Source organism: Polynucleobacter sp. MWH-Creno-3A4, from assembly GCF_018881885.1.
GTDB lineage: Bacteria > Pseudomonadota > Gammaproteobacteria > Burkholderiales > Burkholderiaceae > Polynucleobacter.
Genome location: NZ_JACXSA010000001.1, coordinates 858,442 through 916,112, shown reverse-complemented (window position 1 = coordinate 916,112; position 57,671 = coordinate 858,442). Strand labels below are relative to the sequence as shown.

The 57,671-nt window shown below is 46.3% G+C and carries 55 protein-coding genes and 2 pseudogenes (2 of these 57 only partly in view); 20 read left to right on the top strand and 37 right to left on the bottom strand.

Going from position 1 to position 57,671, the window contains the following annotated elements:
• Together fabG and mpl are read right to left on the bottom strand one after the other, a co-directional pair.
• Positions 1 to 132, bottom strand: partial view of a 3-oxoacyl-ACP reductase FabG gene (fabG, locus tag IEN92_RS04645; protein ID WP_215375041.1) — the 5' end (the start) only. It extends 603 nt beyond the left edge of the window; only the first 132 of its 735 coding nucleotides appear in the window; the start codon lies at positions 130 to 132; the stop codon falls past the left edge of the window.
• Positions 133 to 168: 36 nt separating this feature from the next.
• Positions 169 to 1,566 carry a UDP-N-acetylmuramate:L-alanyl-gamma-D-glutamyl-meso-diaminopimelate ligase gene (mpl, locus tag IEN92_RS04640; RefSeq protein ID WP_216161008.1) on the bottom strand — a complete coding sequence of 466 codons (1,398 nt, stop codon included), beginning with the start codon at positions 1,564 to 1,566 and terminating at the stop codon, positions 169 to 171.
• Positions 1,567 to 1,592: 26 nt separating this feature from the next.
• Between mpl and IEN92_RS04635 the strand changes: the two genes are divergently transcribed.
• The 7 genes and pseudogenes from IEN92_RS04635 to IEN92_RS04610 all read left to right on the top strand — a co-directional run bounded on the left by IEN92_RS04635 (position 1,593) and on the right by IEN92_RS04610 (position 7,249).
• Positions 1,593 to 2,120, top strand: coding sequence for a TlpA disulfide reductase family protein (locus tag IEN92_RS04635; protein ID WP_216161005.1), 528 nt, complete (start codon positions 1,593 to 1,595; stop codon positions 2,118 to 2,120).
• A 191-nt stretch (positions 2,121 to 2,311) separates the two neighbouring features.
• Positions 2,312 to 2,761, top strand: a complete 450-nt coding sequence (gene aroQ / locus IEN92_RS04630) for a type II 3-dehydroquinate dehydratase (RefSeq protein ID WP_216161002.1) — start codon at positions 2,312 to 2,314, stop codon at positions 2,759 to 2,761.
• 36 nt (positions 2,762 to 2,797) lie between these two features.
• Entirely contained in the window at positions 2,798 to 3,265 is a 468-nt protein-coding gene (gene accB / locus IEN92_RS04625) for an acetyl-CoA carboxylase biotin carboxyl carrier protein (RefSeq protein WP_216161000.1), read from the top strand.
• Between the two features lie 47 nt (positions 3,266 to 3,312).
• Positions 3,313 to 4,677: an acetyl-CoA carboxylase biotin carboxylase subunit gene (accC, locus tag IEN92_RS04620; RefSeq protein ID WP_215375027.1), complete on the top strand. Its 1,365-nt coding sequence runs from the start codon at positions 3,313 to 3,315 to the stop codon at positions 4,675 to 4,677.
• A 23-nt stretch (positions 4,678 to 4,700) separates the two neighbouring features.
• Positions 4,701 to 5,633: pseudogene (gene prmA / locus IEN92_RS08920) on the top strand (50S ribosomal protein L11 methyltransferase); the annotation flags it as partial.
• Between the two features lie 75 nt (positions 5,634 to 5,708).
• A complete protein-coding gene (locus IEN92_RS08915; protein WP_370623902.1) occupies positions 5,709 to 6,212 on the top strand; it encodes a DUF3426 domain-containing protein in 504 nt (167 codons plus the stop codon).
• Positions 6,213 to 6,289: 77 nt separating this feature from the next.
• The gene (locus IEN92_RS04610) at positions 6,290 to 7,249 is read left to right on the top strand and encodes a carbohydrate kinase family protein (RefSeq protein WP_215375021.1); all 960 of its coding nucleotides are present in this window, start codon (positions 6,290 to 6,292) and stop codon (positions 7,247 to 7,249) included.
• Between the two features lie 188 nt (positions 7,250 to 7,437).
• On the opposite strand, the gene IEN92_RS04605 is transcribed toward IEN92_RS04610, so the two are convergent.
• The 6 genes from IEN92_RS04605 to IEN92_RS04580 all read right to left on the bottom strand — a co-directional run bounded on the left by IEN92_RS04605 (position 7,438) and on the right by IEN92_RS04580 (position 14,226).
• A complete protein-coding gene (locus IEN92_RS04605; protein WP_255539761.1) occupies positions 7,438 to 7,740 on the bottom strand; it encodes a histone H1-like repetitive region-containing protein in 303 nt (100 codons plus the stop codon).
• A gap of 23 nt (positions 7,741 to 7,763) precedes the next feature.
• Positions 7,764 to 8,027: a hypothetical protein gene (locus IEN92_RS04600; protein ID WP_216160994.1), complete on the bottom strand. Its 264-nt coding sequence runs from the start codon at positions 8,025 to 8,027 to the stop codon at positions 7,764 to 7,766.
• 39 nt (positions 8,028 to 8,066) lie between these two features.
• Entirely contained in the window at positions 8,067 to 9,251 is a 1,185-nt protein-coding gene (locus IEN92_RS04595; protein ID WP_215375015.1) for a ribonucleotide-diphosphate reductase subunit beta, read from the bottom strand.
• Positions 9,252 to 9,296: 45 nt separating this feature from the next.
• Positions 9,297 to 12,281 (bottom strand): ribonucleoside-diphosphate reductase subunit alpha, encoded by a 2,985-nt coding sequence (locus tag IEN92_RS04590; protein ID WP_216160991.1) that lies wholly within the window; start codon positions 12,279 to 12,281, stop codon positions 9,297 to 9,299.
• A gap of 274 nt (positions 12,282 to 12,555) precedes the next feature.
• Complete coding sequence (gene ampD / locus IEN92_RS04585) at positions 12,556 to 13,374, bottom strand: 1,6-anhydro-N-acetylmuramyl-L-alanine amidase AmpD (protein ID WP_255539760.1); 819 nt, start codon at positions 13,372 to 13,374, stop codon at positions 12,556 to 12,558.
• A 3-nt stretch (positions 13,375 to 13,377) separates the two neighbouring features.
• Positions 13,378 to 14,226: an inner membrane protein YpjD gene (locus tag IEN92_RS04580; RefSeq protein ID WP_216160987.1), complete on the bottom strand. Its 849-nt coding sequence runs from the start codon at positions 14,224 to 14,226 to the stop codon at positions 13,378 to 13,380.
• Between the two features lie 20 nt (positions 14,227 to 14,246).
• Here IEN92_RS04580 and ffh point away from each other — a divergent pair, with 20 nt between their 5' ends.
• On the top strand, positions 14,247 to 15,629 hold the full coding sequence (gene ffh / locus IEN92_RS04575) for a signal recognition particle protein (protein ID WP_216160984.1): 1,383 nt from the start codon (positions 14,247 to 14,249) through the stop codon (positions 15,627 to 15,629).
• 23 nt (positions 15,630 to 15,652) lie between these two features.
• Here the strand turns inward: ffh and IEN92_RS04570 are convergent, their stop codons facing one another.
• The gene (locus IEN92_RS04570; RefSeq protein WP_216160982.1) at positions 15,653 to 17,395 is read right to left on the bottom strand and encodes a proline--tRNA ligase; all 1,743 of its coding nucleotides are present in this window, start codon (positions 17,393 to 17,395) and stop codon (positions 15,653 to 15,655) included.
• Positions 17,396 to 17,443: 48 nt separating this feature from the next.
• On the opposite strand from IEN92_RS04570, the gene IEN92_RS04565 reads away from it, so the two are divergent.
• Together IEN92_RS04565 and IEN92_RS04560 are read left to right on the top strand one after the other, a co-directional pair.
• Positions 17,444 to 18,043 (top strand): RNA pyrophosphohydrolase, encoded by a 600-nt coding sequence (locus IEN92_RS04565; RefSeq protein WP_215375001.1) that lies wholly within the window; start codon positions 17,444 to 17,446, stop codon positions 18,041 to 18,043.
• Positions 18,040 to 18,603, top strand: coding sequence for a CNP1-like family protein (locus tag IEN92_RS04560; protein WP_216160978.1), 564 nt, complete (start codon positions 18,040 to 18,042; stop codon positions 18,601 to 18,603). The genes IEN92_RS04565 and IEN92_RS04560 overlap by 4 nt, the downstream gene beginning before the upstream one ends.
• A gap of 13 nt (positions 18,604 to 18,616) precedes the next feature.
• Here the strand turns inward: IEN92_RS04560 and proB are convergent.
• From proB to rplU, 4 genes and pseudogenes are all read right to left on the bottom strand, one after another.
• A pseudogene (gene proB / locus IEN92_RS04555) lies at positions 18,617 to 19,396 on the bottom strand (glutamate 5-kinase); the annotation flags it as partial.
• A 26-nt stretch (positions 19,397 to 19,422) separates the two neighbouring features.
• Positions 19,423 to 20,511 (bottom strand): GTPase ObgE, encoded by a 1,089-nt coding sequence (gene obgE, locus IEN92_RS04550; protein ID WP_216160973.1) that lies wholly within the window; start codon positions 20,509 to 20,511, stop codon positions 19,423 to 19,425.
• Between the two features lie 87 nt (positions 20,512 to 20,598).
• Entirely contained in the window at positions 20,599 to 20,859 is a 261-nt protein-coding gene (rpmA, locus tag IEN92_RS04545) for a 50S ribosomal protein L27 (protein WP_215374990.1), read from the bottom strand.
• Between the two features lie 19 nt (positions 20,860 to 20,878).
• A complete protein-coding gene (gene rplU / locus IEN92_RS04540) occupies positions 20,879 to 21,190 on the bottom strand; it encodes a 50S ribosomal protein L21 (protein WP_011902040.1) in 312 nt (103 codons plus the stop codon).
• Positions 21,191 to 21,265: 75 nt separating this feature from the next.
• Between rplU and IEN92_RS04535 the strand changes: the two genes are divergently transcribed.
• Positions 21,266 to 22,270 carry a polyprenyl synthetase family protein gene (locus IEN92_RS04535; RefSeq protein ID WP_216160971.1) on the top strand — a complete coding sequence of 335 codons (1,005 nt, stop codon included), beginning with the start codon at positions 21,266 to 21,268 and terminating at the stop codon, positions 22,268 to 22,270.
• A gap of 29 nt (positions 22,271 to 22,299) precedes the next feature.
• Entirely contained in the window at positions 22,300 to 23,067 is a 768-nt protein-coding gene (locus tag IEN92_RS04530) for a fumarylacetoacetate hydrolase family protein (protein WP_216160969.1), read from the top strand.
• 63 nt (positions 23,068 to 23,130) lie between these two features.
• Here the strand turns inward: IEN92_RS04530 and IEN92_RS04525 are convergent, their stop codons facing one another.
• The gene (locus tag IEN92_RS04525; RefSeq protein WP_216160967.1) at positions 23,131 to 24,162 is read right to left on the bottom strand and encodes a 2-dehydropantoate 2-reductase; all 1,032 of its coding nucleotides are present in this window, start codon (positions 24,160 to 24,162) and stop codon (positions 23,131 to 23,133) included.
• Between the two features lie 103 nt (positions 24,163 to 24,265).
• Positions 24,266 to 25,681: a sodium:solute symporter family protein gene (locus IEN92_RS04520; protein ID WP_216160965.1), complete on the bottom strand. Its 1,416-nt coding sequence runs from the start codon at positions 25,679 to 25,681 to the stop codon at positions 24,266 to 24,268.
• A 130-nt stretch (positions 25,682 to 25,811) separates the two neighbouring features.
• Between IEN92_RS04520 and IEN92_RS04515 the strand changes: the two genes are divergently transcribed.
• Positions 25,812 to 26,792 (top strand): squalene/phytoene synthase family protein, encoded by a 981-nt coding sequence (locus tag IEN92_RS04515; RefSeq protein WP_216160963.1) that lies wholly within the window; start codon positions 25,812 to 25,814, stop codon positions 26,790 to 26,792.
• Here the strand turns inward: IEN92_RS04515 and IEN92_RS04510 are convergent, their stop codons facing one another.
• The gene (locus tag IEN92_RS04510; RefSeq protein ID WP_216160961.1) at positions 26,793 to 27,305 is read right to left on the bottom strand and encodes a methylated-DNA--[protein]-cysteine S-methyltransferase; all 513 of its coding nucleotides are present in this window, start codon (positions 27,303 to 27,305) and stop codon (positions 26,793 to 26,795) included.
• A 119-nt stretch (positions 27,306 to 27,424) separates the two neighbouring features.
• Between IEN92_RS04510 and IEN92_RS04505 the strand changes: the two genes are divergently transcribed.
• Genes IEN92_RS04505 through zapD form a run of 6 tightly spaced genes read left to right on the top strand, consistent with a single transcriptional unit; the run spans position 27,425 to position 32,732 of the window.
• Positions 27,425 to 28,714 (top strand): HlyC/CorC family transporter, encoded by a 1,290-nt coding sequence (locus IEN92_RS04505; protein ID WP_216160959.1) that lies wholly within the window; start codon positions 27,425 to 27,427, stop codon positions 28,712 to 28,714.
• Positions 28,711 to 29,790, top strand: coding sequence for a GspE/PulE family protein (locus IEN92_RS04500; RefSeq protein ID WP_216160957.1), 1,080 nt, complete (start codon positions 28,711 to 28,713; stop codon positions 29,788 to 29,790). The genes IEN92_RS04505 and IEN92_RS04500 overlap by 4 nt, the downstream gene beginning before the upstream one ends.
• Positions 29,781 to 30,827: a type II secretion system F family protein gene (locus tag IEN92_RS04495; protein WP_216160955.1), complete on the top strand. Its 1,047-nt coding sequence runs from the start codon at positions 29,781 to 29,783 to the stop codon at positions 30,825 to 30,827. Before IEN92_RS04500 ends, IEN92_RS04495 begins: the two co-directional genes overlap by 10 nt.
• Entirely contained in the window at positions 30,827 to 31,327 is a 501-nt protein-coding gene (locus IEN92_RS04490) for an A24 family peptidase (protein WP_216160951.1), read from the top strand. Before IEN92_RS04495 ends, IEN92_RS04490 begins: the two co-directional genes overlap by 1 nt.
• A gap of 32 nt (positions 31,328 to 31,359) precedes the next feature.
• On the top strand, positions 31,360 to 31,968 hold the full coding sequence (gene coaE, locus IEN92_RS04485) for a dephospho-CoA kinase (protein ID WP_255539798.1): 609 nt from the start codon (positions 31,360 to 31,362) through the stop codon (positions 31,966 to 31,968).
• Positions 31,969 to 32,021: 53 nt separating this feature from the next.
• Positions 32,022 to 32,732, top strand: coding sequence for a cell division protein ZapD (gene zapD, locus IEN92_RS04480; RefSeq protein WP_216863898.1), 711 nt, complete (start codon positions 32,022 to 32,024; stop codon positions 32,730 to 32,732).
• Here zapD and IEN92_RS04475 read toward each other — a convergent pair.
• From IEN92_RS04475 to secA, 4 genes are all read right to left on the bottom strand, one after another.
• Positions 32,723 to 33,145 carry an NUDIX domain-containing protein gene (locus IEN92_RS04475; protein ID WP_215374954.1) on the bottom strand — a complete coding sequence of 141 codons (423 nt, stop codon included), beginning with the start codon at positions 33,143 to 33,145 and terminating at the stop codon, positions 32,723 to 32,725. The two genes, zapD and IEN92_RS04475, sit on opposite strands and share 10 nt — an antisense overlap.
• 14 nt (positions 33,146 to 33,159) lie before the next feature.
• Entirely contained in the window at positions 33,160 to 34,017 is an 858-nt protein-coding gene (locus IEN92_RS04470; protein ID WP_216160946.1) for an ATP-binding protein, read from the bottom strand.
• A gap of 14 nt (positions 34,018 to 34,031) precedes the next feature.
• A complete protein-coding gene (argJ, locus tag IEN92_RS04465; protein WP_216160944.1) occupies positions 34,032 to 35,267 on the bottom strand; it encodes a bifunctional glutamate N-acetyltransferase/amino-acid acetyltransferase ArgJ in 1,236 nt (411 codons plus the stop codon).
• Positions 35,268 to 35,331: 64 nt separating this feature from the next.
• Positions 35,332 to 38,097: a preprotein translocase subunit SecA gene (gene secA / locus IEN92_RS04460; protein WP_216160941.1), complete on the bottom strand. Its 2,766-nt coding sequence runs from the start codon at positions 38,095 to 38,097 to the stop codon at positions 35,332 to 35,334.
• Positions 38,098 to 38,121: 24 nt separating this feature from the next.
• Between secA and IEN92_RS04455 the strand changes: the two genes are divergently transcribed.
• Positions 38,122 to 38,652 carry a hypothetical protein gene (locus IEN92_RS04455; RefSeq protein ID WP_255539759.1) on the top strand — a complete coding sequence of 177 codons (531 nt, stop codon included), beginning with the start codon at positions 38,122 to 38,124 and terminating at the stop codon, positions 38,650 to 38,652.
• Between the two features lie 7 nt (positions 38,653 to 38,659).
• On the opposite strand, the gene lpxC is transcribed toward IEN92_RS04455, so the two are convergent.
• From lpxC to mraZ, 17 genes are all read right to left on the bottom strand, one after another.
• On the bottom strand, positions 38,660 to 39,574 hold the full coding sequence (gene lpxC / locus IEN92_RS04450; RefSeq protein WP_216160938.1) for a UDP-3-O-acyl-N-acetylglucosamine deacetylase: 915 nt from the start codon (positions 39,572 to 39,574) through the stop codon (positions 38,660 to 38,662).
• 31 nt (positions 39,575 to 39,605) lie between these two features.
• Positions 39,606 to 40,106 (bottom strand): peroxiredoxin, encoded by a 501-nt coding sequence (locus IEN92_RS04445; protein WP_215374940.1) that lies wholly within the window; start codon positions 40,104 to 40,106, stop codon positions 39,606 to 39,608.
• 111 nt (positions 40,107 to 40,217) lie between these two features.
• A complete protein-coding gene (gene ftsZ / locus IEN92_RS04440; protein ID WP_216160935.1) occupies positions 40,218 to 41,558 on the bottom strand; it encodes a cell division protein FtsZ in 1,341 nt (446 codons plus the stop codon).
• A 48-nt stretch (positions 41,559 to 41,606) separates the two neighbouring features.
• Entirely contained in the window at positions 41,607 to 42,836 is a 1,230-nt protein-coding gene (ftsA, locus tag IEN92_RS04435) for a cell division protein FtsA (protein WP_215374935.1), read from the bottom strand.
• Positions 42,837 to 42,845: 9 nt separating this feature from the next.
• The gene (locus tag IEN92_RS04430) at positions 42,846 to 43,703 is read right to left on the bottom strand and encodes a cell division protein FtsQ/DivIB (RefSeq protein ID WP_216160933.1); all 858 of its coding nucleotides are present in this window, start codon (positions 43,701 to 43,703) and stop codon (positions 42,846 to 42,848) included.
• Positions 43,700 to 44,686 (bottom strand): D-alanine--D-alanine ligase, encoded by a 987-nt coding sequence (locus tag IEN92_RS04425; RefSeq protein WP_216162168.1) that lies wholly within the window; start codon positions 44,684 to 44,686, stop codon positions 43,700 to 43,702. The genes IEN92_RS04430 and IEN92_RS04425 overlap by 4 nt, the downstream gene beginning before the upstream one ends.
• 19 nt (positions 44,687 to 44,705) lie before the next feature.
• The gene (murC, locus tag IEN92_RS04420) at positions 44,706 to 46,142 is read right to left on the bottom strand and encodes a UDP-N-acetylmuramate--L-alanine ligase (RefSeq protein ID WP_216160930.1); all 1,437 of its coding nucleotides are present in this window, start codon (positions 46,140 to 46,142) and stop codon (positions 44,706 to 44,708) included.
• Complete coding sequence (murG, locus tag IEN92_RS04415) at positions 46,139 to 47,212, bottom strand: undecaprenyldiphospho-muramoylpentapeptide beta-N-acetylglucosaminyltransferase (RefSeq protein WP_370623865.1); 1,074 nt, start codon at positions 47,210 to 47,212, stop codon at positions 46,139 to 46,141. The genes murC and murG overlap by 4 nt, the downstream gene beginning before the upstream one ends.
• Positions 47,209 to 48,480 (bottom strand): putative lipid II flippase FtsW, encoded by a 1,272-nt coding sequence (ftsW, locus tag IEN92_RS04410; RefSeq protein WP_215374926.1) that lies wholly within the window; start codon positions 48,478 to 48,480, stop codon positions 47,209 to 47,211. The genes murG and ftsW overlap by 4 nt, the downstream gene beginning before the upstream one ends.
• Positions 48,477 to 50,099, bottom strand: a complete 1,623-nt coding sequence (gene murD, locus IEN92_RS04405) for a UDP-N-acetylmuramoyl-L-alanine--D-glutamate ligase (protein WP_216160927.1) — start codon at positions 50,097 to 50,099, stop codon at positions 48,477 to 48,479. Before murD ends, ftsW begins: the two co-directional genes overlap by 4 nt.
• 13 nt (positions 50,100 to 50,112) lie before the next feature.
• Positions 50,113 to 51,282 carry a phospho-N-acetylmuramoyl-pentapeptide-transferase gene (gene mraY, locus IEN92_RS04400; protein ID WP_215374921.1) on the bottom strand — a complete coding sequence of 390 codons (1,170 nt, stop codon included), beginning with the start codon at positions 51,280 to 51,282 and terminating at the stop codon, positions 50,113 to 50,115.
• Positions 51,273 to 52,721, bottom strand: coding sequence for a UDP-N-acetylmuramoyl-tripeptide--D-alanyl-D-alanine ligase (gene murF / locus IEN92_RS04395; RefSeq protein ID WP_216160924.1), 1,449 nt, complete (start codon positions 52,719 to 52,721; stop codon positions 51,273 to 51,275). The genes mraY and murF overlap by 10 nt, the downstream gene beginning before the upstream one ends.
• Positions 52,721 to 54,271 carry a UDP-N-acetylmuramoyl-L-alanyl-D-glutamate--2,6-diaminopimelate ligase gene (locus IEN92_RS04390; RefSeq protein WP_216160921.1) on the bottom strand — a complete coding sequence of 517 codons (1,551 nt, stop codon included), beginning with the start codon at positions 54,269 to 54,271 and terminating at the stop codon, positions 52,721 to 52,723. Before IEN92_RS04390 ends, murF begins: the two co-directional genes overlap by 1 nt.
• On the bottom strand, positions 54,268 to 56,040 hold the full coding sequence (locus tag IEN92_RS04385; protein ID WP_216160919.1) for a penicillin-binding protein 2: 1,773 nt from the start codon (positions 56,038 to 56,040) through the stop codon (positions 54,268 to 54,270). Before IEN92_RS04385 ends, IEN92_RS04390 begins: the two co-directional genes overlap by 4 nt.
• On the bottom strand, positions 56,037 to 56,303 hold the full coding sequence (ftsL, locus tag IEN92_RS04380) for a cell division protein FtsL (protein ID WP_215374908.1): 267 nt from the start codon (positions 56,301 to 56,303) through the stop codon (positions 56,037 to 56,039). The genes IEN92_RS04385 and ftsL overlap by 4 nt, the downstream gene beginning before the upstream one ends.
• Positions 56,300 to 57,250, bottom strand: coding sequence for a 16S rRNA (cytosine(1402)-N(4))-methyltransferase RsmH (gene rsmH, locus IEN92_RS04375; RefSeq protein ID WP_216160916.1), 951 nt, complete (start codon positions 57,248 to 57,250; stop codon positions 56,300 to 56,302). The genes ftsL and rsmH overlap by 4 nt, the downstream gene beginning before the upstream one ends.
• Positions 57,251 to 57,262: 12 nt before the next feature.
• Positions 57,263 to 57,671 carry the 3' portion of a division/cell wall cluster transcriptional repressor MraZ gene (mraZ, locus tag IEN92_RS04370; protein ID WP_215376719.1) on the bottom strand. The gene runs 20 nt beyond the window's last position, so 409 of the gene's 429 nt are visible here — the last part of the coding sequence; its start codon lies beyond the right edge, outside the window — the gene reads right to left on this strand; it ends in the stop codon at positions 57,263 to 57,265.

Genomic DNA, 57,671 nt, shown 5'->3' with positions numbered 1-57,671 from the left:
CACTGCCTCTAAGTTCATGTCCGCAATGATGACTGTGGCACCCTCTTGAGCGAAACGTTGGGCTGTAGCAAATCCAATTCCCTTGGCTGCACCCGTAATGATCGCTACCTTGTCTTTTAATCTATCGCCCATTTTTTGCCCCTGTGTTGATTGCTTTTTGTTGATTCATCAAGCAGTTATAGCTTGCAATATTTTTTGATGTACGCCACCAAATCCACCATTACTCATGACCAGAATGTGATCGCCAGGTTTTGCCTCCTTGGCAACCGCAGAGACTAAAGCACTCAGATCATCGAAAGCATGAGCTTTACCGGCTTCTTTGGCGTTCAGTGGAGATAAAACTTCAACCAAATCCCAACCTAAAGATTCTTTGCCGCTATTCGCGCCATAAGCAAATACCTTATCAGCCTGTTGCAGGCTATCGGGTAACTGCGCTTTCATGACACCGAGCTTCATGGTATTGGAACGAGGTTCTAGCACTGCCAAGATGCGCGCTTGACCCACGCGACGACGTAGCCCATCCACGGTAGTTGTGATTGCTGTTGGGTGATGTGCAAAATCATCGTATACCGTGATTTCATTCGCCACTCCAATAGTCTCAAGTCGACGTTTCACATTCTTAAATTCTGCCAAGGCTCTTGCAGCATTTTTGGGTGAAATGCCAATATGGTTTGCTGAAGCAATTGCAGCTAGCGCATTGAGTTGATTATGCCGCCCCATTACCCCAGAGTCAGGCGCCCATTTCACTATCGCCACCTCTTCACCAGATTTACGCACAATAAAACCATCATGTTCTTGTGAGATCAGCGACCATTCATTTGCAAGCTCTTGCCCAAAGCGCTCCACTGGTGCCCATACGCCCCGAGTAATAACGCGTTCTAAAGCGGGCTCTTCCCCATTGACGACCACTAGCCCATCACCTGGGACTGTGCGCACTAGATGGTGGAACTGGGTTTCAATCGCAGCAAGATCAGCAAAGATATCGGCATGATCGAACTCTAAGTTATTGAGTAAGGCAGTACGTGGTCTGTAGTGGACAAACTTACTGCGCTTATCAAAAAATGCCGTGTCGTATTCATCCGCTTCAATGACAAAGTATTGACTCCCCCCTAAGCGTGCAGACACAGTGAAATTGAGCGGGACACCACCAATGAGATAACCAGGCTTGTAACCATTAAATTCAAGGATCCAAGTCAGCATTGCTGATGTCGTCGTTTTGCCATGAGTACCTGCAACCGCCAAAACATGCCTGCCGTACAAGACTTGTTCGCCTAACCACTGTGGGCCAGAAATATAAGGAAGACCTTGATTGAGAATAGCCTCCATCAAGGGATTGCCGCGCGAGACTACATTGCCGATGACAAATAAATCCGGCATCGTCTCAAACTGTAATAATTGATCTGGTGAGAATCCCTCAATCAGTTCGATGCCTTGAGCTTCTAGCTGAGTGCTCATTGGCGGATATACATTAGCATCACAACCAGTTACCCGATGCCCGGCTTGCCGAGCGATTGCGGCAATGCCGCCCATGAAAGTACCGCAAATGCCTAAGATATGTATATGCATTAGCGAATTTTAGCGAAGGAGTTGCAATGAACCGAAGACAATTGCTCATGATCTGCGGAATCAGTCTCGCAGCATTGCTTGGCGGCATCTTTACTTCGCAATGGATTTCACAAACTGGCTTAGCCAGCGAACCCTCTGTAAAAGCTTTTTTTGCCAATGCTTGGCAAAGTCCAGATGGCAAATCGATTGATGTCAGCAAATGGCAAGGAAAAGTCCTCGTTATTAACTTTTGGGCCTCCTGGTGCCCGCCCTGCGTAGAGGAAATGCCGACCTTAGACCTTCTTCAGCAAGAATTTATTCAGCAAAATGTCGTATTTGTTGGCATCGGCATTGATTCACCCTCTAATATTCGCGAATTTCTGAAAAAAACACCTGTCAGCTACCCCATTGTGATTGGCGGCCTAGAAGGTAGCGGAATCTCCAAGCAAATGGGAAATACTCAAGGTGCCCTGCCTTTTACCGTGATCATCAATAGCAAAGGTAAGGCTACTTACAGTAAATTGGGGAAGATAAACGAAGAAGAGCTCAGAAAAGCGATTAAGTCTGCTTTATAGGAAACTTTGCAGAGTTTTATGGATTTTTTCACCAATCTTTTTGCCTCAAAATTAGGTAAAAATTGAAGGGATGCCTATTTTTTGACCCCAAATAGGCTCCAAATTCCACTTTTGAGAGTTTTGAGGGGGTATACTTCCAGTAGAGCATCTGAAGCAATTAAATATCTAACTGCATCTAAAAACAGGGATCTATGTCGAAAAAAGCTTCAATTCTTGTAATTCAGGGCCCAAATCTTAATCTATTGGGCACTCGTGAACCCGAGGTTTACGGGAAAACCACTCTTGAAGATATCCATAGAAAGCTAGAAGAACTAGCGAAATCACACTCTGCAGAGCTTGAAACCTACCAAAGCAATCATGAAGGTGAATTAATTGACCGCATTCAGAAGGCGAAGTTAGATGGGGTTGATTTCATCATCATCAATCCTGGGGCATTTACCCATACCAGCGTTGCCCTGCGCGATGTTTTGGCTGGGGTGGCGATTCCCTTCGTGGAAGTGCACTTATCAAACATTCATCAACGCGAAGAATTCCGTAAGCATTCCTATTTATCTGACATCGCAACAGGGGTGATTTGCGGACTTGGTGCAATTGGATATGAGTTAGCGCTCGAAGCAGCGCTGGCGCGTTTACAAAAATAAGCTTATTTAAAGAATCACGAGAGAGGAAACACTCATATGGATCTGAGAAAACTAAAAACCCTGATCGACCTAGTTTCTGAGTCAGGAATTTCAGAGTTGGAGGTCAACGAAGGTGAAGATCGTGTTCGCATTGTTAATGCAGGCGCACCCGCTCCAGTTGGTCAAGTAGTCTATTCCAACCCAGCTCCTGTGCAAGCTCTACAAGCCGCGCCAATGGTAAGCGCTTCACCTATAGCTGCCGCTATACCTGAAGCGCCCGAAGCTGAGACTGGTTTTGTTGCGCGCTCTCCAATGGTGGGCACTTTCTATCGCGCACCGAATCCTGAGTCCCCTAATTTTGTAAATGTTGGTGACTCCGTAAAAGAAGGCCAAACACTGTGCATCATCGAGGCGATGAAGCTACTCAATGAAATTGAGTCAGAAAAAGCCGGTGTTATTAAAGAAATCTTGTGTGAAAACGGTCAAGGCGTTGAATTTGATCAGCCGCTTTTCATCATTGCTTAATTTCTTAGCCTTTCCTAATAATCTTTTGTACCTAACTCAGAGCCGACATGTTCGATAAGATTCTGATTGCTAATCGGGGAGAAATTGCTCTCCGTATCCAACGCGCGTGCCGCGAGTTGGGAATTAAAACTGTAGTGGTTTACTCCACTGCAGACAAAGAAGCGAAATATGTAAAACTTGCTGATGAAGCCGTTTGCATTGGGCCAGCTCCATCACCACTGAGCTACCTCAATATGCCTGCGATTATTTCTGCAGCAGAGGTAACTGATGCTGAGGCGATTCATCCGGGCTACGGTTTTCTCTCAGAAAATGCGGACTTTGCAGAGCGTGTAGAAAAATCAGGTTTTGCATTTATTGGGCCCACTGCGGCATCCATTCGCTTGATGGGCGACAAAGTTTCTGCCAAGCGCGCCATGATTAAAGCTGGTGTACCTTGCGTGCCAGGATCTGAAGGTGCACTACCCGATGACCCCAAAGAAATTATTGCCACTGCCAAACGGGTTGGGTATCCGGTGATCATTAAGGCTGCTGGGGGTGGTGGCGGACGCGGCATGCGGGTGGTGCATACCGAAGCTGCACTGATTAACGCCGTCAACATGACTCGTGAAGAGGCGGGTCGCGCTTTTGGCAACCCAGAAGTCTATATGGAGAAGTTTTTAGAAAAACCTCGCCACGTAGAGATTCAGATTTTGGCTGACACCCATGGCAGCGCTATTTGGTTAGGTGAGCGTGATTGCTCTATGCAACGTCGCCACCAAAAAGTCATTGAAGAAGCTCCAGCGCCAGGCATAGATCGCCGCTTGATTGCCAAGATTGGTGAGCGTTGTGCTGAAGCCTGTCGCAAAATTGGCTATCGCGGTGCAGGTACCTTCGAATTTCTCTATGAAAACGGTGAATTTTTCTTCATCGAGATGAATACCCGTGTTCAAGTCGAGCACCCTGTTACTGAAATGATTACTGGTGTGGATATTGTTCAAGAGCAGATTCGCATTGCTGCCGGCCTCAAACTGTCTTATCGCCAAAAAGACATTGTTTTCCGTGGCCACGCGATTGAATGTCGTCTGAATGCAGAAGATCCATTCAAGTTCACACCCAGTCCAGGGAAAATTGGCTCATTCCACATGCCTGGCGGGCCCGGTATTCGCGTTGACTCGCATGCCTACAGTGGATATGTGGTTCCCTCAAATTACGATTCCATGATCGGTAAGTTGATTTCTTACGGCAACACTCGCGAGCAAGCAATTCGTCGCATGCAAATCGCCCTCTCTGAGATGGTGATTGATGGCATTACAACGAATGTACCCCTGCACCGTGAGCTCATGCTTGACCCCAACTTCATTGAGGGTGGTACTAGCATTCACTACTTGGAGCATCGCTTAGAAGAGCAAGCTGCAAGTCGCGGCAAGCCCTGATCTCCAGCTAATGCGAGCGCTCCATGTCTTATCGTGAACTGGTTTTCACGGTAGCAGCTGAAACCGCAGAACCTTTGGGTGATGCCCTTTTGGAGTTGGGCGCCCTATCGGTTACGGTAGAAGATGATGCTGCAGGTGGTTACGATGAGAATCCGCTTTATGGGGAACCTGGCCTCAGCCCAGAAGTCCTCGCATGGGATAGGTCATCCGTTACTGCACTCTTTAATCCCGAGATTGATGAATCTGGCAGCGTAGAATTTATTCCACAATTGCTTGCCTCGCTTCAAGAAGCGGGTTTTGCCCTATCAACACCCAAAGAAAAAATTGTTGAAGAACAAGATTGGGTGAGACTAACTCAGAGCCAGTTTGCACCAATTCAGATCGGCAAACGTATTTGGGTAGTGCCATCTTGGCACAATGCTCCGACTGATCCCAATGCGATCTGCTTAGCAGTAGATCCGGGTTTAGCTTTTGGCACTGGCAGCCATCCAACGACGCATTTATGTCTACTTTGGCTCGAAGAACAAAGCAAACTGCAAAATCAAAGTTTGCTCGATTACGGTTGTGGCTCAGGTATTTTGGCGATTGCTGCCGCAAAACTCGGTTGCAATCCCGTAGTTGGCACCGATATTGATCCCCAGGCAATGGTTGCAGCACGCAGCAACGCAGAAATCAACAGCACGCAAATTCAATTTGTTTTACCCAACGAAGATGCACCAGAACTTGCAGCACAAACGAAGTACGACATTGTGATGGCCAACATTTTGGCTAATCCATTGCAAGTATTAGCGCCAGCATTGGTGAACAAAATGCGCGTCGGTGGTCAAATTGTCCTATCTGGGGTGCTTGCGCGCCAAGCTGATGAGGTGATTGCCACCTACAGCCAGTGGCTAACCCTATCTGTTTGGAAAGAAAATGATGGCTGGGTTTGCTTACACGGCACTCTCAAGAAATCATCCGCTTTTGCTGCACCTGCTCAAAAAAAAACTGTTAAAGCAGTTTTACTAGTCTGTTTTTTTACTCTGCTGTTGGTGTTTGGCGAGCATCTTTCTAGAAATTTTTTGCTTCCAGCACTAGCGGTGCGCGTTGATGGCAGCTCAAGTGAGTTATCTGTGCGCGCTTTTTCTGCATTGCAACGCATAGATGAAAAATTGTGTGCCGCACTAGGCTGCATTAATCGCCCTGTGAGCGATTTTGCTGCATGGAAAATAACCTCTGTCACCTTATCCTCTGAAAACGCTGTAGGGGGCCTTAAATCGTCTGCAAACCAATCACTCTTGCAAGTTGAAATACAAAATCGTCTTGCGCTGGCTGTTTTGCCTCCGAATTTAGAAATCTCTCTCACAGATGCTGAAGAATCTGAGATCAAAACCATTCAACTAACACCGAAAGAATGGTTGCCGATAACTTGGCAAGAATCTCATCCTGAATTTTTGCGCAAGGGCATCCCTTCGGGTGAACTTATTCAAACCGAATTACCCATTCTTTTGCCGCAGAATGCTGCTGGCTATCGAGTGCGCGCGTTTTACCCATAGCGCTCTGGTTTTTTCTTTATTCTGTATCCCCATTCTTTACCTATCGTCATCCTCACACACCTTACTGAAAGCAATTTATGGCTAGCTTGATCTGCGGTTCTATCGCTTACGACACCATCATGAACTTTGAGGGCAAATTTGCCGATCAAATCCTGCCGGACCAGATTCATATTCTGAATGTCGCCTTCCTGGTACCAACCATGCGCCGTGAATTCGGTGGTTGTGCAGGCAATATTGCTTACAACTTACATCTCTTGGGTGGTGACGCCATCATCATGGCAACCGTAGGTGGTGACGCGGCTCCCTACATGACGCATCTTCAAGATCTGAAGATTGATCCAACCCATATTCGGCAAATTGACCAAGCATTCACAGCGCAGGCGATGATCACAACTGATCAGGCCAATAACCAAATTACCGCCTTTCATCCTGGTGCCATGGGTGAATCCCACCTCAATCAAGTTTCTGCAGTGGTCGCAGAGCGCAGCAAAAACTCCAAGGGTCCCGCCAAGTTTGGCATCGTTGCTCCCGATGGACGCCAAGGGATGTGGGAACACTGCCATCAGCTGGCTGAAGCAAACATTCCCTTTATTTTTGATCCAGGCCAAGGATTACCAATGTTTGATGGGCCTGAACTGCTCGAGTTAGTTGAAATTGCCAGCTATCTCGCCGTGAATGACTATGAGGGTGAAATGCTTTCCAAAAGAACCGGACTTAGCCTCAAAACAATTGCTGAGCGAGTGAAGGCGTTGATAGTCACCAAGGGTGCCGAAGGTGCCGAGATTTACTCCGATGGCAAATGCATTTCTATTCCGCCAGTTCCAGCAGCCAAAGTGATCGACCCAACTGGGTGCGGAGATGCATTCCGAGGTGGATTACTGTTTGGACTTGAGAATGGTATGGATTGGGAAACTACCGGCCGGCTTGCTAGCCTAATGGGATCCATCAAAATTAGCCATCAAGGCCCCCAAAATCATCAGCCCAGCAAAGATGAGATCGCTGGACAATTTAAAACCGCTTTCGGCTTTAGCTACTAAATCCAAATCAATATTAAGCAACTGGCAATAAAAAAGGGGTCTCGTTAGAGACCCCTTCGAGTAACACCCGTCTGTTTAAGGACGTGTGCCAGTTGGGAAGGGCCAAGCAGCGGCGGTTGTTGCCAATGCAGCTTTCTTAGCCGCGGGCTTTTTTACAGCAGAGCCCGCTTTCTTCGCAGCAGGCTTACTTACTTTTTTTTTGCTACGCGCTTCTTTGCAGCTGGACGCTTAGCGGCAGCTTTTTTAGCAGCTGGACGCTTCTTAGCAGCTGGACGCTTAGCAGCAGCTTTTTTAGCAGCAGGACGCTTAGCAGCAGCTTTTTTAGCAGCTGGACGCTTCTTAGCTACTTTTTTAGCAGCTGGTTTTTTAGCAGCAGCTTTTTTAGCAGCAGGACGCTTCTTAGCTACTTTTTTAGCAGCTGGACGCTTAGCGGCTACTTTTTTCTTAGCAGCTGGTTTCTTTGCAGCAGGTTTTTTCTTGGCGATTGCCATAGTCATACTCCTTCACGTGAGGATTAATACAAACTACCGATTAAGAAGACCCGACCACTCATTTCCGCTTGGTTTTGCAACCATTTGGATTTGACGAGCGAGCCATTCATCGGCGCGCGGCTTGATGCTAAGTGCTGCACGCTAATGAATCCTGGAAAAAAAGCCGTGGCCCCAAAGGACAACGGCTTCTTAAATGTGTTGGAAAAAGCAGAGAGGATAGCCCAGACACCCTTAAACAAGGGTTTTCGGATTTGAGTCTGGTTTTGTTGATTGCTAAAACTATCCAACCGTCTAATCTCCTATTTAGCCAGCTGTACGCTTATTTACTACTCCCAACTTAGCGCACCGCCGGTTTGATACTCAATAACGCGTGTCTCAAAAAAGTTTCGTTCTTTTTTCAGATCAATCATTTCTGACATCCATGGAAATGGATTCTCTTCATTTGGGAACATCGCGTCAAGTCCTATTTGCAAACATCTGCGATTACAAATGTATCTTAAGTAACCTTTGAACATCGGAGCGTTCAATCCGAGCACTCCGCGAGGCATCGTATCTTCGGCATAACGGTACTCTAATTCGACTGCTTTTTCGAAGATAGATTTGATCTCGTCTTTGAACGCGGAAGTCCATAACTGCGGGTTCTCCAGCTTGATTTGGTTAATCAAATCGATACCAAAATTGCAGTGCATGGACTCGTCCCGAAGGATGTATTGATACTGCTCAGCAGCACCCGTCATTTTGTTTTGACGACCCATTGCAAGTATTTGCGTAAAACCAACATAAAAGAACAAACCTTCCATCACACAAGCAAAAACAATCAGTGAACGGAGCAAAGTTTGGTCGGCTTCTAATGTCCCAGTCTTGAAATTTGGGTTGGTCAATACATCAATATAAGGAATTAAGAACTCATCTTTAGCGCGAATTGAGTCGATCTCGTGATACGCATTGAAGATTTCAGACTGATCTAGACCCAAAGATTCCACAATATATTGGTACGCATGGGTATGAATTGCCTCTTCAAAAGCCTGGCGCAATAGGTATTGGCGGCATTCTGGAGCGGTAATGTGGCGATATGTACCCAAGACAATGTTGTTTGCCGCCAAAGAATCGGCGGTAGTGAAGAAACCCAAGTTGCGCTTGATGATGCGACGCTCATCTTCAGTGAGACCGTTAGGATCTTTCCAAAGCGCGATATCGCGGTTCATATTGATCTCTTGTGGCATCCAATGGTTTGCACAACCAGCCAAATACTTCTCCCATGCCCACTTGTATTTAAACGGAACCAACTGATTGACGTCAGTCTTCGCGTTGATAACGCGTTTATCAGCTGCATTTACACGCAAGGCTGCACCACCCGCTAGGTTGGCAGACTCTACTGGTGCAGCTGTCGCTGTTTGTGGTGCCATTGCCACTTGATCTGGCTGTGGGCGTTGTGGCTCCACTGCAACCGGCTGCGGTGCAAGACCAGCTTTCGCTAGTGCTGGAGCAACTTCTTCTTCCCAATTCAACATAACTTTCTCCTAAATTCTTCTATTTCTGACCAATAAGCAAATGGCTTATTGGCATGCTTCACATTCTTCAAAGCCGGCATCGCCTGGGCGCATTGTGCAAACTGGGCCATCGGCTTCTACTGCGCCAGCCGCATTTGCTGCAGCTGCAGCATCAGTGCCGTTTACGCCACCACCGCTAGATACTGAGTTCAATTGACCGCTAGCCACTGTGGATTTCTCAACGTGGGTTGCAGCCATAGTGCGGAGGTAATAAGTAGTCTTCAAACCACGCAACCAGGCCAACTTGTAGGTGTCATCCAACTTCTTACCAGATGCACCAGCCATGTAGATATTCAATGACTGGGCTTGGTCAATCCATTTTTGACGACGGGACGCTGCCTCAACCAACCAGGTTGGTTCAACTTCAAAAGCAGTCGCATACAAATCGCGCAAATCTTGTGGAATGCGATCAATCTTCGACAAAGTACCGTCAAAGTACTTCAAATCAGCAATCATCACTTCGTCCCAGAGGCCACGATCCTTCAAATCACGGACCAAGTACTCGTTTACCACTGTGAACTCACCTGAAAGATTAGATTTCACGAACAAGTTCTGGAATGTCGGCTCGATACAAGCGGATACCCCAATGATGTTAGAAATAGTTGCTGTAGGGGCAATCGCTACGCAATTGGAGTTACGCATACCGTGTTGCTTAATACGAGCACGCAAACCACTCCAGTCCATGGTGGAGGAGTTATCCACCTCTACATACCCGCCACGCTCTTGCGCCAACAAGGCGACTGAGTCTTGTGGGAGGATGCCGCGATCCCATAAGGAACCCTTGTAGGTGCTATACACGCCACGCTCTTCAGCCAACTCGCAAGAAGCTTGGTATGCGTAGTAGCAAACCGCTTCCATAGAGGAATCAGCAAACTTCACAGCTTCATCGCTTGCATAAGGAATACGTTGCATATGCAAGCAATCCTGGAAGCCCATGATGCCCATACCGACTGGACGATGCTTGAGGTTGGAATTACGTGCTTTAGCAACAGCGTAGTAGTTGATATCAATCACGTTATCGAGCATGCGCATTGCAGTACGTACTGTTTTCTGGAGCTTCTCGTGATCCAAGATCAATTTACCGTTTGCATCGGTAGTCATGTGCGCAGTTAAGTTCACAGAACCCAGGTTACAAACAGCGATCTCGTCCTCATTAGTATTGAGAGTGATCTCAGTACAGAGGTTGGATGAGTGAACTACGCCAATATGCTGCTGCGGGCTACGGATATTACAAGGATCTTTGAAAGTGATCCATGGATGACCAGTCTCGAATAACATACCAAGCATCTTGCGCCACAATTGTTGCGCTGGGATTCTGCGGAATGGCTTTAATTCACCACGATCTGCTTTTTGCTCATAGGCAACATAAGCTTCTTCGAAGGCTTTACCAAACTTGTCATGCAAATCCGGAGTATTAGATGGGGAGAACAAAGTCCAGTCACCGTTTTCCATGACACGCTTCATGAACAAGTCAGGAATCCAGTTAGAAGTATTCATGTCATGCGTACGGCGACGGTCATCGCCAGTGTTCTTGCGCAACTCCAAGAATTCTTCAATGTCTAAGTGCCATGTTTCCAGGTAGGCACAAACCGCACCCTTACGCTTACCACCTTGGTTCACTGCAACTGCTGTGTCATTCACTACTTTCAAGAATGGCACAACACCTTGAGATTTGCCGTTTGTACCTTTGATATGACTACCCAATGCACGCACATTAGTCCAGTCGTTACCCAAGCCACCAGCAAACTTAGACAGGAGTGCATTTTCTTTCAACGCTTCGTAAATACCATCAAGGTCATCTTCAACTGTTGTCAAGTAGCAGCTAGAAAGCTGTGGACGTGTAGTTGCTGAGTTAAACAATGTTGGTGTACTGGACATGAAATCAAATGTTGAGAGAATTTCATAGAACTCGATTGCGCGACGCTCACGATCCAACTCATTCATGGCCAAGCCCATTGCAACGCGCATAAAGAAAGCTTGTGGCATTTCAATGCGACGGTCTTCAATGTGCAAGAAATAACGGTCATACAAAGTTTGCAGACCAAGGTAGTTGAACTGCAAGTCACGGCTAGCGTTCAAGGCTGCGGCCAAACGTGGCAGGTCAAACTCACGCATACGTGGGTCTAATAACTCTGCAGAAATGCCTTCGTTGATGTACTTTGCAAAGTAAGTGCCGTACTCAGCTTGTGTATCGCCCTGCAATACTTCTTTACCAAAAATCTCTTTACGAATCACGTGCATCAAGATGCGCGCAGTTACCTGGCTGTATGCAGGATCTTTTTCGATCAAGGTACGAGAAGCCAAGATAGCGGAGTCATACACTTGCGCCATTGGTACGCCGTCATACAAATTCTTGATAGTCTCAGTGATGATTGGGCTTGCGTCAATGTGGTTACCCAAACCTTCGCATGCAGCTTCAATAACCGTACGCAATGCAGCCATATCGAGGTATTTCTCAACACCGTTATCGCTTACTTTGATGCCAGATTCATTAGCCTGGTTGGCAGCTTGTGTTTCTGGGGATATTTCTTGTTGGGCAGCGCGCTCTTGATTGCGCTTTTCGCGATAGAGAACGTAGGCACGAGCAACGTTGTGCTCACCACTGCGCATCAAAGCCAATTCAACTTGGTCTTGAATATCTTCAATATGGAAAGTACCGCCATTAGGACGGCTACGCAATAAAGCACGTACAACTGAATGCGTTAATTGCTCTACTTGTTCACGAACGCGCGCAGAGGCTGCACCTTGGCCGCCATTAACTGCTAAAAATGCTTTGGTTACTGCGATCGCAATTTTGGATGGCTCAAATGCCACCACTGAACCATTGCGGCGAATAATTTTGTAGTCAGACAATTGGGTTGCTTGGCTACCGCCAACACCTCCGGCTACAAAGCCGGCAGAAGGAGCTTGATTAATAGCTCCGGCAGGACTCATTCCTGGATTATTGACTCCAGATTGCTGGCCTGCTGTCTGTGGATTGGCGTATGTCATGTTGCTCCTGCTTATATATAGTGATTTGGACAAAATATCGTTAAAAAACAATGGGGTATTGCGGGATTCAAAACACTACATCTAGTGCTTCGAAGTGCATTTGATACTAAGTATAGGGAAATATTTTGCCTTTGGTAAGTTTTTTCTGACAATTCTGTATTAGTATTTTTACTAAGTTTTCAGCTATTTTTGGGGTCATTTTGGTGCGGATTTTTTTGCCCTTTTTAGCTAAAGGCTAACAAAGTGAGCGTATGCTCACATACATCAATTGGTCCTAACGTGAAACTAAACCGTAGGGCAATTTTTCTGTCGAAATACCTGTCTCTTTTTGGAACTTTATCCAATCGAAATATTTTCCAGGGTCAGTTTTGCGCTCTGGGGCGATATCACTGTGCCCTGCAAATTGCAGATTGGGGTAGCTTGCCGACAACTGCTGCACCAAGTTTGCTAATGCGGTGTATTGCACATCATCAAAAGGGGTATCCCCATCACCCTCTAGTTCGATACCAATTGAGAAATCATTACATCGCTCTCTGCCCAGAAAGCTTGATGCCCCAGCATGCCATGCCCTATCTTGAGTAGAGACAAACTGAATGCACTCTCCGGCACGGGTAATTAAAAAATGGCTAGAAACTTTTTGGTCTGCAATCTCTGCAAAATAAGAATGGGCAGTTGGATCTAATTTATTTTGAAAAAAATCCACGATGTAGCGGCTTGATGCCTGATTTTTAAATTCTCCCGGCGGAAGACTAATGTGATGAATGACCAGCACATCCGGATTAATACCCTCTGGCCTTGCATCTTTATTTGGTGACACCCGCCAAGCAGCATTACCAATCCAGCCGTGTTGATCTAAGTTGTTGAGATGTTCATTTGAGCAATAAAACCGGTGCTCATGCGCAATAGCGGCCGACTGGGGAAGATGCACTTTGCAATATTGACATTGCACCATTGCCTCAGGTTCTATAGGGGTCCGAGCCTTATTGGGCTGAGTTTTTCCAGCATTCTCTTGATCAAACTTTGCCTGCTTTTTTTTCTTGAGCCAAAGATAAAAAAGGCCCGCGCCAGCAAACAGTAAGAGCCACTTAAACAAGGATCATGCTCTCTGAAGAATCACTTCCAACACAAAGCGGCTACCAACATACGCTAGCAGTAAAGCAGTGTATGCGCTCAATACCCAGCGAATCGCTGCCCTACCGCGTAGACCAACACGCCAGCGTGCAATGAGTAAGCCGCCAAATAAAACCCAAGATATCAATGCAAAAATAGTTTTGTGATCAAAGACTAGTGGTCGACCAAACAAGGTTTGTGAAAACAGTAAACCTGAAAATACCGTGAGAGTCAGGAGGGCAAAGCCGACATAGAGCAAGTTAAAAAGCAGACTTTCCATGGTCATCAAAGGTGGTAACTCTTCTAGCCAATGGGCGGCACGGCTATTGGGAACGATTGCAAGTTGGCGATGGAGTGCGCGGTCTTGTACGCTCATCAACATCGCATGCATCGCAGCCAAACTCAGGAGGCCAACTGAAATGGTTGCCACGATAAAGTGACCCTTGAACCAAGGGTCAGAAACCGCTTTTGCTGATAGCAGTGTTCCCGGAAAAATATTTGGGAGTAAGGCGCAAACGCAGGCAAAAAACAATACCATCCAACGCAAACTGGAGATCGGCAAAAACCAAGACTGAAACCAGTAAAAAGCTAGGCCAACCCAGGCAATTAGAGATAAATCTTGGGCAAAGCCAAATACAAAACCTTGTGGCGTAAAGACAGAATCATGCAATTGAAAGCCATGAATCAATAAAACGATCAAAATCGCCGCCTGAATGAACCCAGTAAATAGAGATGACTCCGCGCCACCCTTGGCTCTTAAGCTCAAAACAAGCAAAAGTAGCAAGTAAAGTGCCGATGGCAGCCAGCCAGAACTTGAGTAACCTAAAATATCCATCTGGAAAGTCTAATCGATAAATGCTAGAGAACCTCACCGACCGCCTATCACGCGTTGTTAAAACAATGCGTGGGCAAGCCCGCCTGACTGAAGCCAATACCTCAGAAATGCTGCGGGAGATCCGCCTAGCCTTATTAGAGGCTGACGTAGCCCTTCCTGTAGTCAAGTCTTTGCTTGAACAAATTAAATTCAAAGCCCTTGGCGAAGAAGTGGTTGGCAGCCTGAGTCCTGGACAGGCACTTGTTGGCGTAGTTCAACGCGAGCTCGCCCAAGTCATGCAAGGTGACACTAATCAAAGCGGTGAACTGAATTTAGCCACCCAACCTCCAGCGGTCATTTTGATGGCAGGTCTACAAGGTGCTGGTAAAACGACTTCGGTTGGCAAGTTAGCCAAGTGGCTGCAAGAGAAAAAGAAAAAGAAAGTATTGACCGTATCGTGTGACGTGTATCGTCCTGCGGCGATCGAGCAATTGGAAACTGTTACCAAGCAGGTCGGTGCAGAATTTTTCCCGAGCAACATCAACCAAAAACCAAACGATATTGCTCTCGCAGCACTCGATTGGGCCCGTCGCCATTATTTTGATGTAGTTATTGTCGATACCGCAGGTCGCCTCGGTATTGATGAAGCACTCATGCAAGAGATTAAAACTTTGCATGCCAGCCTAAACCCTATCGAAACCTTGTTCGTAGTGGATGCCATGCTCGGACAGGATGCCGTCAACACAGCTAAGGCTTTCCATGAAGCCTTACCCCTGACAGGCGTGATCCTCACCAAACTAGATGGTGACTCTCGTGGTGGTGCCGCGCTATCCGTGCGACAGGTCACAGGTGTGCCGCTCAAATTTATTGGCGTAGCCGAGAAAATGGATGGCCTTGAGGCATTTGATGCCGAGCGCATGGCCAATCGTATTTTGGGCATGGGCGATATCCTGGCATTAGTAGAGCAAGCCCAGCAACATGTGGATGTTGCTAAAGCAGAAAAGCTTGCTAGCAAAATTTCTAAAGGTGGCTTTGATCTTGGAGACTTCCGCGATCAGCTCATGCAAATGCAGCAGATGGGTGGCATGGCTAGTTTGATGGATAAGCTCCCAAGTCAAGTAGCGCAAGCTGCCTCTAAAACAAATCTGAGCAACGCTGACAAACAAACCAAACGGATGCGCGGCATTATTGATAGCATGACTCCACGCGAACGTAGTAAGCCAGAACTACTCAAGGCAAGCCGTAAACGCCGCATTGCCGCTGGCGCTGGCGTAGAAGTACAAGAAGTAAATCGCCTGCTTGCTCAGTTTGAGCAAATGCAAACGATGATGAAACAATTTAAGGGTGGGAAGATGGCACGCACCATGGCGACCATGGCTGCAAAAGGAGCCGCCAAGGGTATCGGCGGCCTCTTTAAAAAATAAACTCAGTCAATCTTGCAAAGCGTTTAGTGAATAGCGGTCTTTGCTGCTTGCACGGCTGCAATCACTTTAGCCTTGATGTCTACCAGCGGAATGTTTTGCGATTCAGCATCAGTGCGGCCTTTAAATTCCACTTGCGCATCTGCCAAACCACGATCGCCGATCACTACTCGGAATGGGGCGCCAATCAACTCCCAGTCTGCAAACATCGCACCCGGACGCTCATTGCGATCATCCAAGATCACATCAATACCGGCTGCAAGTAATTCATCATGCAGTTGATCACAGGCAGCCTTAACGGCTTCTGATTTATCGTAACCCATTGGGCAAATAACCACTTCAAAAGGTGCCATGGAGATCGGCCAAATAATGCCGCGCTCATCATGACCTTGCTCGATAGCAGCACCCAATAAACGAGTCACTCCAATGCCGTAACAACCCATCACCATAGGTTGTGCTTTGCCTTGTTGATCAAGGTATGTGCAGCCCATTGCTTCAGAATAACGTGTTCCCAATTGGAATACATGCCCCACCTCAATACCGCGACAGATATCCACAACACCTTTACCGTCTGGTGATGGATCGCCAATCATGGCATTACGAATATCTAGAACCATTGGTTCAGGTAAATCACGGCCCCAGTTCACGCCAGTTAAATGATGGCCAGCATCATTTGCACCACAAACAAAATCAGACAAATTGGCAACGGTCCGATCAGCGACCACTGTGACTTCTCCGCTTACACCAACAGGGCCTAAATAACCTGCAGGGGCATTACATACCTGCTGAATCTCAGTCTCTGTAGCAAAACGCGACTCCGCCAAGCCCGGCACTTTACTCGCCTTTACTTCATTGAGCTCATGATCTCCGCGCACCAACAACATAAACAGTTTGGCAGGGCCTTTTTCTTGATCGGCAGCAAACAACAAAGACTTCACAGTCTTTTCTAGTGGAATATTTAAGAACTTCGCAACTTCCGCACAATGAGTTTTATCGGGTGTTGCAACCTTACTCATTGGTGCAGAAGCAGTAGCACGCGTAGCAATCAATGCAAGCGACTCTGCCGCCTCCAGATTGGCTGCGTAGTCGGAATTAGGGCAATAGACAATGGCATCTTCTCCAGTGTCTGCAATCACGTGAAACTCTTGACTTCCTGAACCGCCAATCGCACCGTTATCTGCAGTGACTGCACGAAACTTAAGCCCCATGCGCTTAAAAATGCGGGTGTAAGCATCAAACATGATTTGATAGGACTTCTTCAAACCTTCCGCATCACGATCAAACGAATAGGCATCTTTCATGCTGAATTCACGGCCACGCATAATGCCAAAACGCGGGCGGCGCTCATCACGGAACTTCGTTTGAATTTGATAGAAATTGACTGGAAGTTGTTTATAACTCTTGATTTCATTGCGAGCTAAATCTGTAATAACCTCTTCTGAGGTTGGCTGAATCAAAAAGTCACGATCATGACGATCTTTAATGCGGAGTAATTCAGGGCCCATCTTTTCCCAGCGACCCGTTTCTTGCCACAATTCAGCTGGCTGGATCATCGGCATGAGCAACTCAATTGCACCCGCACGATTCATTTCTTCGCGAATAATGTTTTCCACCTTGCGAATCACTTTCAAGCCGAGCGGCAAATAGTTGTAGATGCCTGCACTCAGCTTGCGAATTAAGCCTGCCCGCACCATGAGTTTGTGCGAAACCACCTCAGCGTCAGAGGGGGCTTCTTTTAACGTTGCGAGAAATGATTGTGATGCTTTCATGTATGGATATAATCAAATCATTGATTTTAAAGGATTTGAGGCACGATCATGCTTGACCGTGAAGGGTATCGCCCCAATGTCGGCATTGTCCTCCTTAATAGCCGTAACGAGGTTTTCTGGGGAAAACGCGTTGGGCAGCATTCGTGGCAGTTCCCGCAGGGCGGGATTCAGCATGGTGAGAGCCCTGAGCAGGCCATGTACCGCGAATTGCATGAGGAAGTTGGCTTGCTGCCGGAACATGTCCAAATTATTGGACGGACTAGGGATTGGCTTCGCTATGACGTCCCTGAGGAATACCTGCGCCGTCAACATGCCACACGCATTCACCGCACCGCTTATCGCGGCCAAAAACAAATCTGGTTTCTTTTGCGCTTAGTAGGTTTAGATAGCGATATTCAATTGCGTGCCTCAGACCACCCAGAATTTGATGCCTGGCGCTGGGTTCCATTCTGGATTCAGCTAGACGCAGTGATTGACTTTAAGCGTGAGGTCTATGAGTTAGCCTTGTCAGAACTTGCTCGCTACCTTTCTAGAGGTCTACGTATGCAGCAGCTTGCTTGGGGAACTCCGCTCGATCTAATCCAATCCTTTTACGCCGGCAACGAAGATCAAAACAAAGCACCTACCAAATCGGATAAAGAAAAATGAATATCAGTTTTCGCAAAATCTGCGCCTACACCACTGGATTTCTCATAACAATCAGCTTGGTGGCGTGCGCAGGTGACCCATTAGAAAGTGGGCTAGATCCTTACGCTCCAATGGTCTTTAAGGAGGGTGTGACTAAGATGCCCTTAACCCCTCCAAATTCAGCGTCTCTTGTGCCCTTCTACGTCTCTGAACGGACTATTTTCAAGTTTGCTGTCGATACAGACTCGATTGCGATTGGAAATGATGGGGTCACACGCTATATTGTCGTCATGACCAATCCAAGCGGTGAAAAGCAAGCGCAATATGAAGGCATTCGTTGTGACTCATTCCAGTGGCGCCTGTACGGAACACTGGAAAATAATGTTTGGAGAGAAAATCCGCTCTCGTCATGGAGGGCTATCCAAACTGATGTCCCGAATCGCTATCAAGCAGCCCTTGCCCAAGGCGCGCTTTGTAACTTCACCAGTCAAGAGAAAAGCATGACTGCGGTTCAAAAATCATTAAACCCTAGGAACTTTACTGGTGGAACTCAACCTACTAACTCATTCGGGGTTGAATAAGTTCTCGCAACTATTTGGAGCTTAGGTAGGTTCCTATACTCTCGCCTGCCAATAGTCGAGTAAGGACATTGGGCTCACGCCCAGAGGCAATTACAGTCGAAGCCCCAGTTTGGACAGCGATCTTTGCTGCCAAGACTTTAGTCAACATGCCGCCCTTACTTAACTCACTAGCAGCGCCACCAGCTATCTTTTCTAGGGCAGGATCTCCTGCAATAGCTTGTGATAGCAAGGTAGCATTAGGATTGTGACGTGGATCTGCAGTATATAAACCACCTTGATCAGTCAAAATCACCAAGAGATCAGCATGAATTAAATTTACAACCAAACTTGCGAGACTATCGTTGTCGCCAAACTTAATTTCATCAGTGACGACAGTGTCATTCTCATTAATGATCGGAACAACACCTAACTTCAATAGCGTATCCAAAGTAGCTTTCGCATTAGCGTTGCGCTCAGGATTCGCCAAATCCGCATTGGTTAGTAAAATCTGAGCGCTGTGCAAGTTGAAACGCGCAAAACAACTTTCGTAAACCTGTACCAAACCCATCTGACCCACTGCAGCTGCGGCCTGTAGCTGATGAATTTCTTGTGGGCGTTTTGTCCAACCCAGACGCTGCATACCTTCAGCAATCGCCCCAGAGCTCACCATGAGCACTTGATGACCCGCCTTTAAAAGGGTTGCCATCTGCTCAGCCCACATTCCAATCGCAGCATGGTCTAAACCCTCACCGTTATTGGTGACAAGGCTAGAACCTACTTTAACAACGATGCGTTTAGTTTGAGTGGTGTTCATAACATCTTGCAGTGTGAATGAATACTTTAATCCAGTTTTTTATCTTCTAATTGATCTTGGTAACGAGGATCTTGAGCGCGCTCATCTATCTCATCTCGATTGCGACGCACAGAATCTAAGTAATCTTGCAAGGCATAACAAAGCTTATCGCAACCCAGTCCAGTCAAAGCAGAAATCTCAAAAGTTGGGCCTTCCCACTTAAACTTTTTCACAAAGTCAGCGACAACTTTCTTGCGGTCCTCTTCGGGAATCATATCGACTTTGTTCAACACTAACCAGCGTGGCTTCTCAACCAAGGCTTCATCATATTTACGCAATTCATTGACAATCGCATTGGCATCGGCAACGGGATCAACGTTCTCATCAAATGGAGCGAAATCAACCAGGTGCAATAGCACGCCAGTACGTTGTAAGTGGCGCAAGAAGCGGTGGCCTAAGCCAGCACCTTCAGCAGCTCCTTCAATCAAACCTGGAATATCCGCAATCACAAAACTACGTTCATTGCCGACTCGCACCACACCCAAATTTGGATGCAAGGTAGTAAATGGATAATCCGCAATTTTTGGACGTGCATTAGAAACCGCAGTAATCAATGTCGACTTACCCGCATTTGGCATGCCCAACAAACCCACATCTGCCAATACCTTTAATTCCAGCTTGAGCTTGCGACGCTCACCTGGCTTGCCATTGGTTTTTTGACGCGGAGCTCTATTTGTAGAACTCTTAAAGTGAATATTGCCCCAACCACCAACACCACCCTGCGCTAAACAAAGACGCTCGCCATGAGTTGTTAAGTCAGCAATCGGCTCGCCAGTTTCGTAATCAGCGATGATGGTACCTACTGGCATACGCAATTCAATATCGTCGCCTGCGCGGCCATAGCAATCAGCGCCTCGCCCTGGTTCACCGTTTTTTGCAGTGTGTGTTTTAGCGTAGCGATAGTCGATCAAGGTATTAATGTTGCGATCGGCAATAGCCCAAACGCTTCCGCCCTTGCCGCCATCACCGCCATCAGGTCCACCAAATTCAATGAACTTTTCACGGCGCATAGACGCGCTTCCGGCGCCACCTTGGCCAGCTATGACTTCAATACGCGCTTCGTCTATAAATTTCATGAATAAAAAAGGCCTCGCTTAGCGAGGCCTGTTCCTAAGAGTTAAATTCGGAATAAATCTGAATCAAACGAGTCTCAGTCAGGCGCCTTATGAACGAGGCAAAACTGAAACTTGGGCCTTCTTCAATGCACCCTTAACGCTAAATTCCACTTGGCCGTCAACTAAGGCAAACAAAGTGTGATCCTTACCAATACCAACATTAGCACCCGGATGAACACGTGTGCCACGTTGACGAATGATGATGCTGCCAGCATTAATTTGCTCGCCGCCAAATACCTTAACGCCTAGGCGTTTCGATTCTGAGTCGCGGCCATTTCGTGTTGAGCCGCCGCCTTTTTTCTGTGCCATATCTTTCTCCTACCCTGAATTAGGCTTTAATCGTGTTGATCAAAATTTCAGTGAAATTCTGACGATGGCCTTGGTGCTTTTGATAATGCTTGCGACGGCGCATCTTAAAGATTGTCACTTTATCGTGACGTCCTTGGGAGACGACAGTGGCCATCACAGCTGCACCATTAACCAACGGATCACCCAATTTCAGTGAAGCGCCTTCGCCAACGGCGAGGACTTGGTCAAGAGTGATTTCGCTGCCGATTTCCGCTGGTATCTGTTCTATTTTCAATTTTTCGCCTGCAGCAACTTTATATTGTTTGCCACCGGTTTTTATGACCGCGTACATGGTTTGAAACCTCAATTAATATCTACATTTAAGCTAATCCACCCTGGAGAAGCTAAGCCCATTATTATATCTTGCATGACGAGCACTGTCAAAATCAATGACTTAAGCCAAATCCTGGCCCCGATTGCCTTAGATTTCAAGGCCTTAGATGGGGTCATTCGTGAGCGATTAGCCTCAAAAGTTGCCTTAATTGACCAAATTTCGACCTATATCATCCACGCAGGCGGAAAACGGGTAAGACCAGCCCTTTTGATGCTGGTAGCCAAGGCACTAGCCAACGGCAAGGAAACCTCCCATTCCCTAGAAATGGCAGCGGTAGTGGAATTTATCCATACTGCCACTCTCCTTCACGATGATGTTGTAGACGAATCCACCCTCAGAAGAGGGCGAGAAACCGCAAATGCCGCTTTTGGTAATGCCGCCAGCGTTTTAGTGGGGGATTTTCTCTACTCCAGGGCATTTCAGATGATGGTTAGCCCAAATGACCTTCGGGTCATGCAAATCCTATCGGATGCCACCAACACGATTGCCGAGGGTGAGGTTTTACAACTCCTGAACATGAACGATCCAGAGGTGGATGAGGCAAGCTACCTTCAAGTTATACGCTACAAGACCGCCAAACTTTTTGAAGCCTCTACAGAACTTGGTGCAATTTTGGCCAATGCAACTGATGTACAGCGCGAACAAGCAGCTGCCTTCGGTCGGCACATTGGTACTGCGTTCCAGTTAATGGATGACTTATTGGATTACACCGCTAATGCTGCTCAGATGGGCAAGAATGCTGGAGATGATTTACGTGAAGGCAAACCCACTTTGCCACTGATCTATTTACTGGAAAATGGCAGTAAAGAAGAGCGTCTTTTAGTGCGGGCTGCAATTGAACAAAACCAAGATTTACCAGACGATGTATTTGCCCAAATTTTAGGAGCTGTACAAAGCTCTGGAGCCCTTGACTACACACAATCTGCAGCAAAACGTGAGGCTGATCTGGCTTTGGAATGTATTCAAGACTTCCCCAACAATGAAGCAACCGCTGCGCTTCGTGCGCTATGCGAATACTCCCTCGCTCGCCAAACTTAAATTCATTATTTACCTTTCAGGATCTTCAAATGGCTCAATGGCTTCGATTTCAGCATCAAGGAACAAGTGGTTTAGGACAGCTCAACGGCGACCACATTAGCGTCTACTCAGGCAATCTATTTCAGGGCCCTAAACCTACTGGTGAAACACTCAAATTAGCAGATGTGACGATTGACATACCTTGCACACCATCCAAGATGGTAGCCATGGTTGATAACTTCCATGCGCTAGTTACCAAACTTGAGCATGCCGTGCCAGCAGAGCCTTTGTACTTTCTGAAAGGCAATAATTCTTTTTTGGCAGCAAACCAAATTATTCGAACACCCAAATCCTACTCAGGAAAAGTAGTTTACGAGGGTGAGCTCGGAATTGTGATTGGCAAACACTGCCATGAAGCGGATGAAGCACAAGCCGCTCAGGCCATCTTTGGTTACACCTGCATTAATGATGTCACCGCCATTGAAATTCTGAATCGTGAGCCAGGGTATGCTCAGTGGACACGCTCAAAGAGTTTCAATACCTTTGGTGTATTTGGGCCTTACATCACCACTGATATTGACCCTAGCAAACTCACAATCAAAACCATCCTGAATGAGCAAGAGCGTCAAAACTACCCTGTCTCAGATATGATTTTCCCGCCTGCAAAACTAGTGAGCTTGATCTCACAAGATGTTCCACTAGAGCCAGGCGACATCATTGCTTGTGGCACCTCTGTTGGCGTTGGCTCCATGAAGCCTGGCAGTAGCGTCAGCATCATTATTGAAGGTGTTGGTCGACTCGATAATCGCTTTGAGTAAAGCGCCTCTCAAAAAGAAAAACCCTCATCAAATTGATGAGGGTTTTTTATTGCCAAACGAATGCTAGTTCAACACGTAACAATCACCTACTGGGGGTAAGGCCAGACTTCCACCAGTTGCTTGAATATTTTCATCAAGGTATTTAGTTAAAGCAAAAACGGTATTTAAGCAAGGTGTAGGTGTCTTAGTGATGTTACCGAGTTCAATCACAGAACCTAATAAGGCATCAACCTCCAAGCTACGTCCAGCTTCCAAATCCTGCAACATCGATGTTTTGTGTTTACCCACTTTTTCTGCACCCGCGATGCGGCGCTCAATATCCACACGGAAAGTGACACCCAACTTGCCGGCAATTGCCTGTGCTTCGGCCATCATATTACGTGCTAATTCTCGCGTTAATGGGAACTGGCAAATACCTTCCAAAGTCCCGTGAGTCAAAGCGCTAATGGGATTAAAAGTCATATTGCCCCAAAGCTTGAGCCAAATTTCTGAACGAATATCTTCGAGCACTGGTGACTTGAAACCTGCATTAGTCATCATCTCTGACATTTTTTGTACTCGCTCTGTCACCTTGCCATCTAACTCACCCAAGGGGAAGCGATTACCTTCGACAAGGCGAATCACACCAGGCGCCTCAGAGAAAGTCGCTGGGTAAACTACGCAACCAATAATGTTGTTTGGATTAATAGCGTTCTTAGCAATGCCACCTGCATCAACCGTCTCAACACTATGGTCCTGATACTCGCCTGACAATTTTTGGAAATACCACCAAGGAATTCCGTTTTGCATTGGGATCAAAATAGTTTCTGATCCAATAATCGATGCCAAATCATGAATGATTGGATCAACCTGATGCGCCTTCACAGCCAGAATAACCACATCAGGTGTTTCTACATCAGTAATTTTTTCAACCGCCTTCACTTTTGCAACTAAAGGCTCAGGGTGTTCTTCATTAATGAGCGTTAAACCGTTCTTTTTGATAGCGGCAAGAGTGGCTCCCCGCGCGACTACAGTGACATCATTGCCTGCTCGCGAGAGCATGACTGCTAAGTAGCCGCCAATGGCACCACCGCCTCCGATTACACAGATTTTCATAAAAACTCCATAAGAATAAAAAATTTTGTATTAGTGTCATATTAGATGAGAATATTTTGCAGTGCAACAATTATGATTGCCTAATATTTAGGCAACATACCATTTAAACAGGCTTTAAAAGGTCTTTTGGCACCAAACTTCCTAAAATCATGCCTAACAGACTGGCTAATAAGCCCGCCAATTGAGGCGGCAAAATCGCATTCGGAGCCAAAATTTCACAGCTGATCCAAATGGTTAGGCCGCCCACCACAGCTAACAATCCACCCATTGAATTTGCCCTAGACCAATAAACCCCAAATGCCAAGGGCACAAACGCAGCCACTAGGGTCACCTTGTAGGCACTTTCTACCATTTTAAAAATTGAAAGTTCAGAATTCACGGCAAAGAAGGTCACCACTACAGCAAAACACAAAACGGTAATGCGCATAATTTTCAATAAATCTCGATCAGACAAGTGTTTATAAAAACCTCTAACAATGTTTTCAGCAAACGTAACGGAAGGCGCAAGCAAGGTGGCGCTGGCACAACTCTTAATTGCAGAAAGTAAGGCGCCGAAGAACATTACCTGCGCAATCATTGGCGCATGATTCAGAATCAACTTTGGCAGAATCATCTGAGGGTCAGTATCTAAATATTCTTTTACTAAATCCGGATTAATTAAGGTTGCTGAGTAGGCTAAATACATTGGTACAAAAGCAAAAATAAAGTACAAAACGCCACCTAATATGGCAGCCTGCACCGCAATATTGACATTCTTGGAAGAGGTAATTCGTTGAAACACATCTTGCTGCGGAATCGAGCCGAGCATCATCGTGCACAAGGCTGCAACGAAACCTAGAATAGACGCCAAATTCATATCGGGCCAGAAGTTACTAAATTGACCCGCCGCTGCTGCATGCTCAATCACTACCGCAACTCCCCCAGTTTGGATGGTCATTTCACCACCGATATACAGCATGCCGACCACGATAATGATCATCTGAATAAAGTCAGTAATCGCCACCGACCACATCCCGCCAAATAAGGTGTAGATCAAAACGCTAGCTGCGCCAATCATCATGCCACCCGTCTGTGAGATACCACCCTCTGACACAACGTTAAATACCAAACCTAAGGCTTTAATTTGTGCAGCAACCCATCCCAAGTAGGAGACAACAATACAGAGTGTTACTAATACCTCAACAGTTCGACCATACTTCTCACGAAAGAAATCACCAATCGTGAGCATGCGGCGGTTATACAAATGCCGCGCAAAAAAGAGACCGACCAAAATTAGGCATAAAGAGGATCCAAAGGGATCAGAAACTACACCGCCCAGACCCTCCTTAAGAAAGGTAGCTGGAATACCCAATACTGTTTCTGACCCAAACCATGTCGCAAATACAGTTGCAGTCACAATGGGCATCGGGAGACTGTGGCCGGCGGCTGCGAAGTCGGCAGTATTTTTCACTCGTAAAGCAGCCCACAAGCCAATGCCTACAGAAATAACCCAATAAATGATGACGAACCAAATAAGCACGCCCGATTTCCCCCTAAAGAATTCGTGAAATTATATGTCCTTGTCACTTTTGTCAGTAAGGGAATTCGCACGAATTTGGCGCACTGTATTGGCTACTGCGTAGAGCACACCACTCTGACATAATTCAAGGGTGAGTTCCCCAAAAAATCACTTCGGCTACAACCCTAATTCTGACCTGGCCTACCAAAAAGCCATTTTGGGCTCAGTCTCCCGCACCTTTGCTTTAACCATTCCCCTCTTGCCCACTAGCATTGAAAAAGTGGTGGGCAATACCTATTTACTTTGTCGCATTGTGGATACGATTGAAGACGCTGCGAACTTAGATCCAGATACCAAACAACGACTTTCTAAATTATTTTTAGATGCCGTACTTGAAAAAAGTTCCGTTGAATCTTTTGTGGATCCCTGTTTAGCTGCCCTCTCTGACTATGGCAATCCAGATGAACTGGGTCTGATTGCACACACACCAACTGTATTGCGCATCCTGCATACATGCTCTAAAGCGGATCAAGCGGCAGTTAGTCGCTGTATTTCTGTCATGTCAGAAGGAATGTCATACTTTCATAGCAAACAGAATGCGGCTGGCTTGAAGGATTTAAATGAATTTGAGAAGTATTGTTATGTAGTTGCTGGAGTTGTTGGAGAGCTCCTCACGACGATCTTCAGCAATCACTCACCTGCTTTTGCAAAGCAGATCAAGAGTCATGAGAATTTAGCAATTGCTTTTGGACAGGCTTTGCAAATGACTAACATTCTCAAAGACTCTCCTGAAGATAGGGCTCGTGGCGTATCTTGGAAACCCGCTGGCATGGACCAGAATCAGCTTTTGCAGATTGCCTATAGAAAACTACAGGAATCTCTAGACTATATTGCGCTGATTCCAAAAAAAGAGTTTGGAATGAGGCGTTTTTGTTTCTTAGCCTTTGGCCTCGCAGTCATGACGCTGTCGAAAATCGCACAGCAGGAATCTTTCAACGATAAAGATGAGCTTAAGCTGAAGCGCAAAACGGTAATGGCGTTTTACGTCTTTACAAAATTTGCAGTAGCCAGCGATTCTTTAATGAAAGTCTTTTTTTTCGCGGCGTCACGCCCTTTGCGTAAGGTACGCTAACTAGAGAACACCTTCGTGTTTTAAAAGCCAGATTTTGATTTGGCGATAGAGCCCTGGTGCATCTTCCTTCATGAAGCCGCCGATTCCTTTTGCAGAAACTACTCGATGACAAGGGGCAACCAAAGGATAAGGATTTGCTCCACAGGCTGTCCCGACAGCACGAGCCCCGCTTTTTAATTGACTTGCAATGTCACCATAGGTTTTTGTCTTACCCACAGGAATAGTTTGAACGGCGGCCCACACCTTTTTCTGATGCTCTGTCCCCGCTGGCTTAGTAGGCAAATCAAATTGATAATCAGGGTTCTTGAAATAGGCCCTAAATTGCTTTTCTGCCTCTTTAGCCAAGTGATTTTTAGGGCTCATGAGTTGGGCTGTAGCTGGAAGATAGTCGATTTTGGACAGCATCAAACTGTCATCCACCAATTCAGTACCAATGCCCAGCCGCCCAAAAGGGGCTGCGATCACACAATATTGAGCGCTATCAGAACGGGTTTGCCGATGAGAAGATGCCATAGGGAGTAATTCTTACATAATTTAGCAAATAAACTGATAAGGCTTTCTTCCTCATCTATAGCTTGTGAATTGCCACTTTGCTATATTGATTCATCCTTACTTTTTTGCAGGCAGACCTCATGGACACCTTTTTTGACGATTGGCCTTTTTATAGCCAAGTTGCTCTTGTCCTATTTTTACTCGCACTCTCAGGCTTTTTCTCCATGGCCGAGACCAGCATGCTTTCCTCCAATCGCCATCGCCTACGTGCCATGGCTGCGAGTGGGAATGCTGGCGCTGCTTTAGCAGAACGACTGCTCAAGAGGATTGATTCACTTTTATCGGTTCTCTTAATTTCTAACAATCTCATTAATACCATCCTCCCTATTTTGGTGACTGGTATTGCTTTACACCTCTTTGGAGATAGCGGCCTAGTACTTTCCATCGCTACCCTAGTAGTTGCCTTACTCATCATTATCTTTAGCGAAATCACCCCAAAAGTGATTGGTGCAGCCTTTCCAGAAAAAATTGCATCTCGAGTTGGCTGGTTCATTCTGCCGCTCACCTTTTTCCTTAAGCCCCTTTTATGGCTCATTAATAACTTTGTTTCAGGCTTAATGAGAGTATCTGGCTTGCAATCCTCTTCAGATAGCAGAACCATGAGCAAAGAGGAGTTGCGTAGCCTAGTTCTAGAATCGAACCGTTTCGTCTCGAATCATCATCGCAATATTCTGTTGAACTTATTCAACCTTGAAAATATTACGGTTGATGATGTCATGACCCCTCGATCCAAAATTGAGATCCTAGACCTCTCGCGACCCATTGATGAAGTAGTCCAGCAATTAGAGACTTGTTATCACAATAAGTTGCCGGTATGTGATGGTGACTCTGAGAGGATTGTCGGCATCTTGTCTGTCAAAAAGGCACTTTCCCTTTTGGGCGATACCGACTTACAACATGAAGACTTTAGATCATTACTCAGTGAGCCATATTTCATCCCAAGTGGTACCCCGGTTTTGCAGCAGATGCAATTCTTCCAAGACAACCAACAGCGCTTGAGTCTAGTCGTTAATGAATATGGTGAAGTTCTGGGTCTAGTCACGTTTGAAGATATCGTGGAAGAGCTGATTGGGGAGTTCACTACCTCCTTCTCCAACCTATCAACCGACCCACATTGGCTCGCAGATGGTACGTATCTCGCCAGTGGTAGCGCCTCGCTGCGAGATCTTAATCGCTTACTCAACCTCAATCTTCCATTGGATGGCCCCAGAACTCTCAATGGCCTGATACTCGAAAAACTTGAGGCTATTCCAGATCACGATGTCAGCCTTCGCATTGCCGATATCGTGATGGAAATTGTGCAGTTTGATGATCAGGGAGTGAAGACCGTCAAGCTTTATCGCCCCATCTTAAGTCCTGCGCAAGATTGAGTGGTCATCATGAAGACTCACTCATTATTCGCACCTGGCATGAAATCGCAGTTCATGCGCTTGCATCCAGAGCGAGTGATATCCATATTGAAGCCGGACTTCGTGGGACGCTAGTTCGGATTCGGGTAGATGGCTTGCTACAAGTACAGTCACATTTTCCGCTGGACCTGCATGAACGCTTAATCACCCGCATCAAAATCTTGGCGAGGCTTGATATCGCTGAAAAACGTCTGCCGCAAGATGGTCGATTACTCGTTGGAAACGACTTTTCTAAACCCGACGTAGATTGTAGGGTTTCTATACTCCCCACCCTGTACGGTGAAAAAGCCGTTGTGAGAATCTTGCCAAACCGCATCGATGAATTATCGATCGATCAAATTGGTTTATTACCAGAGCAGTTGACAGTCATTCGAAGCGCCCTTAGTCAGACGAATGGGCTGATCTTAGTTACCGGCCCAACGGGAAGCGGCAAAACACGTACTCTATACAGCTGCCTGCATGAGCTGAACCAGAGTCACAGAAACCTGTGTTCCATTGAAGATCCTATTGAAATTCGGCTTCCTGGTGTGAATCAAGTGGCATATCACCCCCGTGCAGGCTTAGACTTTGCAACTATTATTCGCGCCCTACTCAGACAAGATCCGGATGTCATCATGATTGGCGAAATTCGGGATAGCGCAAGCGCGCAGCTTGCTATTCAAGCGGCACAAACAGGTCATCTGGTCTTAAGCACACTACACACAAAAGATGCCAGAGGGGCTCTAAATAGGTTAAATAGTTTAGGGATTGATGATGAGTCTATCCAATCCTGTTTACGTAGCGTCAGCTCACAGCGCTTGGTTCGTAAGCGCTGCCAAGCATGTGAAGGCAGCTCCCCTACTGAAAATATCAACTGTAGTGCCTGTAAAGGAAGTAAGCGCTATGGTCGAATTGGAATACATGAAGTACTGAGTAGTAATCATCTTTTTAATCCTTCAATCAAGCATGCCACTATGGCTGATGCGGGTCTCCACTACCTCAAAACAGGCTTGATATTGCATTCTGACTTAGAAGCTGAGATTGGCACATGGCAATAAACAAATCGGATCAACTGGCATTCGCCCAACAGCTCTTATCGCTCTTAGGTGCGGGGCTTCCGCTACTCAATGCCATGGAATTGATCCACACCACTGCCCCTAAACATTGGCAAAACGGTATTGGCAATCTTTGCACCCAATTAAAAAGGGGCGAAAGCCTTTCTCAAAGCTTGCTGTCTCAGAAAAATCAGTTTTCTATAGAATTTATCAATCTGATTCGAGTCAGCGAACGTACCGGAAATATTGAATTGGCATTGCAAACCATTTGCCAGCAGTTAGAGTCGCAAATTGAATTACGTCACAAGATTCAACAATCGCTGAGCTATCCTCTGATTACACTCGCCAGCTCTTTCTTACTGATCTTAGTCATGATGATTTGGGTAGTGCCCGTTTTTAAGGATGTATTTACCCACTTTCAAGCAGAATTGCCTGCACCCACCAAAGTCTTGATTCAAATCTCTACTCTGGTCCAACATTACTTTCTAGAAATCACCGTGCTGCTAGTCTTTACTGGCACGGTGTTTGCTATCTCATGGCTGAGATCTTCTCGTCTACAAAAAAAGTGTGATGCACTTTGTTTTTCTATTCCGATACTGGGTAGATTATTTCGCCTAGCTACCCTTACTTACTGGTGCAGGACACTTGGGCATTTATTGGAATCTGGCTTACCACTGCCTGATGCCTTAAGGGTGACTGCACAATCCTCGAATCATTGGCTGAGCCATGACTTGAGTGCAGAAGTCTTTAAACACCTCACTAGGGGATGGCCACTCGGGGATGCGTTGATACGTGCAGATCCCAAGCATCAGCTATTTGATCTTGAAACTTTGCAATTACTCCGTATCGCTTCAGAAAGCGGTTCACTCCCACAAATGTTGTGTAAACGTGCAAATACTCTGGGCACTCAATTAAGCAACAAACTCAATACCTTAAGTCAAAGCTTGGAGCCCTTGCTGATCATCTTCGTGGGGATTGTGATTGGTAGTCTTGTCATAATCTTGTATCTTCCAATCTTTAATTTAGGGCAGATTGTTTAATGAGTGATCCTGCAGTAGTCGACCTAATTCGTACCCTACTGATTTTGGTATTGGTGTATTTAGCCTATATCGATTTTCAGACCTTTCAACTGCCTGACCTCATCACACTTCCTTTGATCGCCTCTGGCATTTTCTTTAATGCGCTTTCTGGCCTCCGATTTGGCAATCTTCAGCAATCTATTTTGGGCGCAATACTGGGCTATATCTGTCTATGGGGATTAAATCGCCTCTACCGATTTCTTAAAAAACAAGAGGGTATTGGCATGGGGGATGCCAAACTATTAGCTGGTCTGGGTGCCTGGCTTGGATGGAGCTCACTTCCCGCCCTCTTATTTACCGCCTCGATCGCTGGCCTCCTAGGCGGTCTAACATGGTTAAAACTGAATAAACAAACTATTGGCTCGGCATTTCCATTTGGACCATTTCTCATCTTTGCTGGCATCATTGAGTTGTTATGGCCACAGCTACTCCAAAACATCCTGATAATCAGTCCGACTTAGCGGCATTGAAGGGGCGTATTCCCCTCATTGGCCTGACCGGTGGCATTGGGTCTGGAAAAACTGCAGTTAGTAAGTTATTGGCTCAATTGGGTGCGGGTATTGTCGATACCGATCTGATCGCCCATCACATTACTGGCCCAGGGGGTTCAGCTATTCCACTTATTCGGGAACAATTCGGCTCGGAATACATTGGAGACGATGGAGCGCTTGATAGAGCCAAGATGCGGGCCCTAGTTTTCGAAAATCCTGAATCCCGCAAATTGCTGGAAGCTGTTACCCACCCCCTTATTCGACAAGAAACCATCAAGCAAGCTTTACAGTCGGCCCAGGATGGCGCGCTATATCTTGTATTCGTGGTGCCACTGCTGATAGAGTCCGGCGCCTGGAAGGGCTTAATTGATCACTTGGTGGTGATGGATTGCCCAAAAGAGACGCAAATTGAGAGAGTTATGCAGCGCAGCAACTTATCCCGTCTAGAAATTGAGAGAATTCTGGCAGCTCAAGCCAGTCGAGAAGAGCGCCTCAGCCAGGCCGATACGGTGATCAAAAACCAAGGGCGTCTTGAGGACTTGGAGCTAGAGGTGCAAAGTCTGCACCAAAAAATTCAACAGATTCAGAAAGATCTGCTCAGTTCGTCATAGAATATGGGCTTGTGATTGTCTACGAATACCCCTTCAACGAATTAGTTCGAAGCATGCTTCGGCTGGAGTATTTGTTCGTCCGTTTTAATCACTTTACTCGCTCGGATGATCCAGAGTTACACCACAATGCGATCTCTATTTTGTTTGATCTTGGCGACATTGGTGCTCGTGGCGATATTAAATCTTTATTACTCAAAGAATTCGAGCGACAAAAATATGCGCTCAATGGACTCAAGTCATCGCAAAAGGTAGACCAAGAGGCGCTTGCGCAAACTCTTTCTGAGATTGACTCAGTTGCTAGCAGCATTAATCAATCAACTGGCAGACCGAATTCAGTCATTACTGATAGTGAATGGCTCAATGCAATTCGTACTCGCTTAAATATTCCTGGCGGAACAAGTCCAATTGATTTACCAAGCTACCATGCTTGGAAAAATAGTCCATCAACTGAGCGCCGCAAACTTTTAGAAAATTATGTTCATCCTCTCTTGCCTTGGCAAGATGCATGTCAATTATTTTTACGTCTATTGCGCCAATCCGGTGAGGCCAAGGATGTACTCGCTCACAATGGAGCGTTTCAACAGGCCCCCTCTGGCAAGGTATACCAGCTCATGCGCATCATGGTGGAAGACGATAGTCTCTACTCAGAAATTAGTGCTAATAAATACCTGCTCTCCGTACGCTTTTTAAAGGCGGAGCAAGACAAGAAAGCGCAGCCTATTAATGCGGATGTACCCTTCAAACTGACGCTTTGTCAGTTCTGAGCTAGAAAGCGTCTTAAGCACTCCAGCATTGGCCAAGCGGCTGGCAATAAAGGTTCTACAGAAGGGCTTTCTGCGGCAATGGATTGCCAAGATAAAGCTTGTCCTTCGCAACCCGTTGGGGTACCCGACCATTTACGAATGATGCTCACATATAAACGTACATAAGCATGTGGATAGTCATGCTCTAAGACGGTTAATTCTTCGCTAGAGAAAATATCGATGCCTAGCTCTTCTTGCAACTCGCGCTGCAAAGCCTGAAAAACCGTTTCACCTTTTTCGACTTTACCGCCAGGCACTTCCCAGTAACCAGCATACGGTTTACCCTCGGGTCGTTGACCCAAGAGATAGCGATTTTCTGAATCTAGCAATATTCCGGCGGCTACAACCGTAATGGGGCGCTGTATTTCACTCATGGAAATACATTCCCTTAGGCATGCAATCCTGCCCAGTGTTTTGCAAATTGCCAAGCAACACGGCCAGAACGGGAACCACGCTCTAGCGCCCAAACCAATGCCTCTGGACGAGCAACTTCAATTTGTGGAGCAGTTAAACCAAAGTGGGTAAGCCAATGAGCAACAATCGCCAAATACTCGTCTTGTTTGGGCGGATAAAACGAGAGCCACAGACCAAAGCGCTCTGATAAGGAAATCTTTTCTTCAACTACTTCACCTGGATGAATCTCGCCATCATCACTATGAACGTAGCCCTCATTGTCTTTCATATATTCAGGCAATAAATGGCGTCGATTTGAAGTGGCATAAATCAAAATATTGTCTACCTGAGCTGAAACTGAACCATCTAGAGCAGATTTCATGGCCTTATAGCCAGACTCGCCATCTTCAAAAGACAGATCATCACAAAAAATAATGAAGCGCTCAGGACGCTCAGCCAAGGTGTCCGTAATATCTGCTAGATCAGCCAAATGCTCTTTTTCGACCTCGACTAGTCGCAATCCCTGACTAGCAAACTCATGAAGGCTGGCCTTAATGAGGGATGACTTCCCCGTGCCTCTTGCACCAGTAAGCAAAATGTTGTTGGCTGGCTTTTTTTGAATGAAGTTTTTAGTGTTATCGCGAATCGCATCGCGCTGGCGATCGATATTTTTTAAGTCCTCAAAGGTAATATCGGAGACATGCCTCACCGGCTGCAAGAAACCAATGCTGCCAAAGATGCTATCGCGGCGGCGCCACCTAAATGCCGTAGAAGATTTCCACTGCTCCTCACTCAGAGGTTTAGGTAAAAATGTTTCAAGATGACTTAACAGTCGGTCTAATTTTTCATTCATCGGTTTGTAGATCTCTATGAGCGATAGTCTGCATTAATTGAAACGTAATCATGCGATAAGTCACATGTCCATATTGTTTGCGTAGCAGTGCCGCGCCCTAAGTCAATCTTCACGGTGATTTCTGACGCCTGCATGACACGTTGACCATCAGCCTCTTGATAGCTCGGATTACGGCCACCATCTTTTGCCACCCAAACATCGCCTAACCACATCTGAACCCGATTGACATCCAAGTCTGTAATTCCGGCATAGCCAATTGCAGCCAAAATACGACCTAAGTTTGGATCGCTTGCAAAAAATGCTGTTTTTACTAGAGGAGAATGGGCTACTGCTTTTGCAACCAAGCGACACTCTTCTGGTGTCTTGCCACCCATAACCTCGATTGTGATGAACTTGGTAGCGCCCTCGCCATCACGCACAATCATTTGCGCCAATTTTCTAGCAAGCGCAATCAAGGCATCTCGCACTACTGCATAACTTGGATCATCCACTGATTTGATCTTCACTGCAGACTGGCCAGTTGCCATGATGATGAAAGAATCATTTGTTGAGGTATCACCATCAATCGTGATCGCATTGAAAGAAAGATCTGCAATTTCGCGGGTGAGATTAGTCAGCAAGCCGGGAGCAAAGCCAACATCTGTGGCAATAAACCCCAACATCGTTGCCATATTCGGATGAATCATCCCGGCACCCTTACAGATACCAGTAATCACCACTGGACCGGCCGGTGTAGATACGGTCATCGAAGTTGCTTTAGGCTGGGTATCTGTAGTCATGATGGCTTGCGCCGCATCAAACCAGTGATCTTCACCTAGATTAGCAACCGCCTTTGGTAGGGCGCTAATAATTTTTTCAATCGGCAAAGGCTCCAAAATCACGCCCGTTGAAAACGGCAAAATTTGCTCAGGTTTTAACTCGAGATCTTTTGCCAAGGCTTCGCAGGTTTCAAGGGCATGCTTCATGCCTGACTCACCAGTACCTGCATTGGCATTACCAGTATTCACAACTAAGGCCCGGATTTCACCATTGCGACCATCTTGCGCCAAATGCTCTCGACAAACCTGAACGGGGGCAGCACAAAAACGATTTAAGGTGAACACGCCGGCCACTTGAGATCCTGGCGCCAAAGTCATTACCAGCAAATCTTTACGATTGGCTTTCTTGATACCGGCTTCGGCAATACCCATCTCAAAACCTTTTACTGGCTTGAGATCAGTTTTTTGGGGGAGGGGAAGGTTAACTGTCATAGTTCGACAATTGTAGATGAGGGCATCGGTGGGTGCTATCCCATGAGCACCCTTAAAACATCGCTTAACTTAAAGCGCCGCAGCAATTCTTATATTTTTTACCGCTGCCACAAGTACAAGGATCATTACGGCCAATCTTAGGGCCAGCTCTCATAGGCGCAGGAATCACCTCAATCGAGGCGCCACGATCACCCGTAGAGCCTGCGACTTCTTTATCCGGATCGGCGTGTTGATATTGAACATCCGCCAGCTTTGCCAAATCTTCATTCATAGATTCTGCAGCCTGGTCGAGTTCGCTGGCACTTCGAATCTGCACAGTCATAATACTTTTGACAACATCATTCTTAATAATGCTCAGCAATTCACCGTACAACTCAAATGCCTCCCGGCGGTATTCTTGCTTTGGATCCTTTTGAGCATAGCCACGCAAATGGATGCCTTGGCGCAGATGATCTAAGGCGGCTAAGTGCTCTCGCCAATGACTATCAAGGCTATATAAGAGAACAGAGCGCTCAAACCCAGCAAATGACTCGCGCCCTGATAATTCAACCTTGGCATCATATGTCTCTTGTGCAGCCTGTAATACGCGTCCCACAATTTCTGAATCATCAACTGTCTCAGCACTCTCAACCCATTTAGAGAGATCAACCGTAAGACCCCACTCATTTGCCAAAACATTTTCTAGCCCATGTAGGTCCCACTGCTCTTCCATAGATTCAGCTGGGACATACACAGAGCAGACTGAGCGCAAGACATCTTCACGCAAATTGGCAATTAAATCGCCAATATCCTTACTTTCGAGAACTTCGTTTCTCAGGCGGTAAGTTTCTTTGCGTTGATCGTTCGCTACGTCGTCATACTCCAACAATTGTTTACGAATATCAAAGTTACGACCTTCAACCTTGCGCTGCGCAGACTCGATGGAACGCGTCACCATACCCGCTTCAATTGGCTCGCCATCAGGCATCTTCAAGCGCTCCATCACTGCGCGCAAGCGATCCCCAGCAAAAATACGTAGTAATGAATCATCTAAGGAAAGATAAAAGCGTGATGAACCAGGGTCACCTTGACGACCTGAACGACCTCTTAATTGATTATCAATTCGGCGACTCTCGTGGCGCTCAGTACCAATAATGTGCAAACCACCTGCAGTCAATACTTGATCGTGAATACTTTGCCACTCATCTTGAAGCTGTTTAATTTTGCTAGCTTTTTCTGCTTCTGAGCGCGCAGAGTCAGCCTCAATTAATGAGGACTGCTTGCCAACATTACCGCCAAGCACAATATCCGTTCCACGACCTGCCATATTGGTGGCGATGGTGATCATCTTTGGACGACCAGCTTGAGCAATGATTTCAGCCTCACGAGCATGCTGTTTAGCATTCAATACTTGATGCGGCAACTTACGTTTATCCAGTAGACCCGAAATTAACTCAGAATTCTCAATCGATGTCGTACCAACCAGAACGGGTTGGCCGCGCTCGTAGCAATCCTCAATATCTTTAATGACGGCATCGTAGCGCTCACGGGAAGATTTAAAAATTTGATCTTGACGATCTTTACGTTGACTAATTCGATTGGGTGGAATAACTACTGTTTCTAAGTTGTAGATTTCCTTAAATTCATACGCCTCAGTATCCGCGGTACCAGTCATACCGGCCAACTTGCCATACATCCTGAAATAATTCTGGAAGGTAATTGTCGCTAGAGTTTGATTCTCATTCTGAATCGGTACACCCTCTTTAGCTTCTACTGCCTGATGCAATCCATCAGACCAACGTCGTCCTTGCATCAAACGGCCAGTGAACTCATCAACAATGATGACTTCTTTATTTTGGACAACATAATGTTGATCGCGGTTGTACAAGCAATGTGCTCGTAGCGCAGCATATACGTGATGCATCAAGGTAATATTTTGGGGCGCGTATAAGGATGCGCCATCATTCAAAGCCCCCAGCTGCACCAAAATTTCCTCAGCCTTATCATGCCCCTGCTCAGTCAAGTAGACCTGTTGAGATTTCTCATCTACCCAGTAATCGCCAGGCTTCTCAACACCAGTACCATCTGCCTTTTCTTCGCCGATTTGGCGCTCTAAATAAGAGGGCAATGCATTGATTTTAATATAGAGATCAGTGTGATCGTCGGCTTGTCCAGAAATAATCAGTGGTGTGCGTGCTTCATCAATCAGGATCGAATCAACCTCATCGACAATCGCGTACGCTAAACCACGTTGTACCCGTTGATCCAAATCTTGGACCATGTTATCGCGCAAGTAGTCAAAGCCGAATTCATTATTAGTACCGTAGGTAATATCAGCGGCATAGGCTTCTTGTTTTGTCTTGTGATCCATCTGCGATAGATTCACACCAACCTTCATACCCAAGAAGTTATAAAGTGTTGACATCCACTCAGCATCGCGTTGTGCCAAGTAATCATTGACTGTAACAACGTGAACACCCTTGCCAGTTAAGGCGTTCAAATATACGGGGAGTGTTGCTGTTAAGGTTTTTCCCTCGCCAGTCCCCATCTCTGCAATCTTGCCTTGATGTAAAGCAAGGCCACCCATAATCTGCGCATCAAAATGACGCATCTTCATGACGCGAACGCTAGCCTCACGAACTACCGCAAATGCTTCTGCAGCGATATCATCTAAAGACTCGCCTGCAGCCAAGCGTGATTTAAATTCAGCAGTTTTGGCAGCAAGTGCAGCATCATCCAAAGATTGCAGACTTGGTTCAAAAGCACCAACTTTGGCAACGACTTTGCGATACTGTTTTAAGAGGCGGTCGTTACGACTGCCGACCAGGGTTTTAAGAAGACCGATTACCATGGGATATTGTAGAAAATTAAGTCCTTGAGTTTATCACCCGCAACCCCATTTTTTATGAACCCTGCTCGCAAACCATCCCGCAATCGCACAGCCCATGACTGGCTGGATTACCTGCGGGAATCAGATGGTCTTGGTGGGATCCTGGCTAAAACGGAAGACTTGGCCAAACTCAAAGCCAGGCTCTTTATCGCTCTAGAAACCCTAGATCTTGGACACTTGAGCTCCAAAATTGAGGCTGGATGGCGGTCTGGTGGCCAAGATGAGCTTTTCTTGCTGGTCAGCAGTGCCAGCATAGGAACACGTTTACAACAGATTTTACCTAGTCTAATCAATGAGTTAGCTATGAATGGGCTGCACTGCAAAGTGATTAAGGTCAAAGTGAAGCCGTCCGCCCCAGCCTGGGAAGTCAAGCCTCGAGAAAACACCAAAAATATCGCTCCAAAAGGGCTAAACCCGGTAGCCAAGAAATCATGGCAAGACTTATTAGAAAAACTTGAGCCAGATTCTGATCTGCACAAGGCAGTTGAGCGCCTTCTACAAAATAAATCCCACTAAATCCACTCTAGAAATAGAGGGGTTGGCTTTCCTGAGAATAAGCCCCTGGAGCCTTACCCTCTGCAAAAGACTGAATCTCATAGGAAGCTGGGTCTTCCAATAGCTTGCGCAACAATGCATTGTTTAAGGCGTGGCCAGATTTTTCAGCCACATACGCACCGACAATTGGGTGACCGACTAAATATAAATCGCCAATTGCATCCAAAATTTTGTGACGCACAAACTCATCTTCATAACGAAGTTCTTCATTATTGAGAATGCGGTGCTCATCCAACACAATCGCATTATCTAAGCTACCGCCGCGAGCCAACCCCATTTCTCGCAAAGCTTCTACTTCGTGAGCAAATCCAAATGTGCGTGCACGACCAATTTCACTGCGGTAAGCATGCTCTGCAAAGTCGACTACAAATCGTTGACCGGTTTTATCAACCGCTGGATGCTTAAAGTCGATAGTGAAATCCAACTTAAATCCAAAGAAAGGTTCAAGCCGCGCGAGCTTATCACCGTCCCGAACTTCAACTGGCTTTTTAATCACCACAAACTGACGTGGCGCTTCTTGTTCAGCAATGCCGGCAGACTCAATCAAAAACAGAAATGAGGCGGCACTACCATCCATGATGGGAACTTCTTCGCCATCAAGCTCAATCAATAAATTATCAAGCCCTAATCCAGCGCAAGCTGAGAGTAAATGTTCAACTGTTGAAACGCGTACGCCATCCTTTTGAATCACAGATGCTAAACGTGTATCGCAAACAGCCAAAGCTGTAGCAGGAACCACCGACTGCTCTGCTGTATCGACGCGTACAAACTGCACCCCTGAATTAATAGGCGCAGGTTTAATTGAGATCGTTACCTTGCAACCAGAATGCAAACCAATGCCCACCGTTTTGACTGGGCTAGCAATGGTTCTTTGTTTCATCATGGTGCTGTCTCTAAATTCAGGGGGATATAAATTACAGCTTCTTCAAAATAGAAGCGGCATCACTGACCTCAAACTTGCCTGGCGCTTCACGATCTAAGCTTTTCACTACGCCATCTTCAACAATCATGGCGTAACGATCTGAGCGAACACCTAAACCGCGAGCAGTTAAGTCCAGCTCAATGCCCATCTTTTTAGTGAATTCACCACTGCCATCTGCCAGCATGCGAATCTTTTTACCAACCTTCTGATCACGCCCCCAAGCACCCATCACAAAAGCATCATTCACTGAAATACACCAAATCTCATCAACACCTTTTGCTTTTATCGCATCATAGTGTTCGACATATCCAGGAACATGTTTTGCAGAGCAAGTAGGAGTAAATGCACCAGGCAAAGCAAAAACCACAATTTTTTTACCAGCAGCCAGTTTCTCAACTTCAAAGGCATTTGGACCTAAGGAGCAACCTTCACTCTCTTCATCAAAAAATTCATAAAGAGTGGCGTTTGGTAATTTTTGTCCTACAGAAATCATGACATCTCCAATAAGTAATTGTTAGTAAGCATGCCAACGCAAGCGCGGGATTCGTCGTCCGGAGGGGCGCCGCGCTGGCATTTTGCAATTACCTATTGTATTAAGCTTTACTTAGTCCGCTTGTTTACGTAAAAAAGCGGGGATCTCATAGTAATCAGCCCCTTTATCCAGCATGGTTTTTGCCTGAGGCGAGCTATCAGCACCTAGAGTCGGCGCAGAAGTCGCCTCACGAGAGTTGCGAAAGACCCGCGGCAAATCATATTTGCTGTAATCAACACCAGTACTTGCAGGTTGATCTGCCATTGCTGGTACGCTCCCTGAGCCCGTGAGGGCCATGCCAGCGCTAGTGCTTAATGCAGAATCTAGACCCGCCTTACTCATAGCCGCAGATGGGCTAGCAGGAGCAAAGGTATTGAGATCTGCCATAGTTGGCATGGCATCACTAGTACCAGTAGCTTGTCTCCATACTACTTCTGGTTGATTGAGTTTGCGTGCTTGTGGATTATTCAAACCCGTAGCCACTACAGTCACGCGCAATGCATCGCCCAAGCTCTCGTCATACACGGTACCAAAGATTACAGTCGCATCATCTGCAGCGTAGCCACGAATAGCAGCCATCACTTCGCGAGTTTCAGACAACTTCAATGAACGGCTAGCAGTGATATTAACCAATACGCCACGGGCACCAGACAAATCAACGCCTTCGAGCAATGGTGAAGCAACTGCAGCTTCGGCAGCTAAACGTGCTCGGTCCATGCCAGAAACTGTTGCCGTTCCCATCATTGCCTTGCCTTGCTCACCCATCACCGTCTTCACGTCTTCAAAGTCAACGTTGATCAAGCCTTGAACATTGATAATTTCTGCAATGCCAGAAACTGCGTTGTGCAATACATCATCAGCACAAGCAAAGGCTTTATCAAACTCAGCATCTTCGCCCATGACTTCAAAGAGTTTTTCATTGAGAACTACGATCAATGAATCCACATAAGACTCGAGCTCTGCAGCACCATTCTCAGCAACCTTCAAGCGCTTTACACCCTCGAAGTCAAAGGGTTTGCTAATCACGCCAACGGTCAAAATGCCCATCTCTTTAGCCACTTGAGCAACGATTGGGGCTGCGCCAGTACCTGTACCACCACCCATGCCTGCAGTGATGAATACCATATGTGCACCTTGCAATGTATCTGCAATACGTGCGCGCGCTTCTTCAGCGGAAGCTGCACCAATTTCTGGTTTAGCACCAGCCCCTAATCCGCTAGAGCCCAGTTGCAAATTCACAGATGCCTCAGAGCGCTGTAAAGCGCCAGCATCGGTGTTCATGCAAATGAACTCTACGCCGTTAACACCGCGACGGATCATGTGCTGGACAGCATTACCACCAGCGCCACCGACTCCAACCACTTTAATAATGGTCTTGCCAGCTATTTCTTGATCTAACATTTCAAATTCCATATACCCTCCTAGGTAAATAACTTACTACATTGACGACGACGAAAAAACTTAAAAATTTCCTGCAAACCATTCCTTCATGCGCGCCATTACTCCTTGTAACGCGCCTGATTGAGAAACACGACGGCCACGCAGTAACTGCGCCTGACCTTCCATCAATAAACCAATGCTGGTGGCATATCGAGGGCTACGTAATACTTCATGTAAGTGGCCCCGGTACTCAGGAGTACCAATGCGCGCAGGCCTTAAGAACACCTGCTCCGCGAGCTCTACCATTCCAGGCATTAATGCAGTACCACCAGTGAGCACAATTCCGGAAGACACCATGTCTTCGTACCCTGAGTCACGCACCACACCTCTCACCAAGGTAAATAACTCTTCGACACGGGGCTCAATCACTGCAGCTAGTGCTTGCTTAGACATTGGACGTGGTTCACGATCACCTACACCCGGCACATCAATCATGGCGGCGGGATCCGCCATTTCTTGGCGAGCAATGCCATGTGCAATCTTTAAATCTTCAGCGTCAATCGTTGGCGTACGCAATGCCATGGCAATGTCATTGGTGATCTGATCACCGGCTATTGGAATCACTGCAGTATGTCGAATGGATCCCTGGCAATAAATTGCGATGTCAGTAGTGCCACCGCCAATATCCACCAAAACAACACCCAATTCTTTTTCATCATCCGTGAGAACAGCTAAGCTGGATGCCAAAGGCTGCAGAATCAAATCATTCACTTCAAGGCCACAGCGGCGCACACATTTCACAATGTTTTGTGCAGCACTGACCGCACCAGTAACGATATGTACCTTCACCTCAAGACGCAGGCCGCTCATACCAATGGGTTCACGTACATCTTCTTGGCCATCAATAATGAATTCTTGAACTAGGATGTGCAAAATTTGCTGATCCGTTGGAATATTGATTGCTTTCGCAGTCTCTAGCACGCGCTCTACATCACCAGCACCAACCTCTTTATCGCGAATTGCCACCATACCGCTGGAGTTAAAACTCACAATGTGATTACCTGCAATGCCAGTAAATACCTGGACAATTTGGCGATCGGCCATCACCTCAGCTTCCTCGAGGGCCTTCTGAATCGACTGCACAGTCGCTTCAATATTGACTACGACACCCTTCTTCAATCCTTTAGATGCAGTTTGACCAACCCCAACCACATTAAATTGGCCATCGGGCGCTAACTCTGCAACCAAGGCCACTACCTTGGAGGTTCCAATGTCTAAACCGACCAATAGGTCACGATTATCTTTACTCATTACCATTCCTCATTGCTTGAGCCCTATTTTTTTGCCATCTACGTCATTCTTTTTGATATTTGCAGATGCCAAATGCACTGCAAAACCATTTGCATAACGCAAGTCAACTGCATCGATTCGATTCGCCCATTTCTCTTGAACCTGTGGCCAATATTTGAATAAGCGTGCAACGCGCTCTTCAGTTAAATTCTTATCAGAGCTCTCTTCATCGCGCCCAAACTCCACTTTCATGCCGTTCGACAGCTTCACATGCCATGCGTAACGCTCGGTCAAAGCTAGACTAGTTACTTCAGCGCCCCATGGTTTAAACCAGTTATTGGCCTTTTCATAAAGACTCATCACTTCTTTGCCTGCGTCTTCAGGACCCGCAAAATCCAACAGCTGTGTGTCACCACTGACCTCAGAAACACGGCCTGTAAATAACTCACCATAGGTATTCATTAAGGTATTGCTGCTCTCACCACCCCAAGTAGCAAAAGGCTTCTGCTCTTCGATATTTACTACTAAGCCGTTAGGCCAAACACGGCGAACGGTTGCATGTCGTACCCATGGCATGCTTTCAAAACCCCGCTTAACATCCTCTAAACGCACGCTAAAGAAGTTACCTTGGGCAGTTTCAAATACCTCACGCTTCACAAGCGCTTTATTAATATGCTTTAAGGTTTGTCCAGCAACTGGCTCAATCTGAACCGTCTTCAAAGCAAAAACTGGTCTTTGACTTAGCCAAACCAATATCCCAACTACTAACATCGCAGCAAAACAGCGCATTAAGAATTGACTCAATCGTTGCATCCGGTCTGGATGATTCCAAAGAGGAGAGGCAAGGGTCGCTAAGATTTCACCACTGCGATTTAAGAAAGAGCTCATGCTTTGGCGCCTTCCTTTTGCTGCAGTGTTTGCATTAATAACCATAAGACTAAATCTGCATAGCCAACTCCGGCTGCCTTAGCTGCCATCGGAACTAGTGAGTGAGAGGTCATTCCAGGAGAGGTATTCATCTCCAACAAATATGGTTTTCCGGTTTTTTGATCCAGCATGACATCAGCACGACCCCAAGTACGGCATCCCAAGGCTTTGTATGCAGCCAGAGCTAGTGCTTGAACTTGCGCATTAACTTCTGGAGCAAGCCCGGTTGGGCAAAGGTATTGGGTTTCATCCGAAAAATACTTATTATGAAAATCGTAATTGGCTTGTGGCGGAATAATTTTGATCACCGGCAATGCTTCAGCCGTCTCACCTTGACCGACCAATGGGCAAGTTAACTCATCGCCCACAATGCACGTTTCAGCGATGACTTTTTTATCGAGGCCTGCAGCAAGTTGATATGCAGCTGGTAATTCTTCTGCCGACTTGACTTTGGTAAGGCCGAGAGAGGAACCCTCATGGGCTGGCTTCACAATGAGTGGTAAGCCCAATTTTTTAACAACCGCACTCCAATCACTGGCTGCAGTAAGCTCCTCAAACTCTGGAGTAGATAAACCGTTGCTCAGCCAAATTTGTTTGGTAGCAATTTTGTCAATGGATAAAGCAGAAGCCAATACACCACTGCCGGTGTAAGGAAGGCTTAATAGGTCCAATAAACCCTGGATCGTGCCATCTTCACCATAGCGACCATGAAGAGAAATAAATACTCGATCAAAATTTTCTTTAGCCAACTCTGTAGGGCAACGTAAACCTGGATCAAAAGCATGTGCATCAACGCCTTTGGAGAGCAGGGCCTCTAAGACGCCATTACCTGACATTAAAGAGATCTCACGTTCACCGGAGCGACCGCCTAATAAAACCCCAACTCGGCCAAACTCCGCCACATCCAAGCGAGATAGATCTGACTTCACGCGATCACCCCACATACCGAGACCCATTTCAGACTTAGACACTTTTTGCCTCCACTAAAGAGTGTGGCAAAGCAGAGATAGAACCTGCACCCATCGTAATTAAGACATCGCCATCCTTCAGGACTTGGCTAAGTTTTTCTGGCATCTCGGCAATACTTGCCGCATAAATAGTTGCAGCAGAATTTAAGGGGTGTTTAGCGTTTTTATCTTCTGCAAGAGCAGCCTTCATCAAACTCTTACCATCTGCCCCAGGAATTTTTGCTTCGCCAGCAGGATATACCTCAGTTAATACCAAAGCATCAAAATTTCTCAAGACTTGGACAAACTCACCGAAGCAATCCCGCGTTCTTGTAAAGCGATGTGGCTGAAATGCTAAGACCAAGCGACGCTCAGGAAAAGCACCACGTGCAGCTGCTAAAGTTGCCGCCATCTCAACTGGGTGATGACCATAGTCATCAATTAAGGTAAAGCTGCCGCCAGAAGTAAGTGCAATATCGCCATAACGCTGGAAACGTCGGCCAACACCACTAAATTCAGAGAGCGCCTTTGTGATTGCTTCATCACTAACACCAAGCTCAGTAGCAATTCCAATAGCAGCCAGGGCATTACGGACATTATGCAAGCCCGGCAAATTCAGTATTACCTCGAGAGGGCCTGGCTTATTGCCATGCCTACGAACAGTGCGACGCTCTACGGTAAAGTGCATGCATGTTCCATCAGCACGCACATTGCTCGCCCGAATGTCTGCATCCTCTGAAAGACCATACCGCAAGACTGGCTGAGATACAAATGGAATAATATCTCGCACATTAGCATCATCAATACACAAAACTGCTACACCATAGAAAGGCATGCGCTGGATAAATTGCACAAAGGCCTGCTTCAACCTAGCCATATCGTGCTGGTAAGTATCCATATGATCAGCATCGATATTAGTCACCACTTCCATTGCTGGAAAAAGCTGTAAGAAAGAGGCGTCTGATTCATCAGCCTCAACCACAATGAAATCACCGCGCCCTAAGCGCGCATTAGCACCTGCAGAATTGAGCTTACCGCCAATCACAAATGTTGGATCTAAACCGCCCTCTGCTAATACAGATGCGACCAAACTCGTTGTTGTAGTTTTACCGTGTGTGCCAGCAATCGCAATGCCTTGCTTTAAGCGCATCAACTCGCCTAACATGACTGCGCGCTGAATCACTGGAATCTTCGCCGCACGCGCTGCCAACACTTCTGGATTATTACCAGCAACAGCTGTTGAAATCACAACAGCCTCAGCGGTACCAATATTTTTAGGATCGTGCCCAATGTGAATAACAGCACCCAATTCTTTAAGGCGCTTGGTTACCGCGCCCTCAGCCAAATCCGATCCAGATACTTGATAACCGAGGTTCAAGAGTACTTCTGCAATGCCACTCATACCGGCACCACCAATACCAATGAAATGGATTTGCTGAACAATATGTTTCATACGCCCACCCCCGCACAATCTGCACAAACCTCAGCCACTCGTTGAGTTGCGTTTGGCTTAGCTAAAGCGTGTGCCCGCAAAGCCATTTCTTTTAAATCTTCACGGTTCAAGTTTTGCAGCATGAGTGCTAAATCTTGCGGATTCAGATTTTTCTGGGGCAACAATATTGCAGCGTTTGCATCAGCCAAAAACTTTGCATTTGCTGTTTGATGATCGTCAATTGCAAATGGAAATGGAATAAAACATGCAGCAACCCCACATGCGGCAACCTCGGCTACCGTCATGGCGCCAGCACGACAAATCACCAGATCTGCCTGTGCGTAAGCGGTTGGCATATCTTCAATAAATGGACGTATATCCGCTGTCACACCCATATCTGCGTAGTGCTTTTGCAAATCCGCGAGGTGATTGTCGCCAGCTTGGTGAATAACCAGGGGACGTGCATCTTTTGAGATTAGCGCCAAGGCTGCAGGGATCGTTTCATTCAGTGCTGCTGCCCCTAAACTGCCTCCAACCACCAAAATAGATAGAGGGCCATGACGTTGATCGTAACGGACAGCTGTTGGAGCGACATGCTCAAATTCTTCGCGAATCGGATTGCCGACCCACTCTGCACCATTCATCGTATTTGGGAATCCCGTTAAGGTCCGCATTGCTATTTTGGTAAGCGCACGATTAGCGCTACCAGCAACAGAATTTGACTCATGCAGCACGAGAGGGCGCTTTAATAACTTACTTACTAAACCGCCTGGAAAGGTAATGTAACCACCCATACCTAATACAACCGAGGGTTTAATGCGACGCATAATTTTCCAACTCTGGAAGCAAGCGCGAATTAAGTTGATTGGTAGCATTAACTTAGGCTTTAGTCCTTTGCCGCGCAATCCTCCAAACTCAATGGCTTCAAATGGAAAATCGCAAGACTTCACTAGGCGGTATTCCATACCGCTTTGATTTCCTAGCCACGACACGTTCCAACCGCAGACCCGTAAATATTCGGCGACAGCCAGGCCTGGGAATATATGCCCACCAGTACCGCCAGCCATCACCAAAATTGAGGGTCTTGTCACAGCTTCCCTCCACGCATCAAAACGCGATTTTCATAATCAATGCGCAACAGCATTGCAATTGCTACTGCATTCATCAAAATACCTGAGCCACCGTAACTGACTAAGGGCAAAGTCAAACCTTTAGTTGGAAGTAGGCCCAAGTTCACACCCATATTGATAAAGGCCTGCCAACCGATCCAAATCGCTACACCCTTTGCAGCCAGTCCAGCAAAGCTACGATCCAACTGTAAAGCAGTTCGGCCAATTAAGAAGGCACGGCGAACCACCCAATAGAACAAGAAAATCATGACGAGCACGCCAACAAACCCAAGCTCTTCACCAATCACCGCCATAATGAAGTCGGTATGAGCCTCAGGTAAGTAATGCAATTTCTCAACACTGCCCCCAAGCCCCAAACCAAACCATTCCCCGCGACCAAATGCCATCAAGGAGTGAGTTAACTGATAGCCCTTATTGGCTGCGTTATCAACTTGCCAAGGATCCACAAATGCCATGATCCTTTTTTGCCTAAATGGTGATAGTGCGATGATGGTGACAGCACTGGCAATTCCAACCGCTACTAGGCCCCCAAATAATTTGGCATTGATACCGCCCAAAAATAGAATGCCAAAAGCGATGATGGCAATCACGATGAAAGCACCCATATCAGGCTCTTTCATCAAAAGGCCACCTACTAAAGCAACTGCAATACCCATAGGCAACATTCCCTTAGAGAAGGAATGTAAATATTCTTGACGACGCACTGTATAGCTAGCAGCAAAAATGACTGCTGCAAATTTCATTAACTCCGAAGGTTGGAAGTTCATTAATCCCAATGGAATCCAACGTCTAGCGCCGTTGACGCCCTTACCAATACCTGGAATAAGTACAGCGATTAGTAGTAACACTGTGATGCCAAAAATCACTGGTGAATATCGATCCCACACTTTGGTTGGAATCTTAAATACCCAGATGCCAACTCCAATTGCAATCACTAAAGAGATTACGTGACGAATGAGGAAAAAGTTGCTGCTGTAATTGGCATACTTAGGGCCGTCAGCCAATGTAATTGAGGCTGAATAGACCATGACTAAGCCAATTAAGGCCAGGGAGAGAACGGCCCAAACCAACAACTGGTCATACTCCATCATGCGTGAGCGAGTTTGCTCTACACCAGACACTGCATCTCTTAAGCCGGTGCGGAAGTTATCAATTCCACCTCTAGAAAAATTCCAGAAGCGATCTAGGCTCAAACGATTTTCTGGAAAGAATTTTTCTTTTAAATTCATGCCTGAACTCCTTCGAAACGCATTCCCAACTCTTCGACTTCTGCAGCAAAGACCTGTGCACGAGCAACATAATCTTTAAATTGATCCAAACTTGCACATGCAGGTGACAGTAAAACGAGATCACCAGACTGAGCTTGTTGTGCAGCAGCTTTTACAGCAGCCTCTAAGTTGCCACTTAATGTGCAAGGAATGTCGCCACCTAAAGATTCGCCAATGGTAGGGCCATCTTTTCCAATCAGGAAAACGCCTTTTACGAAACGTAAGGCTGGCTCACGCAATGGGCTGAAATCTTGCCCCTTACCATCACCACCAGCAATTAACCAAATTCGTTTACCAGACTCGTTACTACCCAAACCGTTTAAGGCCGCAACAGTGGCGCCGACATTTGTACCCTTACTATCATCCACATATTCAACGTCGTTCACAATCGCAATACTTTGAACACGATGTGGTTCGCCATGGTAGTCACGAAGACCATGCAACAACACACTCATTGGCAAATTAGCAGCTCTGGCTAAAGCAAGTGCAGCCAGGGCATTTAATGCGTTATGACGACCCCGAATACGTAATGCATCAGCAGGGATTAAACGCTTTAAGCGCAATGGCTCATCTTCTGCAATCTCAGCAGACTTCCGACGGCGCTTTGGTTTAGGCTCAAGATCTTCATCTATCTCAGCCCATACCAACCAATCAATACCGCCCGCGCGCAAGTCATGCTCAATACCAAAAGCACCTTGTTCATCTGGGCGATTAGATCCAAAAGTCACGATCGATTTTTCTGCCCTTTGCTCATCTGAAAGCAAATTCATCACTAGAGAATCATCGCGGTTCAAAATGCAAACGGTGTCGGCACCAAATATCTTGGCTTTTGCATCTGCATATGCGGACATATCACCATGCCAATCCAAGTGATCTTGCGATAGATTTAAAACAGTGGCAGCAGTAGGATTTAGAGTGTTGGTATAGACCAGCTGGAAGCTAGATAACTCGAGCACCCAAATATCTGGCATATCCTCAATCTGATCTGCTCCATTTAAACAATCCATCAACTTATCAAGAGCGGCAGGACTGATATTCCCAGCTACTGCAACCTTCTTACCAGCGCGCTCACAGAGTTGACCAGTTAATGCGGTAGTCGTCGTTTTGCCATTGGTACCTGTAACTGCTAAGACTGAACTGGAATAAGTTGACTCCATTAATTGCGCCATGCGATCCAAACCCGCCATAGCGCGAGCAAAAAATTCAATCTCGCTCCAAACATCGATTCTGGCTTTTCTAGCTTTGATCAAAAAGGATTGGCTTGGCTCTTGAATCGGTGATAAGCCAGGACTAATACCAATCACGTCAATATCCACCAGCAACTCATCAGTGAATGCTCCAAACTGAATATCTTTCAGACCTGCAATCTTTAATTCATCTAACCAAGCATTCTGACGCTCGGTCAAATTTGTTGGTTCGCGTGTATCTGCCAGCCGTACTGCAGCGCCATTGCGCAAACACCACTTCGCCATGGCAACACCTGATTCACCTAAACCTAAAATCAAAAAGCGATGAGGTGCCTGATAAGCTGAATCAGATATTAAGGCTGGGTTAGCGAAAGTATTTTCTATATTCAACATATTGACTTGTGGCTCACCGTAATTTCAAGCTAGATAAACCAATTAATACTAAGAGAATGGTGATAATCCAGAAGCGCACTACCACTTGAGTTTCTTTCCAACCACCCAATTCAAAATGATGGTGCAAGGGTGCCATACGGAAAATACGCCGTCCCTCGCCACAATATTTTTTAGTCAACTTAAACCAAACCACTTGCAGCATTACTGAAACGGTTTCTGCAACAAAGATTCCGCCCATTACAAAAAGTACGATCTCTTGACGAACAATGACTGCAATTGTTCCGAGTGCGCCGCCCAGGGCCAGCGCTCCAACATCACCCATAAATACTTGCGCAGGATGCGTGTTGTACCAGAGGAAAGCCAAACCAGCACCGCCCATCGCGCCACAAAAGATCAGCAACTCTCCAGCGCCTGGGATGTATGGAAATAGTAAATATTTAGCGTAAATGGCATTACCCATCACATAGGCAAATGCACCCAGTGCTGCACCGACCAAAATGACCGGCATGATGACTAGGCCGTCTAGTCCATCAGTGAGGTTAACGGCATTACTACTACCCACCATCACCAAGTAGCTCAAAATGATGAAGCCCATCATTCCCAATGGATAGCTCACTTCTTTCATGAAAGGGATTAGCAAATTAGTTTTTGCTGGAAGGTCTAGTGCAAAACCGCTTTGGAGCCATTCATAAAACAATTGCAATACTTTGAGGTTATTTGCCTCAGAAACTGAGAACGCCAAATAAATTGCTGCAAATAAACCAATCAAGGTCTGCCAAAAGAACTTTTCTCTTGAGGCCATACCATTGGGATCTTTGCGTACAACCTTACGATAATCATCAACCCAACCAATTGCTCCAAATCCAAAAGTAACAATCATCACAATCCAGATAAAACGATTGCTTAAATCAGCCCACAACATGCAAGAAACAAAAATACCAATCAGGATCAATACACCACCCATGGTTGGAGTACCGGATTTCACTAAATGCGTTTGTGGTCCATCGGTACGGACTGCCTGACCCATCTTTAAAGCGCTCAATTTACGAATGACCCACGGGCCAGCAGCCAAACCAATCAACAAAGCAGTAACGGTTGCCATCACTGCTCTAAAGGTGATGTAGTTAAAGACTCGCAAAAAGCCGTAGTCGTCTTGGAGCCATTGCGCCAAAATTAAGAGCATGTTTTAGCCTCCTCTAATAAGGCTTGCACTACACGCTCCATGCGCATAAAACGGGAACCTTTAACCAATATATGAATATGTGAATTGCTCGAATTTGACTTGGCTTGAAGGGCGCCCCTCAATTGCGCAATCAAGCTATCCACATCTGAGAAATGTTGGGCACTCTTCTCAAATTGACTGTTTTTCTTGGCCTCGTCAAAACCTTTAATAGCAAATTGACATTGCTCACCCAAGGCAAATAACTGAGCAATGCCCTGCTCAGCAGCATAGGCACCAACCTCACGATGAAACTCAGGTCCTTGATTGCCTACCTCACCCATATCACCCAAAATTAACCAAGCCATATCTCCGGACTGCTTTAAAGCATCAATCGCTGCTCTCACTGAATCTGGATTAGCGTTATAGCTATCATCAATTAGGGTGTAATGTGAATCAATTTTCTTAGTCTGCATGCGCCCGCTCACTGGAGCAAACGCTTCGAGGCCTTCTTTAATTTTTTCAAGGCTAACGCCGGCTGCTATTGCTACTGCGCTTGCAGCCAAAGCATTGCGGACATTGTGGCTACCGAGTGTATTTAATTGAACTTCTATCGAGCCTAGTTCAGTTTCCACTTGGACATGGCCGTTATTCAAGAGCATGCCCTTGACAGCGGCTTGAGTCTTTGTGTTGCCAGACTGTAAAACGAAATCAATGACTTTGCGACCCGCCGCAGCCGCTTGCCAAACTGGAGTGAACTCCGAATCTGCGGGAAAGACTGCAACGCCGTCTTTTGGCAAGGCCTTTATGGCATCAGAATGCTCTTGTGCTACTGCCGCCACCGTTGCCATGAACTCTTGATGTTCACGCTGCGCATTATTAATTAATGCAATATTGGCCTGAGCAATCGCTGCTAATTGGGCAGTCTCACCCGGATGGTTCATACCTAACTCAACCACAGCAAGGCGATCTGTTGATCTGAGTTTGAGTAAGGTTAAAGGTAGCCCAATCTCATTATTGAGGTTACCTTTGGTAACTAAAGTGTGCCCTTCTCCTACCGCAGCTTTAAAAATAGCGGCAATCATTTCTTTAACCGTAGTCTTACCATTGCTACCAGTAACGACTGCCAATGGGATCGGGTGAGCTTTTCGCCATTCTTTCGCCAATTCGCCTAAGCCAAAGCGGGTATCAGCAACACAAACTGCACAAAGATTTGTAGGACATTTTTCGGTATTGCTAATTAATGCACCAGCTGCGCCAGCCTGCGCAACATCGCTTAAAAAATCATGCGCATCAAAGCGCTCGCCAGATAAAGCCACAAATAACTCTGCGGATTCAATTTGGCGGCTATCGGTACCGACACGAGAGATATTTAATGCTTGCGCATCTTCCTCAGAAATATTGAGCAACTTGCTACCAGGCAACATTGCATGTACTTGAGCTAATGTGGTCATACTCGACATCACACCAATCCCCCAGCCGCTAGACGAATATGCTCTTGATCAGAAAAGTCAAATTTCTTACCGTGAATTTCTTGAGTAGTTTCATGACCCTTGCCAGCTACTAAAACGACATCTTTAGAAGAGGCATTGCGTACCGCAGCCATGATCGCAGCTGCCCGATCCTCAACCATTTGTACATTCTCGGCAGCAGCAGTAATACCAAAGCGAATCATTTCCATAATTACCTGAGGCTCTTCAGAGCGTGGGTTATCGCTGGTAATCACAATGTAATCTGCGGTTTGATAAGCTACAGCACCCATTTGTGGGCGTTTACCAAGATCACGATCGCCACCACAACCAAATACACACCAAATTTTTCCACCGCGCTGCTCAGCGATTGGTCTTAATGCTTTTAATGTCTTTTCGAGCGCATCTGGTGTGTGGGCATAATCCACGACTACCATTAAGCCCTCAGACTTTTGCTGTTTACCCAATTCAATCAGCTCCATACGGCCTGGAACAGGACGCAATTGGGAAATTCTTTTGCCAGCCTCTTCGCAAGTCAAGCCTTGACTGAGTAATACAGTCCAAACTGCCAGTACATTGCTTACATTAAATTCACCCAACAATGGAAGATGCAGTACGCTTTGGCCAAGGTTTTCACATACAAATACAACATCATAGCCAGCACCATTCAAGATAATGTCTTTTGCATATACTCGCTGCAAACGATCACCAAACTTTTCAAAGCCTTCAAGTGCTTTTTGACTTAAGGCATAAGCCCAAACTTTTGTCTCAGCTTTAGCCAAAAGTTTCATAGCCAATTCACGGCCAAATGAATCATCAAAATTGAGTACTGCATGCTCTAAATTGGATTGCTGAAATAGTTTGGCTTTAGCTTGCGCATAATCAGCCATACTGCCGTGGTAATCCAGATGATCTTGGGTCAAATTGGTAAACACAGCGCAATTGAATTGGGTTCCAGATACTCGACCTTGATCCAGTGCATGTGATGAAACTTCCATCGCCACCTGTTTGGCTCCAGCATCTAATAATTCTTTTAATTGAGTTTGTAACTTGGGAGCATCGGGTGTGGTGTAGCCAGTTTGAACTAACGCACCTGGGAAGCCGGTCCCCAAAGTCCCCAAGACTGCCGTTCGGTGATTAGCCCCATCCAGTGCTTGGGCTAGCCATTGGGTAATGCTCGTTTTCCCATTAGTACCTGTGACCCCAATCACTTTTAATTGCTGACTTGGATGCCCATACCACTGCGCACAAATTTCACCCGCTTTAGCTGCAAGATTTTCAACCGGAATACATTGGGGATGCTCTGCATACTGCTCAGCAAAATCCAGGGGATCAAATACAACTGCTGCTGCACCAGCATTTAATGCCGCTTCAATAAATTGACGGCTATCCCGTAATACAGACCCATGACCAACTGGGTAAGCAAAAAAGATATCGCCAGATTGAATCTGGCGACTATCTGCACTCACTGTTACAGAGCTCTTCGCTAGTTCATGCAAACGATCAATTAAGAGACTGGGCTCAATATTCACTACTGCCCTCATCTTTTCAAAGCCACATGCTGTGTCTGCACATTCGCAGTACGAATTTCTGCAGGACTCTTATCCTCCAGAACCATCTGTTTCACTTTGTTGTCTGGCAACACATTCAATGTACGCAGTGTTTCACCAACAATCGTTGAAAAAACCGGTGCAGCGACATCGCCACCATAGTGACTTCCACCAGTGGGTTCATCAATCATGACTGCAACCACGATACGTGGCGCACTAATCGGTGCTAGTCCAGCAAAATAAGCGCGGTACGAGTTTCCATATCCCTTACCTACTAACTTATGAGCAGTACCTGTTTTACCGCCAACACGATATCCCTCAGTCTGCGCTTTCACGGCTGTGCCGCCAGGCTCGGTTACGGCCTCCATCATGCCGCGCATTTCAATAGCAGTTTTTGCTGAAAGCACTCGAGTGCCTGGCTTAAATTCAGGGCTACGCTCAATCGTGAGGGGTACCAATTCGCCATCACGCGCAAACACTGTGTAAGCACGAGCCACCTGAAACAGCGATGCCGAAATACCATATCCAAATGCGATACGGGCCTGGTCAGTAGGCATCCACTTCTTAAATGGATGGACAGTTCCTGCAACTGCTCCAGGGAAACCAATTTTTGGAGCCTGCCCCAAACCTACAGCAGTATAAAAATCCCACATCTCTTCTGGTGAGAGATTATTCATTGCAATCTTTGCGGTACCAATATTGCTTGATTTTTGAATGATCTGAGCAACCGTGAGATTTCCATATGGATGTGTATCAGTAATCGGTTTTGGACCAACCAGATATTTCGCACCAATCACCATATTGGTATTGGGTGCAACGGCACCTTTTTCTAAGGCAATTGCAACAGTTAATGGTTTCATTGTTGAGCCAGGCTCAAACGTATCAGTCATCACACGATTACGGAGTTGCTCACCACTCAGATTTCTGCGATCGTTTGGGTTGTAGCTTGGGTAATTTGCTAAAGCCAAAATTTCGCCAGTCTGAGTATCCAAGACCACTGCGCCGCCCGCTTTAGCATGATGCTCAATCACAGCATCTTTTACCGCGTTATAGGCAAGATATTGAATCTTGCTATCAATCGACAGTTGTAAGTCTTTGCCGTTTTGCGGCAATTGCTCAATTGCTACATCTTCCACAACACGACCTAAACGATCAATGACTACCCGTCTTTGCCCAGGGTGTGCAGCAAGTTCTTTCTCCCTGGAAAGCTCCATTCCCTCCTGGCCACGATCTTCCACATTGGTAAAGCCCACCACATGTGCCATCGCCTCGCCTTCTGGATAGAAACGACGATATTCATTATTTAGACCAATGCCAGGTATTTCAAGCTGCTTAATTTGTTGAGCAATAGCTGGTTCAACCTGACGTTTTAGGAAAATCTGCTTGCGTTCTTCTTTGAGTTTCCTGCGCAATTCTGCTTCACTCATTTGCAATAAGCTCGCAAGCTTTTGAACTTTATCTGCTGCTAAATCATCGGGAACTGTATCGTTGTAAGCAATCACAGACTTTGCCTCAAGACTGGTAGCAATGACTTGACCATTGCGATCCAAAATCTTGCCGCGACTGGCAGGCAACTCTAACTCTCGTTGTGTGCCACGTACACCCTTGGCTTCATAAAACGCATTTCCCGGACCTTGAATCCAAAATGCACGCAGCAATAGCAACATGAATACAAAGAACAGGAGAAATAGCATCAAGCGCGACCGCCACATTGGCAGGCGCAGCACTAAATTTGGGGTAGTAGAAAAACCAACCGGCCTCATTTAGCCTCCTTTAAATACAGAGTACGCTCAGGAGAAATTGGGGACATATGCAATTGATTGCGTGCTACATCACGAATCCGTGCAGATTTAGATAGGTTGCGCTGTTCGTATTCCAAACGCAATCCTTCTTGCTTCAAAGCGCGCTCTTCAATTTGAGCCCGCTCTTGTGCGATGAATAGTTTTCGAGCTCGTTGCTGTGCCGCCACCAAAGAGAGTGCACAAATTAAAAGTAAAGCGAGCAAGGTTAGAGTTGCACGATTCATGCAAATGCTCCGATACGCTTTTCTGCTACTCGCATAATTGCGGAGCGTGCACGCGGATTTTCTAAAATCTCAATGTCGCTGGGCTTTACCCTAGCAATAATTTCTAAGGCACTTTGTGGCAAATCTCTATCGCGCACTGGAAGGCCACGTGGCACTTCCACTTTGGCGTTGGATTGCAAGAATTGTTTAACAATGCGATCTTCTAAGGAGTGAAAACTAATGACAGCTAGTCTCGCTCCTGGCTTTAATAAACGCAGAGCAGCCTTTAGGCCTAATTCCAAATCTTCCAATTCGCGATTAATAAAAATCCGTAAGGCTTGGAAAGTTCTGGTTGCAGGATCTTGACCAACTTCGCGTGTGCGAACCACGCTAGCTACTAGTGCAGCCAATTCAGTGGTTGTTTTTGGTGACAATCCCTCTTCTCGCTTAGCCACAATAGCTTTAGCAATCTGAAATGCAAAACGCTCTTCGCCGTAAGTCTTAATCACGTAAGTGATCTCCTCGAGCGATGCCTGCTCCAACCACTCTGCCACTGTCAAGCCCTGCTCTGTATTCATCCGCATATCGAGAGGTCCTGCGCGACGAAATGAAAACCCACGGTGCGCTTCGTCCACCTGCGGAGAACTGATTCCGAGATCTAACAAAATTCCATCGACCGATTCTGCTTGGGCATATTGATCCATCCGTGCGAAGCTGTCGTGCACGATCGTTAAACGTGGATCTTGGATTGTCTGTGCAACTGCGATCGCATCTAAATCCTTGTCGAAAGAAATCATGCGCGCGGTTGGAGGAAGCTGCTTGAGCAATGCCTGGGTATGACCACCCCGCCCAAATGTTCCATCGATCACTACAATATTTTCTGATGCGTTTTGATTCTGAATGAGCGGACCACTGATTAGCGCCGTCACCGCCTCGGCCAGTAACACTGGGCGATGAGTTATGTTCATAGCACCCTGTCATCAAAAATTAAATTGCTTGAGTGCTTCAGGCATACCTAGTGCAATTGCAGCCTGTTCTTTTGCAGCGTAAGTTGCTGCGTCCCACAATTCCAAATGACTACCCATACCAAGCAAGATCACTTCTTTTTCTAGTCCTGCAGCTGCACGCAACTCTGGACCTACTAATACGCGACCTGCACTATCAAGATCCATTTCAGCTGCATTACCGAGAAAAATTCTGCGCCACCAATGGGCATCCATCGGAAGTTGCGCAACCCTTGCTCTAAAGGTTTCCCACTCCGGCCTTGGAAAAAGCAAAAGGCAGCCATCAGGGTGTTTTGTCAGCGTGATTCGACCCTCGCCTTGAACCAACAAGGCGTCACGATGCTTGGCGGGAATAGACATCCTGCCTTTTGCATCCAAATTGAGA

Bases quoted from the DNA above. Each gene is read 5' to 3' on its own strand.
- mpl (WP_216161008.1), bottom strand. From the start codon at position 1,566: ATGCATATACATATCTTAGGCATTTGCGGTACTTTCATGGGCGGCATT.
- IEN92_RS04635 (WP_216161005.1), top strand. From the start codon at position 1,593: ATGAACCGAAGACAATTGCTCATGATCTGCGGAATCAGTCTCGCAGCA.
- aroQ (WP_216161002.1), top strand. From the start codon at position 2,312: ATGTCGAAAAAAGCTTCAATTCTTGTAATTCAGGGCCCAAATCTTAAT.
- accB (WP_216161000.1), top strand. From the start codon at position 2,798: ATGGATCTGAGAAAACTAAAAACCCTGATCGACCTAGTTTCTGAGTCA.
- accC (WP_215375027.1), top strand. From the start codon at position 3,313: ATGTTCGATAAGATTCTGATTGCTAATCGGGGAGAAATTGCTCTCCGT.
- IEN92_RS04610 (WP_215375021.1), top strand. From the start codon at position 6,290: ATGGCTAGCTTGATCTGCGGTTCTATCGCTTACGACACCATCATGAAC.
- IEN92_RS04605 (WP_255539761.1), bottom strand. From the start codon at position 7,740: ATGGCAATCGCCAAGAAAAAACCTGCTGCAAAGAAACCAGCTGCTAAG.
- IEN92_RS04595 (WP_215375015.1), bottom strand. From the start codon at position 9,251: ATGTTGAATTGGGAAGAAGAAGTTGCTCCAGCACTAGCGAAAGCTGGT.
- IEN92_RS04590 (WP_216160991.1), bottom strand. From the start codon at position 12,281: ATGACATACGCCAATCCACAGACAGCAGGCCAGCAATCTGGAGTCAAT.
- IEN92_RS04580 (WP_216160987.1), bottom strand. From the start codon at position 14,226: ATGGATATTTTAGGTTACTCAAGTTCTGGCTGGCTGCCATCGGCACTT.
- ffh (WP_216160984.1), top strand. From the start codon at position 14,247: ATGCTAGAGAACCTCACCGACCGCCTATCACGCGTTGTTAAAACAATG.
- IEN92_RS04570 (WP_216160982.1), bottom strand. From the start codon at position 17,395: ATGAAAGCATCACAATCATTTCTCGCAACGTTAAAAGAAGCCCCCTCT.
- IEN92_RS04565 (WP_215375001.1), top strand. From the start codon at position 17,444: ATGCTTGACCGTGAAGGGTATCGCCCCAATGTCGGCATTGTCCTCCTT.
- IEN92_RS04560 (WP_216160978.1), top strand. From the start codon at position 18,040: ATGAATATCAGTTTTCGCAAAATCTGCGCCTACACCACTGGATTTCTC.
- obgE (WP_216160973.1), bottom strand. From the start codon at position 20,511: ATGAAATTTATAGACGAAGCGCGTATTGAAGTCATAGCTGGCCAAGGT.
- rpmA (WP_215374990.1), bottom strand. From the start codon at position 20,859: ATGGCACAGAAAAAAGGCGGCGGCTCAACACGAAATGGCCGCGACTCA.
- rplU (WP_011902040.1), bottom strand. From the start codon at position 21,190: ATGTACGCGGTCATAAAAACCGGTGGCAAACAATATAAAGTTGCTGCA.
- IEN92_RS04535 (WP_216160971.1), top strand. From the start codon at position 21,266: ATGACGAGCACTGTCAAAATCAATGACTTAAGCCAAATCCTGGCCCCG.
- IEN92_RS04530 (WP_216160969.1), top strand. From the start codon at position 22,300: ATGGCTCAATGGCTTCGATTTCAGCATCAAGGAACAAGTGGTTTAGGA.
- IEN92_RS04525 (WP_216160967.1), bottom strand. From the start codon at position 24,162: ATGAAAATCTGTGTAATCGGAGGCGGTGGTGCCATTGGCGGCTACTTA.
- IEN92_RS04510 (WP_216160961.1), bottom strand. From the start codon at position 27,305: ATGGCATCTTCTCATCGGCAAACCCGTTCTGATAGCGCTCAATATTGT.
- IEN92_RS04505 (WP_216160959.1), top strand. From the start codon at position 27,425: ATGGACACCTTTTTTGACGATTGGCCTTTTTATAGCCAAGTTGCTCTT.
- IEN92_RS04495 (WP_216160955.1), top strand. From the start codon at position 29,781: ATGGCAATAAACAAATCGGATCAACTGGCATTCGCCCAACAGCTCTTA.
- IEN92_RS04490 (WP_216160951.1), top strand. From the start codon at position 30,827: ATGAGTGATCCTGCAGTAGTCGACCTAATTCGTACCCTACTGATTTTG.
- zapD (WP_216863898.1), top strand. From the start codon at position 32,022: ATGCTTCGGCTGGAGTATTTGTTCGTCCGTTTTAATCACTTTACTCGC.
- IEN92_RS04475 (WP_215374954.1), bottom strand. From the start codon at position 33,145: ATGAGTGAAATACAGCGCCCCATTACGGTTGTAGCCGCCGGAATATTG.
- IEN92_RS04470 (WP_216160946.1), bottom strand. From the start codon at position 34,017: ATGAATGAAAAATTAGACCGACTGTTAAGTCATCTTGAAACATTTTTA.
- argJ (WP_216160944.1), bottom strand. From the start codon at position 35,267: ATGACAGTTAACCTTCCCCTCCCCCAAAAAACTGATCTCAAGCCAGTA.
- secA (WP_216160941.1), bottom strand. From the start codon at position 38,097: ATGGTAATCGGTCTTCTTAAAACCCTGGTCGGCAGTCGTAACGACCGC.
- lpxC (WP_216160938.1), bottom strand. From the start codon at position 39,574: ATGATGAAACAAAGAACCATTGCTAGCCCAGTCAAAACGGTGGGCATT.
- IEN92_RS04445 (WP_215374940.1), bottom strand. From the start codon at position 40,106: ATGATTTCTGTAGGACAAAAATTACCAAACGCCACTCTTTATGAATTT.
- ftsZ (WP_216160935.1), bottom strand. From the start codon at position 41,558: ATGGAATTTGAAATGTTAGATCAAGAAATAGCTGGCAAGACCATTATT.
- ftsA (WP_215374935.1), bottom strand. From the start codon at position 42,836: ATGAGTAAAGATAATCGTGACCTATTGGTCGGTTTAGACATTGGAACC.
- IEN92_RS04430 (WP_216160933.1), bottom strand. From the start codon at position 43,703: ATGAGCTCTTTCTTAAATCGCAGTGGTGAAATCTTAGCGACCCTTGCC.
- IEN92_RS04425 (WP_216162168.1), bottom strand. From the start codon at position 44,686: ATGTGGGGTGATCGCGTGAAGTCAGATCTATCTCGCTTGGATGTGGCG.
- murC (WP_216160930.1), bottom strand. From the start codon at position 46,142: ATGAAACATATTGTTCAGCAAATCCATTTCATTGGTATTGGTGGTGCC.
- ftsW (WP_215374926.1), bottom strand. From the start codon at position 48,480: ATGAATTTAAAAGAAAAATTCTTTCCAGAAAATCGTTTGAGCCTAGAT.
- murD (WP_216160927.1), bottom strand. From the start codon at position 50,099: ATGTTGAATATAGAAAATACTTTCGCTAACCCAGCCTTAATATCTGAT.
- mraY (WP_215374921.1), bottom strand. From the start codon at position 51,282: ATGCTCTTAATTTTGGCGCAATGGCTCCAAGACGACTACGGCTTTTTG.
- murF (WP_216160924.1), bottom strand. From the start codon at position 52,721: ATGTCGAGTATGACCACATTAGCTCAAGTACATGCAATGTTGCCTGGT.
- IEN92_RS04390 (WP_216160921.1), bottom strand. From the start codon at position 54,271: ATGAGGGCAGTAGTGAATATTGAGCCCAGTCTCTTAATTGATCGTTTG.
- IEN92_RS04385 (WP_216160919.1), bottom strand. From the start codon at position 56,040: ATGAGGCCGGTTGGTTTTTCTACTACCCCAAATTTAGTGCTGCGCCTG.
- ftsL (WP_215374908.1), bottom strand. From the start codon at position 56,303: ATGAATCGTGCAACTCTAACCTTGCTCGCTTTACTTTTAATTTGTGCA.
- rsmH (WP_216160916.1), bottom strand. From the start codon at position 57,250: ATGAACATAACTCATCGCCCAGTGTTACTGGCCGAGGCGGTGACGGCG.